Below are 50933 nucleotides of genomic sequence, written 5' to 3' on the forward strand. Positions count from 1 at the left end.
ATGAGGGTGGGTGCCGCGTGCACGTTCGGGTCGGGCGCGGGAGCCGGGGGCGGGGTGAAGCCCTGGGGCGCGGGGGCGGGAGCCGGCGGCGCGGGCGCCGGGGCGGGCGCCGGGGCGGGCGCCGGGGGCGCGGGCGGGGCGGCGAACGCGGGCGGCGCGAAGCCGGGCGCGGATCCGGTCCCCTGCTGCTGCGGCGCCGGGGCGGCGGGCGCCTCCTCCTCCAGCACCTCGCCGCCGAAGTTCTTCAGCAGCGCCTCCAGACCGCCGTCGAACCCCTGGCCGACGGCGGCGAAGCGCCACACGTCCTTGAGGTAGAAGTCACCGAGCATGACGGCGCGTTCGGTGGAGAACTCCGAGCCGGTGAAGGAGTACCGGGCCACCTCCTCACCGCCCGCGACGATACGGATGTACCCGGGCGCGACCTGCGACATCTGCCCGGCGCCGTCGATGGTCGCCGTGAACGCCAGCTTCTGGATCTGCCGCGGGACCCTGTCCAGCGTGATCCGGAAGGACTCCGTGTCGCCCGCCTGGGCGCCGAGCAGCTGGATGGACTCCTCGGGGGACTTCGGCTGGTTGAAGAAGACGAAGTAGCGGTCGTCCGAGAGCCGTTCGTCGGCGTCGAGACCGAAGCAGCTGATGTCGAACGACAGACCGGGCCCGGAGATCTGCACCCCTACGTACAGATCCGTGCCGGCCGTGAGGTCACTGATCCTGGCCTTGTGGCCGCGTTGGAATTCCCTGGCCATGCGTTACGACCGTCCCCCATCCCGAATGTGAGTGCGTCGCGCCAGGCTAACGGCTAACTCGGACATCGGAGGAAGTCGGTACAGACCCGGTACACAACCGCACTCGGCGGCCACGGAGGAAGCGCCGCCGGGGCACGTCACTGGTCGTGCGCGCCTGGCACCGGGGGCAGCCGGTCGGCGGCGACCACCCCTTCGAGGTACCCACGGGCCCGCTCGGTCCGGGGGTACGCCTCGAGAAGCCGCCAGAACCCGGGGCCGTGCCCGGGTACGAGCAGATGCGCCAGCTCGTGGCAGAGCACGTAGTCGACGACGTACTCGGGCATGCCCTGGAGCCGGTGCGAGAGACGGATGCTGCCCTCGGCCGGGGTGCAGGAACCCCAGCGGGTGTTCTGGTTGGTGACCCAGCGCACCGTGGCGGGGCGGGCCCGGCCGTCGAAGTACTGGGCCGACAGCCGCTGGGCGCGCTCGGCGAGTTCGGCGTCGCCCAGCACTCGCCTGCTCTCCTGGGCGGCGAGTTTGTTGAGCATGACGGTCACCCAGCGTTTCTCCTCCGCCTCGGACATCCGGGCGGGGATCAGCACGACGGTGCGATCGCCCTCGCGGTACGCGGAAACTGTCCGGCGGCGCCGGGCGCTCCTGCGAACCTCGATCGCGCTCGCCCCCGAGCCGCCCGGCGGCTGGCTCGTCGTACTGCGCTGTGGCTTTCCGGCGCGGTGCAGTGGGTCGGCGGGCACGCCCCGACGTTACCCGCTGCGCACGGGGGAAGTCCCGGGTCCGGGACGGTTCGGTTTCGATCCCCCACCATGCGTTGGATTTGTACGACGAATACTCGGCGCCTGTGGACAACTTTCGGCACCCGCCGAGCGGGCCGGGCATGCTGGCGTTCGTCGGCGGAGCGTGACCAGCGCCACCGGCAGACGTGGATGTTCCATGACCTTTCGACAGTTACGGGGGCCTGTCATGCATCCGTTGGTGAAGCCCGCGCTCCGGCGCGGCTGGCGCGATCTCAACACCGTCCAGTTCGGGATGACTCCGGCGCACGCGATGACCCTCGGGCCCATGGACACGGCGACCGGGAGCTTCCTGGACCTGCTCGACGGCGCCCGGGGACTGGCGCTGCTGCGCGCGGAAGGGCATCGCATGGACCTGCCGGACGGCCATGTCGACGCGCTGGTGGAGCGGCTGTCCCGGGCCGGGCTGGTGGACGACGCGGGCGGTGGCGGGCCCGCCGCGCAGGAACTGCGGGAGAAGAAGGAGGTGCTGGCCCGGCTCGGCCCGGATCTCGCGTCACTGTCCCTGATCACTCAGGAGCCGGGGGGCGCGATCGGGCGGCTGGCGGCCCGGCGCGCCCTGCGGGTGGAGGTGCGGGGCGCGGGCCGGGTGGGTGTCACGCTGGCCGCGCTGCTGTCGGGCGCGGGCGTCGGCGAGGTCGACGTGCGGGACGTGGGCCGTGTCCAGCCGTGGGACGTGGCGCCGGGCGGGCTGCCCGCGGAGTCGGTCGGCGAACGGCGCGCCGAGGCCGCGCGCGCGGTGGTGCGGCGGGCGGCCCCGGACCGCCCGCCGCGCCGGCCCGGTCCGGATGTGGCGGAACCCGGGCTGGCGCTGGTCGTCGTCGCCCCGCGCGACGACGTCCTGGTGCACGCCCCGGACGCACGCGCCGCCGAGCCGCTCATGGCCTCCGGGACACCTCACCTCTACACGGGTGTCGTGGAGGGGACGGGCGTCGTCGGCCCGCTCGTGCTGCCCGGTGGGACGGGCTGCGCCCGCTGTCTGCACGAACACCGCACGGACCGGGATCCGGCCTGGCCACGGCTGGTCGCCCAGTGGCGGTCCGGGCAGGCCCGGCGGGTGGGGGCCTGCGACCTGACACTGGCGGCGGCCGTGGCCGGGCTGGCCGCGGCGCACGCCCTGGCCTTCCTCGACGGCGAGTCGCCGTCCGGTACGGGGGTCCGCTGGGAGGCCTCCGTGCCGGCTCTGCACTGGCATGCGCGACCGGTCCCGCCGCACCCCGCCTGCCCCTGCGGAGCGCCGGAGAAACCGGAGAAAACGGAGGCGACAACCGGGCGGGAGGCCGAGGAGGAGGCCGACCGGGACACCGGGGAGAAAGCTGAGGGGGAACAGGCCTCAACCAACCGGACTCCGCACGGGACAATGGTGGTGCAACGGCCGTCGGCGAAGCGGCGAAAAGCGGCAGACGCGGCGCGGCCGACTGGGACTTGGAGGGCGCATGTCTGATCTTCCCCGGAAGGCGGTCACCCGGACCGCCAAGCTCGCCGCGCTCCCGCTCGGCTTCGCCGGCCGCGCGACCTGGGGTCTGGGCAAGCGCATCGTGGGCGAGTCCGCGGAGATCGTCGGCCGCGAGCTACAGCAGCGCACGGCGGAGCAACTCTTCAAAGTGCTCGGAGAGTTGAAGGGCGGAGCGATGAAGTTCGGGCAGGCCCTGTCCGTCTTCGAGTCCGCCCTGCCGGAGGAGGTCGCGGGCCCCTACCGGGCGGCTCTCACCAAACTCCAGGACGCCGCGCCCCCGATGCCGACCCGCACCGTGCACTCGGTGCTCGCAGAGCGGCTCGGGGAGGACTGGCGGGAGCTGTTCGTGGAGTTCGACGAGAAGCCCGCGGCGGCCGCCTCGATCGGCCAGGTGCACCGGGCGGTCTGGCACGACGGCCGTGCGGTGGCGGTGAAGGTGCAGTACCCGGGAGCGGGCGAGGCCCTGCTCTCGGACCTCGGGCAGCTGAGCCGTTTCGCCCGTCTGCTGGGTCCGCTGATCCCGGGTATGGACATCAAGCCGCTGATCGCGGAGCTGCGCGACCGGGTCTCCGAGGAGCTGGACTACTCTCTGGAGGCGCAGGCTCAGGCGGCCCACGCGGAGGAGTTCGAGGGCGACCCGGATGTGCTGGTCCCCGCAGTGGTGCACCAGTGCGACCAGGTACTGGTCACGGAGTGGATCGACGGGATACCGCTCTCCGAGATCATCTCGGCGGGTACCCAGGAGCAGCGGGACCGGGCCGGTCAGCTGCTGGCCCGCTTCCTGTTCTCGGGCCCGGCCCGCACCGGCCTGCTGCACGCCGACCCGCACCCGGGCAACTTCCGTCTGCTGCCCGGCGGACCGGACGACGAGGAGGAGTGGCGCCTCGGCGTGCTGGACTTCGGCACGGTCGACCGCCTCGCCGGAGGCCTGCCCGGCCCGATCGGCGACTCCCTGCGGATGACGCTGGACGGTGACGCGGAGGCGGTCTACGAGCTGTTGCGCTCCGAGGGGTTCGTGAAGGAGTCCATAGAGCTGGACCCCGATGCCGTCCTGGACTACCTGGTGCCGATCATCGAACCGGCCCAGGTCGACGAGTTCACTTTCACCCGCAACTGGATGCGCAGTCAGGCCGCCCGCATAGCCGACCCCCGCAACCCCGCACACCAGCTCGGCAAACAGCTCAATCTGCCGCCCGCCTACCTGCTGATACACCGGGTGACGCTGAGCACCATCGGCGTGCTGTGCCAGCTGGGCGCGACGGTCCGGCTGCGGGAGGAACTGGAGGCGTGGCTGCCGGGGTTCGTGCCGGAGGACGCCGCGGAGTTCGAGGAAGCCGAGGCGACGGAGGCGGTCGGCGAGGCGTAGGGGGCGTGTCCGGCGCCGGGGGCTCGGTGCCCGGTGTTCACCACCAGGACGAGTCGAGCCGGCCCTCGATCGCCCTGAGGTTGTCCCTGGAGCAGGTGTCGCAGAAGTACCGGCGGACACCGTGTTCCACGGAACAGGTCCAGGTGGTGGGCGGGGGACCGTCGGCCGGGGCGCCGCAGCGGGCGCACGCCAGAGGGTGGGGTTCCGGGCCGGAGCCGCCGTGATCACTGCCTCCGGGAAGACTCGTCACCTGGTGACGATAACTCCGCGGTGCGCCGATCCCGGGCACAACGCACCGCGGGGGCCGGTCCGTTCGGCCGGACCGGCCCCCGCGGGGAGAGCTTTCGCCTCCCTCGGTCGGGAGGCCACCGCTTCAGGTGTTCGGGACTACTGCATCACGGCCATGGCGAGCGCGCGGCGGGCGCGCAGCGAGGCACGCTCGGCCCTGCGCTGCATGCGGCGAGCGGCCGCCAGGCGCACGGCCAGGCGTTCCCGCTCGGCCTCGTGCAGTCGCTCGTGCATATGCGCACGGGCCAGGGCTTCTGGAATGAGTTGCATCTCTCGGGTCCTGTTCTGACGCGAACCGGTGGTGGCACCGGCAGTGGTGAAGTCTGGGGTCGCGGAGCCTGCGGGCTCGCTGGTGGACGGCTTCATCGGGGCCTGCTTCTTGGGGTCGTGCGTGAGGGGGCGGTCGATCGTTCCGTGGATGTTCATGCCGTGACCGGGTTCTTGCGCGGACGGCCACGGGGCCGCTTGCGGGCCACGACGACACCCTGGACGAACAGTTCGCCGCCCCAGACGCCCCAGGGCTCACGCCGCTCCTTGGCGCCGGCGAGGCAGGCCTCGATCAGCGGGCAGGTGCGGCAGAGGGACTTGGCGTACTCGACGTCGGCCGGCGACTCGGCGAAGAAGACCTCCGGGTCGTAGGAGCGGCAGGGGACGGGTACGCCGAGGTTCTCGATGGCGTCGTCGAGCGCGGTGAGCGCGGTGAGCGGGATCAAGGTGGAGTCCTCCGTGAGGCCGGGCGGGGGGATCGTTTCGGAAGGCGGTACGGACGGGGCGTGCGCTTCGAGTTGCACGGTTGTTCTTCCTCGTCTGGTCGTTCCGGTCGGGTGGACCGGTTGGCGGCTGGTACCGGGTTCTGCTCGTGCCCCGAGGCCCCTTCGCGCTGCTCTCCCCGTTCGGGGAAAACAGAAGGGCCGCGGATCCCGGATGGGGTTCCGCGGCCCTGAAGGCGCCGGCCTGATCGATCAGGCTGGATCACTCCAGGGTTCTGGCCCACGGAAGGCCCACATCAGGTCGTGCTGCTTCGTCTGCTTCCGGCTTCCGGCACCGGCTGCCGTAAAGGCATAGGCATGGGCCCCTGCCACTACTGCTTCCAGTGCCTCGGTCGGTCGCTCGTCGCGCTCACGGACGGGAAGACCCGCGAGAGAGACAACGGTGGACGCCGGACGCACGGCAGAGATGCCGGACAGACCGGTGCCCAGGTTGGAGACGCCGAGCATGCACAGGGAGACGGCCGAGAGATCGGTCATTTTGGCCGCGCTGATGTTGGTCTCGATGCTGATCACTGGACTCGCCTCCTCTCGGCGTCTGGGGGGACTGGGGTGAGCCAGTCCGCTCGGATATGCAAGTACAACACGGAACCGGGCCTTCGAGAAGGCCGCCGCTTCCGTGCTTAGAACCTATGGGGATTGCTGGCGCATGCGCAAACTATTTTTTCGACGAGTTCGCATCAGTCGTCGGCGTCCCCTCCCCCGGGCTGCCGACCTGCGCAGATGGCCAGGACATCGGCGCCGTAACGGTTGAGCTTGCGCATGCCGACGCCGGGGATGCGAGCCAGTTCGCGATCGTCGTCCGGGGCCGTCTCCGCGATGGCCATCAACGTCCGGTCGGTGAAGACGCAGAAGGCGGGCTGACCACTGAGCCGGGCCTGGTCGGCACGCCAGTCGCGCAGCCGTTCGTAGAGGCCTTCGTCCATGTCGGAGGGGCAGCCGTCGCAGCGCATCAGTTTCATCTCGCCCGCGTCGGTGAGCGTGCGCCCGCAGACCCGGCAGCGGGCCGGGGTGCGCTGGGTGCGCCGGGGCGCGACCGACGGGCCGCCGCCGAAGCCGCGTTCGACGCCCCCGCCGCCCGTGCCCGTGCCGCGGCCGACGGTGCCGGTGGACCCGGGGCGCAGACCGTCCAGGAAGTGGCTGGGCCGGCGGTTGGGGCGGCCACCGGGGCTGCGGGAGAGGGACCAGGAGACATGGAGCCGTTCCCTGGCGCGGGTCACGCCGACGTACAGGAGACGGCGTTCCTCCTCGATCTGTTCGTCGGTCTTCGCATAGGTGATCGGCATCATGCCCTCGGCGACACCGACCAGGAAGACGACGTCCCACTCCAGGCCCTTCGCCGAGTGCAGGGAGGCGAGGGTGACGCCCTGGACGGTCGGGGCGTGCTGGGCGCCCGCGCGCTCGTCGAGTTCGGTCACGAAGTCGGCGAGGGTGGCGGCGGGCCGGGCCGCGACGACGTCGTGGGCGAGGCTGACCAGGGCGGCCAGTGACTCCCAGCGCTCCCGGACCGCGCCGGAACCGGCCGGCGGCTCGCTGGTCCAGCCCTCGCCGGAGAGGACCGCGCGTACCTGGGAGGGCAGGTCGACGGTGTCGTCGAGCAGCGCGTCGTTGCCGCCGAAGCGGGCCGCGGCGCGCAGCGCGACACCCGCTCTGCGCACCTCGGGCCGGTCGAAGAACCGTTCGGCGCCACGCAGCTGATAGGACACCCCGGCGTCGGCGAGGGCCTGCTCGTAGGTCTCGGACTGGGAGTTGGTGCGGAACAGCACGGCGATCTCGGCGGCCGGGACGCCGGCGGCCATGAGCTCCCGGATGCGGCGGGCGGCACCCTCGGCCTCGGCCGGTTCGTCGGCGTACTCGGTGTAGACGGGCTCGGGTCCCGCGGGGCGCTGGGAGACGAGCTCCAGACGGTGGTCGGCGGCCCGGCCGCTGGCCTGGGCCAGCAGGCCGTTGGCGAGGTGGACGACCTGGGGGGTGGAGCGGTAGTCCCGGACCAGCTTGACGACGGTGGCCCCGGGGTGGCGGGTGCGGAAGTCGAGCAGATGGTCGGGGGTTGCTCCTGTGAACGAGTAGATGGTCTGGCTGGCGTCTCCGACGACGCACAGGCTGTCGCGCTCCCCCAGCCACAGTTCCAGCAGCCGCTGCTGGAGGGGGCTGACGTCCTGGTACTCGTCGACGACGAAGTGCTGGTACTGGGCGCGGACCTGGTCGGCGATGTCGTGCCGGTCCTGGAGGATGCCGACGGTCAGCAGCAGGACGTCCTCGAAGTCGATGACCACGCGGTCCCGCTTGAGGTCCTCGTAGACCGAGTAGAGCTGGGCGATCTCCGCCGGGTCCCGCGGGCTCTCGCGGCCGGCCTTCAGGGCGGCGAGCGCGTAGTCGGCGGGGACGGTCTGGGTGACCTTGGACCACTCGATCTCCGCGGTCACGTCGCGCAGCTCGCCCCGGTCGAGACGGATGCGGCAGGCGGCGGCCGCGTCGGCGACGAGCTGGATCTTTCGGTCGACGAGCCGGGGCAGGGAGCCACCGATCGCTTTCGGCCAGAAGAACTGGAGCTGGCGCAGCGCGGCCGAGTGGAAGGTGCGGGCCTGGACGCCCTGCGCGCCGAGCTGGCGCAGCCGGCCGCGCATCTCCCCGGCGGCGCGGTTGGTGAACGTGACGGCGAGCACGCTGGAGGGCTGGAGGATGCCGGCCCGTACTCCGTAGGCGATCCGGTGGGTGATCGCCCGGGTCTTGCCGGTCCCCGCTCCGGCCAGCACACACACCGGTCCGTGCAGGGCGGTCGCCACCGCGCGCTGCTCGGGGTCGAGCCCTTCGAGCACCGCGTCGGCCGAGTCCGGTACCGGCGGGAAGAGGGAGGAGTGCGTTGCTGCTGTCACATTGCCATGCTGCCAGGTCGCCCGAGACGACCGTGCCGGTTGTCCACAGGGGGCCCCTCGCAGTCGTACTAACGCGGCAGGCGCCGCACGGGGCGGGGGCTGCGGGAATGGCGGACGGGTCGCAGACGTTCCTTCTCCGGACGACCTTCCCGAGCTGCCAGAAGGAGCGCGAGCGAGATGCAGGGCACTGTGACGATGTACAGCACGACGTGGTGCGGTTACTGCCGTCGGCTGAAGAGCCAGATGGACCGCGAGGGCATCGCGTACACCGAGATCAACATCGAGCAGGACCCGGAGTCGGCCGCGTTCGTGGAGAAGGCGAATGGCGGAAACCAGACGGTGCCGACCGTGCTCTTCGGAGACGGCTCGACGCTGACGAACCCCTCCCTGGCCCAGGTCAAGCAGAAGATCGGCGCCTGAGTTCGCAGTCGTGCGGCGGCCCCTGACGCACGTCAGGGGCCGCTTTCGCATGTTCGGACCGGCTTGTCCCACACCAGGGTGTAACGCCAGAGCAGCCGGCGCCGGTAGCGGCGGCCGGGCAGCACCTGGGCCGTGGCCCGCCGGACCTCCCGCCAGTTCATGATCGGGTCCTCCACGGGCATGTCGGCCGGGCTCCGCTCGCCTCCGTGCCGGCGCGCGGCGAGCAGGTTCGCGGGGACCGCGCAGACGCTGATCAGCCGGTCCAGGAGGGTGCGGTCGTGCGCCAGGCCGACGACGACCAGTCGGCCACCGGGGGCGAGCAGCCGTACCAGCCGGTCGATCGCGTCGTCGAAGGGGGCGTGATGGATGACGGCGACCGCGCTGACGAAGTCGTAGCTCCCCTCGTCGAGGAGGGTGCCGTCGCGGTAGTCGCCCGCCAGGAAGGTGAGGTTGCCCTCCTGTCGCTTGCCCGCCAGCCGGACCATCTCCGGGGACCGGTCCACACCGGTCACCGTTTCCGCCCTGGCCGCGAGCCTGGCGGCGAGCAGGCCGTCGCCGCAGCCGACGTCCAGGGCGGCGCGGCAGCCGTCCGGTACCGCGTCCAGCACCACCGGGTGGTAGTGGACGTTGTGGTTCCAGTAGGTGTCGGCCATCATCGCGTCCGCCGTCTCAGACGAAGCTCCTCGTCGGCAGCGGCTTGCCGTACCACATCTCGATCAGGCGGGCCGCGATGGAGATGCCGTACGGCGGCAGGACCTCGCCCGAGTCGAAGGCGGCGCCCAGTTCGTCGCGGGAGAACCAGCGGGCCTCGTGGATCTCGTCGCCGTCCACGTTGATCTCCGTGGAGGTCGCGCGGGCCATGAAGCCCAGCATCAGGCTGGACGGGAACGGCCAGGGCTGGCTGGCGACGTACTCGACCGGGCCGACGGTGACCCCGACCTCCTCGGAGACCTCACGGCGCACCGCCTGCTCGATGGACTCGCCGGGCTCGACGAAACCGGCGAGCGTGGAGAAGCGGCCCTCGGGCCAGTGGACCTGGCGGCCGAGCAGGATGCGGTCGTCCTCGTCGGTGACGGCCATGATCACGGCGGGGTCGGTGCGCGGGTAGTGCTCGGCGCCGCAGGCGGGGCAGCGGCGGATGTGCCCTGCGGCGGCGATGGCGGTGCGTTCGCCGCAGCGGGAGCAGAAGCGGTGGGTGCGCTGCCAGTTCTCCAGGCCGACCGCGTGCACCATCAGGCCGGTGTCGCGCGGGGACAGCAGCAGCCCGGCCTCCCGCAGGCCGGCGGGGCGCGCGGACTGGTCGATGCGGCCGGGCAGCGCGTCCTTCTGGAGGGCGAAGTAGCTGACGCCGTCCTCGTCGGTGCCCAGGAAGTAGCGGTGCGCCTCGGTGAGGGGGGCCTCGAAGGAGGGGGTCATGACGAGTTCGGTGCGGCCGTCGGGCGTCTCGTCGATGAGGACCTGGCCGCCGGAGACCACGAAGCAGCGGGTGTCGGGGTGGCTCCACGCCGCCGCGAGCCAGGCCTCGTCGAGCCGGTGGTGGGCGGCGCGGTCGATGCCGCTCGGGGCGGTGAGCGAGATCGGTCGGTCGGCGGTGTGGTCGGTCCAGGTGGTCACGGGTGCTTCCAACTCCCCCAGTGCAACGGATGTTTCAGCGGGTGGTTCAGCGGGACGAAGGGCGGGAGGGGACCGGGTCGGGCGGGGCCGGGCGGGGCGGCCCTTCCAGTGTGCCCCGCGCGCGGTGCCGCTCCGGACGGCGGCGGCTCAGGGGGCACGGCGCCAGTTCTCGGCGAGGTCGTCCCAGAGGTAGGCGCTGGTCTCGACGCCCTTGAGGAGGAGGTCGAGCTCGACCTTCTCGTTCGGGGCGTGCCAGCCGTCGGAGGGGACGGAGATGCCCAGGAAGAGGACGGGTGTGCCGAGGACGTCCTGGAGGTCCGCTGCCGGCCCCGAGCCACCCGAACGGGTGAATCGGACAGGTCCTTCGAAGGCCCGCCCCATGGCACGGGCGAGTGACTGGAGCCCGGGGTGGTCGAGCGGGGTCAGGCACGGGCGGGTGGCCGGCAGGAACGTGATCTCGGCGCGGACGCCGGCGGGGATCCGGTCGGCGGCCCAGGCGCGGACGGCCTCGTTGACGCGGTCCGGTTCCTGTCCCGCGACCAGCCGGAACGACAGCTTCAGCTCCGCCGAGGACGGGACGATCGTCTTGCTGCCGGGGCCCTGGTAGCCGCCGCCGATGCCGTTGACCTCGGCGGTGGGACGGGCCCAGACGCGCTCCAGGGTGCTGTATCCGGCCTCGCCCGCGGTGGCGTGCGAGTGCGCTCCGCGCAGCCAGCTCTTCTCGTCGAAGGGCAGCTCGGCCCAGAGCCGCCGCTCGCGGTCGCCCGGCTCCACGACCCCGTCGTAGAAGCCGGGGATCGCCACCCGGCCGTGCTCGTCGTGCAGGGCGGCGACCAGGCGGGCCGCGGCGGTGGCCGGGTTGGGCACGGCACCGCCGAACTCGCCGGAGTGGATGTCCTGGTCCGGGCCGTGCAGGACGATCTGGCACTCGGTGAGCCCGCGCATGCCCGTGCACACCGTGGGGGTGTCCTCGGACCACATTCCGGTGTCGGAGACGATCACGGCGTCGGCGGCGAGCCGCTCGGCGTGCTCCTCGACCAGGGCGCGGAAGTGCGGGGAGCCGGACTCCTCCTCGCCCTCGATCAGCAGCTTCAGGTTGACCGCGGGGGCGGTGCGGCCGGTGGCGGCGAGGTGGGCGCGGACGCCGAGTGTGTGGAAGAACACCTGGCCCTTGTCGTCGGCCGCGCCGCGCGCGTAGAGGCGGTTCTCCCGGACGACCGGCTCGAAGGGCTCGCTGTCCCAGCCGTCCTCACGGGCGGCGGGCTGTACGTCGTGATGGCCGTAGACGAGGACCGTGGGGGCTTCGGGGTCGCCCGATGGCCACTCCGCGAAGACGGCGGGGGCGCCCGGGGTCTCCCAGACCTCGGCGGTCGGGAAGCCGGTCCCGGTCAGTTTGGCGGCGAGCCAGTCGGCGCTGCGGCGTACATCGGCGGCGTGGTCGGGCCGGGCCGACACGGAGGGGATGCGCAGCCATTCGGCGAGGTCGGCGAGGAAGGCGGCGCGGTGCTGCTCGATGTACGTACGGACGGCGCTGTCCGGGGTCTGGCTCATGGTCACGAGCCTATCGGCCCGGACGGACATCCTCGGCGGGCGGTTCGTCACACTCAGCTTGTCCGACGATCAGTTTTTCCAGGGCGGCGCGGTCCGGCAGCCCCTCCGGCCGTTCCACCTCGCCGGTGCGGACGTGCACGAACGCGACCGTGACCGCCTCGGGCGGCACGCCCTGCTGCTCCGCCCAGCCGATCCGGTAGATCGCCAGCTGGAGCGGGTCGGCCAGCCGGGTACGGCTGGTCTTCCAGTCCACGATCTCGTACGACACCCGGTCGCCGCTCACGGTCCGGTACACGGCGTCGATCCGGCCCCGTACGACCCGGCCCGCGAGGGCGAGCTGGAAGGGGGCTTCGACCCGGTAGGGCGTGCGGTGGGCGTACTCGGTGCGTTCGAAGGCCTCCTTGAGGGCTTCGAGGTCGTGTTCGTCGGCGATCTCGGCGTCGCTGCCGGGCAGCTCGTCGGGCTCCAGCATGGGCAGCGTGAGTTCTTCGAAACGGGCCTCGACCCAGGCGTGGAACCGGGTGCCCCGGCGCGCGGCCGGCTGCGGGGGGCGCGGCATGGGGCGCGCGAGTTCCTGTGCGAGCCCGTCCGGGTCCTCCGCGAGACGCATCAGCTGGGTGGCGGAGAGCGCGGCCGGCAGCGGCACGTCGGTGACGCTGCGGCGGGCGCGCAGCAGCTCACCCGCGAGCGCGTCGAGGTCACGGTCCCAGGAGGCGACGGCGCGGGCCTCCTCGGGGGTGAGAGGGATGGAGGGGCCAGGCTCGTCCGCCGGCGCGTGCGGGGGCGTGCGCTCGGCGTACGCGACCTGGTGCGGGACCGTGGGGCGGTCCGTGCTCCAGGAGTCCCAGTCGGCGGCGTCGGCGTCCGCGAAGGCGTCCTCGTCTGGGTCGGGTTCCTCGTCCTCCGGCGGCGGGGGCCAGTCCGGGTCCTCGACGCCGGCCGGGTCGTGGGCGGCGCGAGCACCACCGGAGCCGGCCTCGGCCGGGACGGCGTCCAGGTGGGCGAGCACGGTCTCGGCGGCCGCGCGCCTGCGGGCCAGCGCGTCCTCGTCCAGGGGCAGCGGCCACGCCTGGTCGGCGCTCGCCGTGTGCAGTGCCGGGTTCTCCTCGTCCTCCCCCGGTTCGTCGGCCCAGGCCTCGATCTCGCCGTGTCCGGCGGCGCAGTGCTCGTACAGGTCCCCGAGGAAGCCGGAGGGGCCGCGCGGCTTCTTCTGGCTGGGACCCCACCAGTGGCCCGAGCCGAGGAGCAGCGAGCGGGGGCGGGTGAAGGTGACGTAGCCGAGCCGGAGCTCCTCGGTGTGCTGGTGGTCCTTCATCGCCTCGTGGAAGGCCTTCATGCCCCGTGAGTCCCAGGCCTCGACGTCGGGCAGGGTGTCCGTGTCGCCGCGCAGGGCGTGCGGGAGGACCTTGGCCTGGGCGGTCCACTTCTCGCGCCCCTGGCTGCTCGGGAAGGTGCCCTTCACGAGTCCGGGGACGGCCACGACGTCCCACTCCAGGCCCTTCGACTTGTGCGCCGTGAGCACCTTGACGGTGTTCTCGCCACCGGGCAGGGCGTTGTCCAGGCCCTTCTCGTACTGGGCGGCGGTGCGCAGGAAGCCCAGGAAGGCGAGCAGACTCGCCTCCTGGTCACCGGCCGCGAAGGAGGCGGCGACGTCCAGGAAGTTGGACAGGGTCTCGCGACGGCGCGCGGCGAGGGCGTGCGGGGACGCCGACAGCTCGACCTCGAGGCCGGTGACCGCGAGCACCCGGTGCAGGACGTCCATCAGCGGGTCGGACAGGGCCCGGCGCAGCTCGCGCAGTTCGGCGGCGAGCCGGGCGAAACGCACGCGCGCGTCCGGCGAGAACGGCAGCCCGTCGTCCTCCGGCCCGGTCCGCTCCGTACCGATCGGCAGCTCCAGGAAGGTGTCCAGGGCGTCCGCGAGCGATATCACCTCGGCGGGGTCGACGCCTTCGACGGCCTCGGCGAGCCGACGGTCCGGGTCGTCCGCGTCGCCCACGCGCGCGTGGGCGACCAGCAGCCGGGCGCGGCGGCCGAGCAGGGCCAGGTCACGAGGGCCGATGCGCCAGCGCGGGCCGCTCAGCAGCCGGACCAGGGAGGCGTTGGCCCCGGGGTCCTGGAGCACTTCACAGACGGCGACGAGGTCGGCCACCTCGGGCAGGTGCAGCAGCCCGGAGAGGCCGACCACCTCGACGGGGACGTCCCGTGCGACGAGTGCGCCCTGGATCTGTGCGAAGTCGGTCGCCGTGCGGCACAGGACCGCGATCTCGCCGGGCGCGGTGCCCGTGCGGACGAGATGGGCGACCGAGTCGGCGATCCAGTCCATCTCCTCGGCGTGGGTGCGCAGCAGGGCGCACCGGACCATGCCGTCGCGTTCGGCGCCCGGGGCCGGGCGCAGGGCCGCCACGCCCGCGTGCATGGCGCGCAGCGGCTCGGCGAGGCCGTTGGCGAGGTCGAGGAGACGGCCGCCGCTGCGGCGGTTCTCGCTCAGCGCCTGGCGGGTGGCGGGGCGGCCGTCGGCGCGCGCGAAGTGCTCGGGGAAGTCGTCCAGGTTGGCGACGGAGGCGCCACGCCAGCCGTAGATGGCCTGGCAGGGGTCGCCGACCGCGGTCACGGGGTGCCCGGTGCCGCCGCCGAACAGGCCCGCCAGGAGGACGCGCTGGGCGACCGAGGTGTCCTGGTACTCGTCGAGGAGGACGACCCGGAACTCGTCGCGGAGCAGCCGGCCCACCTCGGGGATGCCGGCGAGCGAGGCGGACAGCGCGATCTGGTCGCCGAAGTCGAGCAGGTCCCGCTCGCGCTTGGCGGCCCGGTACCGCAGGACGAGTCCGGCCAGCTCACGGCGTGCGGCCGCCGCCTCGGGGACCTTGCGCAGGTCGGCGTTGCCGAGTTTGACGCCCGCCAGGGTGCTGAGCAGTCCGGCGTCCCAGGTGCGCAGGTCCTCGGGTCGTACGAGGTGTTCGGCGAGTTCGGAGTCCAGCGCGAGCAGGTCGCTGACCAGGTCGGCGAAGGAGCGGGTCAGGGCCGGGTAGGGGCCGGGGGCCTCACGCAGTACGCGGGCGGCGAGCTGGTAGCGGGTGGCGTCGGCGAGCAGCCTGGAGGTGGGCTCCAGGCCGATGCGCAGCCCGTGGTCGGTCAGCAGCCGGCCGGCGAAGGCGTGGTAGGTCGAGATGACCGGCTCGCCGGGCGGGTTGTCCGGGTCGATGACGTCGGGGTCCGTGACGCCGGCCCTGACGAGTGCCTTGCGGACGCGTTCGGCGAGCTCACCGGCCGCCTTGTTGGTGAAGGTCAGGCCGAGGACCTGTTCGGGGGCGACCTGGCCGGTGCCGACCAGCCAGACCACGCGGGCCGCCATCACCGTCGTCTTGCCCGAACCGGCTCCGGCCACGATCACCTGCGGGGCGGGCGGCGCGGTGATGCAGGCCGTCTGCTCCGGGGTGAACGGGATGCCGAGGAGCTCCTTGAGCTGCTCGGGGTCGGTGATGTGTGCGGGCATGAGGAAAGAGGCTAGCGGCGAGCACTGACAATCGAGACACAGCGCTCACTCCACCACGTGCCGCCCCTCGGGCCGGGCGCTGCACGACGCCCGGAAGGCACAGTGCGTGCAGTGCTGGCCGGTGGTGGGCGTGAAGCGTTCGTCGAGTACCTTGCCGGCGGCCGTGGCCAGCAGTTCACCGACCCACTCCCCCTCCAGCGGCTCCTGCGCCTGCACCTTGGGCAGGGTCTCGCCGCCGTCGCGCTGGGCGGCACCCTGCCGGAGGTGGACCAGTTCGGCGCCACCGGGCTCGGGCCGGACGCCGTCGAAGGCCTCGTCGACGGCACCCTCGCGGACCGCGAGCTGGTAGACGGCGAGCTGGGGGTGCCGGGCCACCTCAGCCGAACTGGGCGCCTGCTTGCCCGTCTTGAAGTCGACGACGTACGCACGGCCCTCGGCGTCGGTCTCCACACGGTCCATCTGCCCGCGGATGCGCACCTCGTAGTCGCCCGCGCCCAGGGTGACGTCGAAGTCCTGCTCGCTGGCGACCGGGGTCCGTCCGGTGCGGTCCAGGACGTGCCACTTCAAGAAGCGTTCGAGCGCGACGCGCGCGTTGTCCTTCTCCTGCGCCGACTTCCAGGGCGCGTCGAAGGCGAGCGCGTTCCACACCGACTCCAGGCGCTCCATGAGGACGGCGAGGTCGGCGGGGGTACGCCCGGAGGCGACCTCGTCGGCGAGGACGTGCACGACGTTGCCGAAGCCCTGGGCGGTGGTGGCGGGGGCGTCGGCCTTCACCTCACGGCCCAGGAACCACTGCAAGCTGCACGTGTTGGCGAGCTGGTCGAGGGCGCTGCCGGAGAGCACCACCGGCTGGTCGCGGTCGCGCAGCGGCACCTTGCTCTCGGTCGGCTCGAACATGCCCCACCAGCGGTAGGGGTGGGCGGCGGGCACCAGGGGCCGGCCGTCCTCGTCGGCGAGTGCGGCCAGCCGGGCGAGGCGCTGGGCGGCCGCCTCGCGCAGGGCGTCGGAGGCGCGCGGGTCGACGGTGGTCGCGCGCAGTTCGGCGATCAGGGCGGCCACGGCGAGCGGCCGGCGGGGCCGGCCGGTGACGTCCTGGGGTTCGGCGCCCAGCTCGGTGAGGAAGCGGGAGGGCTGGTCGCCGTCGTCCGCGGGGGCCTTCACGGCGGTGACGACGAGACGTTCCCGCGCGCGCGTGGCGGCGACGTAGAACAGGCGGCGCTCCTCGGCGAGCAGCGCGCCCGGGGTGAGCGGTTCGGCGAGTCCGTCGCGGCCGATGCGGTCGGCCTCCAGGAGGGAGCCGCGGCGGCGCAAATCCGGCCAGACCCCCTCCTGGACGCCGGCCACGACGACCAGCCGCCACTCCAGCCCCTTGGCCCGGTGCGCGGTCATCAGGCGTACGGCGTCGGGCCGTACCGCACGGCCGGCCAGGGTGTCGGCGGCGATGTCCTCGGCCTCGATCTCGGCCAGGAAGTTCAGCGTGCCCCGGCCGCCGCTGCGCTCCTCCGCGCGGGCGGCGGTGGCGAACAGGGCGCACACGGCGTCCAGGTCACGGTCGGCGTTGCGGCCGGCCGCGCCGCCGCGCCGGGCGGCACGCTCCAGGCGCGAGGGCCAGGGTGTGCCGTTCCACAGGTCCCACAACGCCTCCTCGGCCGTACCGCCGTCGGCGAGGCGCTCCCGGGCCTTCCTGAGCAGCGCGCCGAGGCGCTGGGCCCCGCGCGCGTACCCGGGGTCGTGGACCGCCAGGCGTTCGGGTTCGGCGAGCGCCCGCGCGAGCAGTTCGTCCGAGGGTGGCGGGAGCGCGTTCCCGGACGCGCGCTCCTCGTCGCGCAGGGCTCGGCCGAGGCGGCGCAGGTCGGCCGCGTCCATGCCGGCGAGGGGCGAGGTGAGCAGGGTGAGCGCGGTCTCGGTGGCCAGCCAGCAGGTACCGTCCGCCGCCTCCTGCGCCGCCGCCTCGGCCACCGCGCGCAGTGCCGCCAGCAGGGGCGCCACCGCCGGTTCGTGGCGCAGCGGCACGTCGTCGCCGTCGATGTCCAGGGGGACCCCGGCCGCGGTGAGGGCGCGGCGGACCGTCGGGAGGGTGGCGCCGCCGCGCACCAGGACGGCCATGTCGCTCCAGCTGACGCCGTCCTCCAGATGGGCGCGCCGGAGGACGTCGGCGATGTTGTCCAGTTCGGTGCCGGCGGTCGGATACGTGTAGACCTCGACGTGTCCGCCGTCCCGCGCGGGGGCCGGTTCGCGGTGGGCGCGCACCCGGTCGGCGGGCAGCCGGGTGAGCGGCATCCGCCGGGTCAGCAGGCGGGTCGCGGCCAGCAGGCCGGCGCCCGCGCGGCGGGCGGTGCGCAGCACCTCGACGGGGGCGGGAGTGCCGTCCACGCGCGCGAAGACGTGCGGGAACTCCAGGATCCCGTTCACGTCCGCGCCGCGGAACGTGTAGATCGACTGGTCCGGGTCGCCGAACGCGACCAGGGTGCGTCCGGCTCCGGCCAGGGCGCGCAGCAGGCGGACCTGGGCCGGGTCGGTGTCCTGGTACTCGTCGACGTAGACGGCGTCGTAGCGCCCGGCGAGGTCCAGGGCGACCTCGGGGCGGTGGGCGAGCAGCACCGCGCGGTGGACGAGTTCGGCGTAGTCGAGGACACCCTGGAGGTCGAGGACATCCAGGTACTCGGCGAGGAAGGCGGCCGCGGCCCGCCAGTCGGGGCGGCCGATCCGGCGGGCGAAGGCGTCCAGCGCGGCCGGGTCCAGGCCCAGCTCGCGGCTGCGGGCGAGGACCGCGCGGACCTCGTCGGCGAAGCCCCGGGTGGTCAGGCAGGCGCGCAGTTCGTCGGGCCAGCGCACCGGGTCGAGCCCCAGCCGCTCCAGCTCGGCCTCGCCGGCCAGCAGCTCGCGGACGGTGACGTCCTGCTCGGGCCCGGACAGCAGCCGCAGCGGGTCCACGAACAGACCGCTGTCCTGGTGGGCGCGGACCAGGGCGTAGCAGTACGAGTGGAAGGTGGTCGCCCGGGGCGCGCGGGCCGCGCCCACCCGCAGGGCCATGCGGTCGCGCAGTTCGACGGCGGCCTTGCGGCTGAACGTCAGCACCAGGATCCGCTCGGGATCCGCACCGCGCGCGATCCGCGCGGCCACGGACTCCACCAGGGTCGTGGTCTTCCCGGTGCCGGGGCCGGCGAGGACGAGCAGCGGGCCGGCGGTGTGGTCAACCACGGCGCGCTGCGCGGCGTCCAGACGAGGGGGGCGCACAGCGGCCGGCGGCGTACGGACCAGTCGGTAAGCGCCACGGCTCCCCTGGCGCACCTGGTGGGGGTGCGGCAGGCGCCTGGTGGAGGAAGAGGAGCTCACGTGGTTCGCCGGTCCTGGTGGGTGTGCTGGTCGGTCCGCGGTCGCGGGTGCGGGATGGTGGCCGCGGGGTGAGCGGGACACGCGCTGCCGACGCTACGCCGACGAACCGGACGGAAGCAGGGCTTCCGATTCTCCTCGCCCGGCCCGTCCGCCCCGGGCGGCACCCGCGGCACTCGTTTCCCGCATCCCACGAACGTACGTCATGCCACGGACGTCCCCGGTGTCCCTCGTACGGGCCACCGGCTCCCCCTGAGGGCCCCGGATGGCGGAAGCTGTCAGATGTGAGCCCCCGCGTCCGCGCCGCCGTCCCACCGCGCCCGCTTCATGTCGAGCCGCGGCAGATGGCCCTCCGCGGCCCTGCTCGCAGTCTTCAGCGGAGTGCCCTCGGCGCGGTAGTGGTCCAGTGCGCGCAGTTCGTGTCCGGGCAGCAGCACCCCGTCGGAGCGCACCACCCGCCACCACGGGACGGCACCGCCGTAGAGCGACATCACACGCCCCACCTGACGCGGTCCGCCCTCCTCCAGCCACTCCGCGACGTCCCCGTACGTCATCACGCGCCCGGACGGGATCCGCTCGGCGACCTCCAGGACCCGCTCGGCGTACTCCGGCAACTCGTCCGTGTACCCCTCCCGGGTGTCCGCGGGACGGCTCTGCTCGCTCATTCGACCCATCCTGCCGCACCCCACCGACAACCGGAGCGGTCCGCGGTCCGGCGCCACCTCGCCCTCTGGCGGCGCTTGGGGCAGACTGTGCGCCCCCGCATCTGCACCCTGATGCCCTCCGGTGTCGGTGGGGCATGCCACCATCGTGCGGGCGGTGACTGGTGATACGAGATCAAGAAGAGACGACCAAGCAGCAGGGCGTGCACCCCGACGGCGCGGCGGGCACCCCTGACGCCGGCGCGCGCCCGGACGCCGCAACTTCCGGCACGGCGCACCCCGAGCCGGCCGCCGACCCCGACCCCGACCCCGCCGAGGCGGAGCACGTGCCGGACGAGACACACGCCGACGAGGTGGAGGGCGACGAACCGCTCCTCCCCGCGCGCGTGCACCGTCCTTCCGACCTCATGCGGCTTTTGGTCGGTGTGCTGGGCATCGTCGTGCTGCTCGGCATCGCCGCGTTCGCGCACGGCACCACCTCCGGGCTCGAGCAGGACATCAACAAGGGCACCGGCCAGGCCCCGGACCTGCTGATCAGGTTCGCGGGACTGGCCTCCAGCATCGCGATCCTGCTGGTGCCGGTCGCGTTCGCGATCGAGCGGCTGATCAAACGGGACGGGCTGCGCATCGCCGACGGCGTGCTCGCGGCCGTCCTCGCGCACGGCGTGACCCTCGCCACGGACCTGTGGGTGGCCAGGGCCGCGCCGGGCTCGATCCAGGAGGCGCTCACCCAGCCCTCCCCCGGTGACATCCACGCCCTCACCGACCCGGTGCACGGCTATCTCGCTCCCGTCATCGCCTACATGACGGCCGTCGGCATGTCCCGGCGGCCGAGATGGCGCTCGGTCCTGTGGATCGTGCTGCTCCTCGACGCGTTCTCCATGCTGGTCACCGGCTACACCACCCCGTTCTCGATCATCCTCACCGTGCTGATCGGCTGGACCGTCGCCTACGGCACGCTGTACGCGGTCGGCTCGCCCAACGTCCGCCCCACCGGGCGGACCCTGCTGGCGGGGCTGCGGCACGTCGGCTTCCACCCGGTCGGCGCGGCCCGCGAGGAGGTTTTGGACTCCGAGAACGGCGACCGGGGCCGGCGCTACTTCGTCACCCTGGAGGACGGGCCGCCACTGGACGTCACGGTCGTCGACCGGGAGCAGCAGGCCCAGGGGTTCTTCTACCGGGCCTGGCGCAACCTCACCCTGCGCGGCTTCGCCACCCGCTCCAGCCTCCAGTCCCTGCGCCAGGCCCTGGAGCAGGAGGCACTGCTGGCGTACGCGGCGATCGCGGCCGGTGCCAACGCCCCGAAGCTGATCGCCACCTCCGAGCTGGGCCCCGACGCCGTGATGCTCGTCTACGAGCACACCGGCGGCCGTACCCTCGACTCGCTGGCGGACGAGGAGATCACCGACGACCTGCTGCGCAACACCTGGCACCAGGTGCAGGCGCTACAGTCACGCCGGATCGCGCACCGCAGGCTCGCGGGCGACGCCATCCTGGTGGACCGTTCCGGCACGGTGATCCTCACCGACCTGCGCGGCGGTGAGATCGCGGCCGGTGAGCTGCTGCTGCGCATGGACGTCGCCCAGCTGGTCACCACGCTCGGCCTGCGGGTGGGCGCCGAGCGGGCGGTGGCCTCGGCGGTCGGCGTCCTCGGGCCCGACGCCGTCGCCGACTGCCTGCCGATGCTCCAGCCGATCGCGCTCACCCGCTCCACGCGCGCGACGCTGCGAAGACTCGCCAGGGAACGCGCCCAGCGCGAGCGCGACGCGGTCCTGGAGGCGTCCCGGCAGGCCAAGCAGGCCCGTGCGGAGGAGGCCGAGAAGCCCGACAAGAAGACCGTGCGCGCCGAGCAGCGGGCCGAGAAGCGGGCCCTGGACGACGCGCTGGAGGAGGCCCGCGAGGAGGACCTGCTCACCCAGATCCGGCACCAGGTGCTGCGGATCAGGCCCCAGGCACCGGTCGAGCCCGCCCGCCTCGAACGGGTGCGGCCACGCACCCTGATCAGCTTCATGGCCGGTGCGATCGGCGCGTACTACCTGCTCACTCAGCTCACCCACATCGAGTTCAACACCCTGTTCGCGCAGGCCCAGTGGGGCTGGGTGATCGCCGCGGTGGCCTTCTCCGCGCTCAGCTACGTCGCCGCCGCGATGTCCCTGCTCGGGTTCGTGCCCGAGCGGGTGCCCTTCGTGCGGACCGTGGCGGCGCAGGTCGCCGGTTCCTTCGTGAAGATCGTGGCGCCCGCCGCCGTCGGCGGTGTCGCCCTCAACACCCGCTTCCTGCAACGCGCGGGGGTCCGCCCCGGGGGCGCGGTGGCGAGCGTCGGCGCCTCCCAGCTGTTCGGGCTCGGCTGTCACATCCTGATGCTGCTGTCCTTCGGCTACCTGACCGGCACCGAGAAGACACCGTCCCTGTCACCGTCCCGGACCGTCATCGCGGGCCTGCTGACGGTGGCCGTCCTCGTCCTCGTGGTGACCTCGGTGCCCTTCCTGCGGAAATTCGTCGCCACACGCGTGCGATCGCTCTTCGCGGGTGTCGTGCCGCGCATGCTGGACGTGCTCCAGCGGCCGCAGAAGCTCGTCACCGGCATCGGGGGCATGCTGCTGCTGACCGCCTGCTTCGTGATGTGCCTTGACGCCTCCATCCGCGCCTTCGGCGACCAGTCGACCTCGCTGAGCATCGCCAGCGTCGCCGTCGTCTTCCTCGCCGGCAACGCGCTCGGCTCCGCGGCACCCACACCCGGCGGCGTCGGCGCGGTCGAGGCCACCCTGACCGTCGGCCTGATCGCCGTCGGGCTGCCCAAGGAGGTCGCGGCCCCCGCCGTCCTGCTGTACCGGCTGCTGACCCTGTGGCTGCCGGTCCTGCCGGGCTGGCTGGCCTTCAACCACCTCACCCGCAAGGGCGCGCTGTAGGCCGTACCTCGTACGGCTCGCGCCCCGCGCGCGCGGTGGGGCGCGACCCCACGATGGAGGTATGCCTAAGCCCAGCCGGATCCGTGTCGCCGCCCTGACCACCGCCCTGGTGCTGTCCTCCGTGCTGACCGGATGCGGCGGCGGCGGATCCGAGAACCAGGATCTGACGGCACAGAAACTGGACTGGAAGGCGTGCCCGGCCCCCGACGAGGCCGAGGGCGGCGGCGACTCGCCCTCCCCGCTGCCGGGTGGCGCCAGTTGGCAGTGCGCCACCATGAAGGCGCCCCTGGACTGGTCGAAGCCGAAGGGCGCGACCATCGGGCTCGCCCTGATCCGCGCCAAGGCCAGCGGCGCCCCGGACAAGCGGATCGGGTCCCTGGTCTTCAACTTCGGCGGCCCCGGCGGCAGCGGTGTCACCACCCTGCCGGCGTTCGGCGCGGACTACGCGGCCCTGCGCACCCGCTACGACCTCGTCAGCTTCGACCCGCGCGGGGTAGGCCGCAGCGACCCCGTGGAGTGCGAGAACGACGCCCAGCTCGACGACTACTTCCAGCAGGACGCGACGCCCGACACCAGCGCCGAACGCACCCAGCTGATCAAGCGCACCCAGCAGTTCAACGCCGCCTGCGAGAAGAACTCCAAGACGATCCTGCCGCACGTGCCCACCACCGACGCCGCCCGCGACATGGACCTCATGCGCCAGGTCCTGGGCGACCGGCGACTGCACTACTTCGGCATCTCCTACGGCACCGAACTCGGCGGCGTCTACGCCCACCTGTTCCCGAAGAACGTGGGCCGGGCCGTGTTCGACGCCGTCGTCGACCCCACCCAGGACCCGGAACAGAGCTCGCTCGGGCAGGCCAAGGGTTTCCAGCTCGCGCTCGACAACTTCGCCGAGGACTGCACCTCGAAGAAGACACCGTGCCCGATCGGTGACACCCCGCAGGACGTGAAGGACCGTATCGCCAAGCTCCTCGTGGACCTCGACAGGAAGCCGATCCCCGGCATCCTGCCCCGCATGCTGACCCAGACCGCCGCCACCAACGGCATCGCCCAGTCCCTGTACTCCAAGGACTTCTGGGAGTACCTCACCGAGGGCCTGGAGGAGGCCTACGACGGTGACGGAAAGGTCCTGATGCTGCTGTCGGACTCGATGAACGGCCGGAACCAGAACGGCGAGTACAGCAACATCACGGCGGCCAACACCGCCATCAACTGCGCCGACGACAGACCCCGGTACACCGCCGACTACGTCCAGCAGAAGCTGCCCGAGTTCCGCGCCGCCTCCCCGCTGTTCGGCGACTACCTCGCCTGGTCCATGGTCAGCTGCACGGACTGGGCGGTGCCGGGCGCCGCCGACCACCCCGACGTGAGCGCGCCCGGCTCGGCGCCGATCCTGGTCGTCGGGAACACGGGGGACCCGGCCACTCCGTACGAGGGCGCGAAGAAGATGGTGGAGGCGCTCGGCCAGGGCGTCGGGGTCGAGCTGACGTACCAGGGGCAGGGGCACGGGGCGTACGACAGCAAGAACCGGTGCGTGCAGGGCGCGGTGAACGGCTACCTGCTGGAGGGGACGGTGCCGACGGCGGGGACCGTGTGTGCGTGAGCGCGCCGGGTGGTGCCGAGAGGTGGTGCCGAGAGGGTGGTGACGCGGCCGCGGTGGCGTCGTGGTTGCCCCCGCAGTTCCCCGCACCTCTGACGGGGCGACATGAACACACAGGTCAGAGGGTTATCCACAGGCATGATCGGGCTTCGTGCGTTCCGCCTACTATGGCCTGACCGCTTTCCGCGACGAACCTGCGGAGGGCCTGTGTGGGGGATGTGAGCGCATGTCTCGATCTGTACGGTGGGGGGCCGTCGTGGCCGCCGGGCTGCTGGTGGCCGGGTGCGGCGGCGGGTCGTCCGGTGGGGGCGGGGAGCCGGGGAAGACCCGGTCCGAGCGGCCGTCGGCCTCCGTCGGCGGTTCCGGTGTCCTGCCTGCCTCCCTCACCTCCCAGAAGCTCGACTGGGGCCGCTGCAAGGCCGCTTCGGACTCCGCCGCGCCGGGTGACGAGTGGCGGTGCGCGACGCTCAAGGTGCCGTTGGACTGGGCGAAGCCGGACGGGGAGACCATCGGGCTGGCGCTGATCCGGGCGAAGGCGAGCGGGGCCCAGGGCAGGCGGATCGGTTCGCTGCTGTTCAACTTCGGCGGCCCGGGCGGCTCGGGCGTCTCGACGCTGCCGTACTACGCCTCCACCGTCTCCGCGCTGCGCGCGCGGTACGACCTGGTGAGCTGGGATCCGCGCGGAGTGGGCGCCAGCGAGGGCGTCCGGTGCCGCGGCGACAAGGCCGTCCAGGCCGCCGAGTCGGTCGACGCGACACCGGACACGGCGGCCGAGGAGACGGCGTACTTCCAGGACGCGGCCGACTTCGGGAAGGGCTGCGAGAAGGCCGCCGGCAAGCTGATCGCGCATGTCTCGACGACCGACACGGCCCGCGACATGGACCTGATGCGCCAGGTGCTCGGCGACACGAAGACGCACTACTTCGGCATCTCCTACGGCACCGAACTGGGCGGTGTGTACGCCCACCTGTTCCCTGGGCGGGTGGGACGGCTGGTCCTGGACGCGGTGGTCGACCCGACCGCGGACTCGGTCGGGCACGCGAAGAACCAGGCCCAGGGCTTCCAGCGGGCACTGGACGACTACCTGAAGTCCACCGGGCAGGACCCGAAGCAGGGATCGCGGAAGATCGCGGACCTGCTGAAGACGCTCGACGCGAAGCCGCTGCCGACATCCTCCGGGCGAAAGCTGACGCAGACCCTCGCGGTCACCGGCATCGTCCTGCCGCTGTACAGCGAAGAGAGCTGGCCGACGCTGACCGGCGCGCTCAAGGCGGCCGAGGAGGGCGACGGCACTGAGCTGCTGTCGCTCGCGGACCAGTACAACGACCGTGACTCCGCGGGGCACTACGGCACGACCACCCAGTCCCAACGGGTCATATCGTGCCTGGACGACAAGCAGCGGCCGACACTCGCCGAGACGAAGAGGCTGCTGCCCGAGTTCGAGAAGATCTCCCCGGTCTTCGGGGACTTCCTGGGCTGGGACACGGCCGGCTGGTGCCACGACTGGCCGGTGGCCGGGGAGTACGACACCCCGGAGGTGAGCGCCGCGGGCGCGGCCCCGATCCTGCTGGTCGGCAACACCGGGGACCCGGCGACCCCGTACGAGGGCGCCCGGCGGATGGCCGACGAGCTGGGCAAGGGCGTCGGTGTCGAGCTGACCTGGAAGGGCGAGGGCCACGGTGCCTACGGCAGTGGCAGCGACTGTGTGGACTCGACGGTGAACGCCTATCTGCTGGACGGCACGGTCCCGAAGGACGGCAAGGTCTGCTCATGACGAAGGCGGGGGCCCCGGGCACCTGCCGTGCCCGAAGCCCCCGCCCACCGTGGGAACCGTGCTCAGTAGACCGGCTTCGCCGGCTCGATCTGGTTGACCCAGCCGATCACGCCGCCGCCCACGTGGACGGCGTCGGAGAAGCCCGCGGACTTGAGGACCGCGAGGACCTCCGCGCTGCGGACGCCCGTCTTGCAGTGCAGGACGATCTTCTTGTCCTGCGGCAGGCCCTCCAGGGCGGTGCCCAGGAGGAACTCGTTCTTGGGGATCAGCTTGGCGCCCGGGATGGAGACGATCTCGTACTCGTTCGGCTCGCGGACGTCGATGATCTCGATGTTCTCGCCCTCGTCGATCCACTCCTTGAGCTGCTTGGGAGTGATCGTCGAACCGGCGGCCGCCTGCTGGGCCTCCTCGGAGACGACGCCGCAGAAGGCCTCGTAGTCGATGAGCTCGGTGACGGTCGGGTTCTCGCCACAGACCGCGCAGTCCGGGTCCTTGCGGACCTTGACCTGGCGGTACTGCATCTCCAGGGCGTCGTAGATCATCAGTCGGCCGACCAGGGGCTCACCGGTGCCGGTGAGGACCTTGATGGCCTCGGTGACCTGGATGGAGCCGATGGACGCGCAGAGCACGCCCAGGACACCGCCCTCGGCGCAGGACGGGACCATGCCCGGCGGCGGGGGCTCCGGGTACAGGCAGCGGTAGCAGGGGCCGTGCTCGGACCAGAAGACCGAGGCCTGGCCGTCGAAGCGGTAGATGGAGCCCCATACGTACGGCTTGTTCAGCAGCACGCAGGCGTCGTTGACCAGGTAGCGGGTCGCGAAGTTGTCCGTGCCGTCGACGATCAGGTCGTACTGGCTGAAGATGTCCATCACGTTCTCGGCCTCGAGCCGCTCTTCGTGAAGGATCACGTTCACGTACGGGTTGATGCCGAGGACGGAGTCCCGGGCGGACTCGGCCTTGGAGCGGCCGATGTCGGCCTGGCTGTGGATGATCTGACGCTGCAAGTTCGACTCGTCGACCTCGTCGAACTCCACGATGCCGAGGGTGCCGACGCCCGCGGCGGCCAGGTACATCAGCGCCGGCGAGCCCAGGCCGCCGGCACCGACACAGAGCACCTTGGCGTTCTTCAGCCGCTTCTGCCCGTCCATCCCGACGTCCGGGATGATCAGGTGGCGGGAGTACCTGCGGACCTCGTCTACGGTGAGCTCAGAAGCTGGCTCGACCAGGGGTGGCAGCGACACGGAGACTCCGTTGATCGGTCTATCACTACGTTTGTTCTCCCTGTAACACTGCCACGGCCTTCTTCATTCCGAGACACCTGTTCCGATCCGCGAGACGATCTCGTCCCAGTAACCGGGCATGGCCTCCCACGGATCCGCCCTGCCGCCGCGATCGGTCCGGTCGGTGATGTAGATCGTGGCGGCGCCCTGCCAGCGGGTGATGCGCAGGGCCTCGTCGAGGTGGCCGAGGGGCACGCCGTGGACGAAGTGGCAGAAGCGTTCGGGCGGGTAGTCCGCGGTCCACTCGGCCACCTGCGACCAGCGGTAGTCGCTCCAGGGGCCGGCGAAGGTGACCAGTTGGTCGGCGTTCTCGGCGTAACCCGGGTGGGGGTGGGTGCCGTGTCCGAGGACGATGTGGGGGCGGTCACCGATGTCACGGAGCGCGGCGACGGTGCGGCGGATTTCGGGAAGCGCGGTGCGCTCGGTGGGACAGCGGTCCAGCAGGAAGCCGTCGACGCGGTACCACTCGTGGAAGCGGTGGGCGTCGGTGACCAGGTCGGCGCGTGGGCGGGCGCCGTGGGTGGCGTCCAGACGGCCGAGGACACGGACGCCCGCGTTGCGGAGCCGGCCGGCCGCCTCCAGGCAGTGCGGGTCGGGCCGGCTGCCGGGGCCGTTCGCCACGTCGAGGACGACCCAGTGCAGGGGCGTGCCGGGGCGGGCGAGTTCGGCCCACTGGGCGGGCGCGAGGAGGGGGTGGGCATAGCCGGGGATGCCGACCGCGGTGCGGACGCCGGTGGTGGTGGCGCCCGCCCGAGGGCTGGTCAGATGCGGCATGCCGCCTCCATCCAGATGTCCGCGAGGGATTCCTCCAGGTTGATACGGGGCCGCCAGCCGAGCCGGTCGCGGGCACAGCGCACATCGGCCTGCTGCCAGCTGCCGCAGCCGTCCGGGTACGGGTACGCGACCGGGGCCGCGTGGTCGGGGTCCAGGCGGGGGTGGCCGATGGCGCCGCGCAGCGGGCCGGGCGGGCCGTCGAGTTCGTGCAGGGCGCCGCCGTATCCGGCGACCCGGGCGAGGACGGCGGCCGCGTCGCGCAGGCGGACGGCGCGCCCGGAGCCGATGTTGATGACGCCCTGGGCGGCGGAGAGCGAGGCCGCGTGCACGGCGCGGGCGACGTCGCGGACGTCCACGAAGTCGCGCTGGGCGCCGAGGCCGCCGAGTTTGAGTTCGCCGTCGCCGGACTGCATGGCGCGGCGCATCGCCTCGGCGAGCCGGCCGAGCGGGGAGCCGGCCGGGGTGCCGGGCCCGGCGGGCGAGAAGACGCGCAGGACCACGGCGTCCAGGCCGGAGCCGAGGACCAGTTCGGTGGCGGCGAGCTTGCTGACGCCGTACGGGCCGCCGGGGCGGGGCACGGCGTCCTCGGCCGTGGAGGAGCCGGGCTGGCTCGGGCCGTACTCGGAGCTGCAACCGATCTGCACCAGCCGGGCGCCGCAGCCGCTGCGGCGCAGGGCCTCGCAGACGGTGGCGACGGCGACGGTGTTGTGCCGGGTGAGTTCCCGGGCGCCGCCGCGGGTGGCGCCGGCGCAGTTCACGATCACACCCGGGTGGACCGCGTCGAGGAAGCGGGTGAGGGCGCCGGGGCTGCCGGTGGCGAGGTCGAAGCGGACATCGGCGTCGTCACCGCGGCCGAGTGCGGTGAGCTGGACGGCCGGGTCGGCGAGCAGCCGGTCGGCGACGAAGCGGCCCAGGTATCCGTTCGCTCCGATCAGCAGGACCCTCATCGCGTGGCTCCCGGGGTGTGCGCTCCGGCGACTCCGGTGGTTCCGGACGCTCCGGGTCCGGGTCGGGAGATGGTCATCTGGTGGTCTCCTTCTAGGGGTGCGGTTGCCTCGGACGAGGCGCCGGGCGCCGGCCGCCGGGACGGCATGGCGTGGCCCGGGAAGAGTTGACTCACTCGGGGTCTCCCGTGGGGGCGTGGGCCGAGGCCCGGGTGAGGGTGCGGGCCGCCCGGAACAGCAGCGCCAGGGCGGCCGCGCCGCAGGCCAGGGCCGGGACGCCGCCCGGGCCCGCCACCTCGGCGAGGGCGTCGACCGGGGTGGCCAGGAAGGCGCAGCCGGGGAGCCGGCCGGCGAGGACCAGGGCGACGGCCGCCGCTTCCGCGACGGCGGCGGCGGCGAGGGCGGGGCCGGCTCCGCGCGGGGCGTGGTGGACGGCGAGCAGGCGGGCGAGCAGCAGGAGGGCGCCGAGGGTGAGGGCCTGCGGGTAGCCGGCGGCCTCGCCGAGGACGGTGCCGCACAGCGCGAGCAGGCCGGTGAGGGCGCCCAGGGAGAGAGCGAAGGTACCGAGCAGCAGTGGCTGGACGGCCGCCGTGAACTCCTCCAGGCCGCGGCTGCCGGCGAGCCGGCGGCGGGCACCGGTGGTGAGGAGGTGGGTGCTCCAGGCCGCCGGGGCGGTGGCCAGGGCGAGGGCGAGGACGGGAACGGTGGCCACCGGCCAGGTGCCGTGCGCGGTGCCGGTCGGGAGGCCGTGGGGTCCGCCGTCGAGGACGGCCCGCAGCAGGCCGTCGCCGAGGAGGGCGTAGCCGAGGAGCCAGCAGGTCCAGGCGCGGGTGCCGGTCGCGGTGCGCCGGGCGAGCGCGCGGGACGGCGCGGCCAGCGGGCCGCGGCGCAGCGCGAGGCGGAGGGCCAGGGCGACGGCGAGGGCGCCGGCGACTGCCAGCAGGAGCCGTGGGCGGCCCTGGGTGAGCCGTACGCCGGTCACGGTCAGCGCGGCGACGGTGCCCGGGAGGAGCGCGAGGAGCGCCCAGTCGGCGCGTACGCGGGGCGTGGGCGCCGGTTCGGGATGCGGGCGGTGTTCGTCGACGCGGGGCACGCGCGCGTAGAGCTCCTCGGCGAGCGAGAAGACGTCACGGTGCCGTAAGCCGGCGGCGGTCCGGTCGGTGACGCCGTGTGCCTCCAGGCCGGCGGCGATCTCCAGCGGGTCGACGGCCCGCTCGCAGAGGGCGCGATGACGGTGCAGCAGCGCTTTCACGGGGTCGCCGGCGCCGCGTCGCGGGCTGGACCTGCGGCGCCCGGCGGGGTCCTGGCCGCCCATGCCATCCGCGCCTCCCGTGGCAGCCATGGCGGCCGCGGCCGGTCCCGGTCGGCCGCTTCCGTACGGAGAGGAGTCTCCTGGACCGCCCTCCTCGGGTCCCGGAAGCCACTCCCCCGACCGGGCGTCCCACGCATCGGCCCGGCTCGGCGGTCCCGGCCGGTCCGGTGCCCCCGGACCCCCGCCCGTCGCACCGCGCCCGCCGCCGCCCGTCGCACCGCGCCCGTAGCCGCTCGTCGCGCCGCGCCCGTCGCCGTTCACCGCGCCCCCTCGGGAGCCTTGAGCGGTGTGGCCCGCACCGGGGTGGTCCCCGCCGTGGCGCCCGGCACCCGGCCGGGCCCGCGCCGGCCGGCGACCTGGGCCGTGGGGCCGGTCCAGCGGCCCGGCACATGGGCCTCGGCGGGGACGGCGAACGGCAGCGGCTCGCCCGACTCGTCGAGGACGACGCGGCGCACCGGGCAGTGCGAGACGATCTCCAGGTAAATGCCGCGAAATGCCGCGACGTTCTGCTCGACGGTGAAGAGTTCGAGTGCCCGGGCGCGCGCGGCGGCGCCGAGGCGCTCGCGGCGCTCGGGGTCGCGCAGCAGTGCCACGCACGCCTCCGCGAGCGCCCGCGGATTGCGCGGGGGTACGACGAGACCGGTGCCGCCGATGACCTCCACCACCGCGCCGACGTCCGTGGACACGGTCGCGCGGCCGCAGAACATCGCCTCGGCGAGACCGACCGGGAACCCCTCGACGACGCTGGAGAGGACGACGACGGTGCCGGACGCGTAGGCGTCGGCGAGGGTGGGCGCCTCCGGGCCGCCGATCTCCTCGAAGCAGACGGGGTTGTCACCGACCGCGTGCACGCCCTCGGCCTCGTCGGGGAAGAGCTGCGCGGCGAGCGCCTTGCAGTGCCCCAGATAGGCGGCGCCCTCCGGACCGGCGGGGGCGCCCACGACCCGCAGTCGCGCCTTGGGCTCCTCCTTGCGGACCTCCGCGAAGGCGTGCAGCAGCGACACCAGGTCCTTGGCGGGTTCGACACGGCCGACCCAGACGAGCGTGTGCGGGTCCGCACGGTCCGGGGCCTCGCCGACCTCGGTGAACCGGGCGGCCTCCATACCGGGATGCACGGTCCTGATCCGGGCCCGGTCGGCGCCGCAGCGCTCCTGCCAGCGGCGGGTGTGGGCGTTGCCCGGGGTGATGATCGCGGCGCGGCCGTAGACCTCCGCGGCGAGCCGGCCGTGCAGCGCGGCGAGCAGGGTGCGCACGGCCGGGGTGGCCGCCTCGGGACCGGCGGCGAGATAGTGCGCGCGCAGTCGCGCGCCGTACTCGGTGACCAGCAGCGGGACGTCGGAGAAGTGCCCGGCGAGCAGGCCGGACAGGGCGGCGGGGCCGGCGGCGGTGGCGTGGCAGAGGTCGGCCGCGCCCAGGCCGTCGTCGCCGTACCAGTCGAGGGAGAGGGGGCGCAGGGCGCGTTCGAGGTGGGTCGCGATGTCGAGCAGATCGGATACCCGCGCCCCGCGCACGGCGGTGTGTGCGCCGGGCGCGCGGCAGGCGCGCTCGAGCGCGCGTACGGCGGTGTCGGAGCGGAGGGCACCGACCAGCCCGCCCTCGTCACGGGCGAGTTCGGCGAGTCCGTAGAGGGCGCTGCCGAAACGGTCCGCCATGAGACCGGGTACGGCGTCGGGGCCGTCGGGACCGGTCGCGGCGCGCCCGCTCGGCCCAGCGCACAACACCTGCGCGAGCTCCCCGTATCTCTCGGCGAAACGCCGGCGCGCGCGCCTGCCGTACGCGACGCCGTCCTCCTCTGCGGTCCACAGGGGGGCCGTCCGGACCCGGCTGACGTGCGGGGGCGGCTCCAGCCGGCCCTCGTCTTCCTGGCGGCGGCCGCGACTGAGTGCGTAGACGTCGAACTCGTGCTGCCCGAGCCCGCGCACGAGCCGGTCGCACCAGAGTCCGGCGTCACCGTTCACATACGGATAACCACCCTCCGTAAGCAGTCCGATGCGCACGTGTGCACCCCCGATCGATCTCGCGTATGGGAGCCGCCGTCGCGTCGGCGGCTCGCAGCGGGACGAACGTATGCGGACAAGGCGGTGGCGCGACGGACGGTTGTCCATCGCGCCACCAAAAGGGGTGAACGGTCGTAACTTTCACGTGCGGACCGCGTTCGGTCGCGCTAAGAGATCGTCCGACAGCGAAACGTCACCTCACGGCGCCCGGCCGAGCAGCGGAAACGTCACGCCGACGCCAGTTCCCGCCGGGCGGCCCGGCGCCGGGCCGCGACCTCGGGGTCGAGGGCGGGTACGGCGGCCAGGAGTTGCCGGGTGTACGGGTCCTGGGGGTGGTCGTACACCTCGTCGGCGGGACCGGTCTCCACGATCCGGCCCTGCCGCATGACCGCGACCCGGTCGCTGACCTGACGCACGACGGCGAGGTCGTGGGCGACGAAGACGAGCGCCAGCCCGAGTTCGCGCTGGAGCTCGCCGAGCAGGGCGACGACCTGGGCCTGGGTGGTGACGTCCAGCGCGGAGACCGGCTCGTCGCAGACGATGACGCGCGGGTCGGCCGCGAGTGCCCGCGCGATGCCCACGCGCTGGCGCTGGCCACCGCTGAACTCGTGCGGATAGCGCTCGTAGTGCGCCCCTTCGAGCCCCACACGCTCCAGCAGTTCTTTCACCCGCCCCCGGACGCGCCCCTCGTCCCGCTCGCCGCGGGCGCGGAGCGGGTCGGCTATCGACTCGCCCACGCTGCGGCGCGGGTTGAGCGAGGAGACCGGGTCCTGGAAGACCATCTGGACGACCGGGTGCACGCCCGCGCGCGCGTGCCCGTCGTGACGGACCTCCCCCGCCGTCGGCTCCAGCAGCCCGACCAGCATCCTGCCGAGCGTCGTCTTGCCGCTGCCGCTCTCGCCGACGACACCGAGGGTCTCGCCCCGGCGGACGGTCAGCGACACGTCGTCCACGGCCGTGAACGCCCGGCGGCCGCGCCCGAAGTCACGCCTCAGGCCGACCGCCTCCAGGACGACCTCGTCGGACGCCTGCGACGGCGCGCGCACCGCGTCCACGCGCGGGACGGCGGAGAGCAGTTCACGGGTGTACGGCCGTGCGGGCGTTCCGAGCACGGCGGCGACCGGGCCCTGTTCCACCACGCGGCCGTGCCGCATGACGAGCACGTCGTCGACGCTCTCGGCGGCGACGCCCACGTCGTGGGTGACGAGCAGCAGCCCCATGCCGGACTCCTCGCGCAGCGTGTGCAGCAGGTCGAGGATCTGGGCCTGGACGGTCACGTCGAGGGCGGTGGTGGGCTCGTCGGCGATGAGCAGTTCGGGCTCGCAGGCGAGTGCCATGGCGATCAGCGCGCGCTGGCGCATGCCGCCGCTGAACTCGTGCGGGCGGGACCGGGCCCGGCGCGCGGCGTCCGGGATGCCGACGCGGTCCAGGACCTCGACGGCACGCGCGCGTGCGGCCCGCCGCGAGACGCGCGCGTGCACGCGGTGGACCTCGGCGATCTGGTCGCCTATCGCGTAGTACGGGTCCAGGGAGGACAGCGGGTCCTGGAAGACCATCGCCGCCTTCGCGCCGCGCAGCCGCCGCAGTTCCTCGTCGGACGCGGTCTGCACGTCGACGCCCGCGACCTCGACCGAGCCGCCTACCCGGGCGCCCGTACCGTGGTGCAGGCCGAGCAGGGCCGAGGCGACCGTGGACTTGCCGGAGCCGGACTCGCCGACCAGCGCGAGGGCGGCGCCCGCCGCGAGGGTGAAGGAGAGCCCGTCCACGGCTCGCAGGGCGCCGAACTCCACGGTCAGATCAGTGACTCGGACGAGACTCACGTCAGTACCACCCGTCGGTCGGCCAGCGCGTACAGGACGTCCGCGACGGCGTTGGCGAGGACCACGAAGAAGCCGATGACCAGGACCATGCCGACGACGACGGGCAGGTCGACCACGGTGACGGCGTGGACGAGTTCCTGGCCGATGCCGGGGAGGCCGAAGAGGGTCTCGATGAGCACGGCTCCGCCGACCGCGCTGCCGACGTCGTTGGCGTTCAGGGCGATGATCGGCGCGAGTGCGCCGCGCAGCGCGTGCCGGCCGACTACCGCCCGTTCGCCGACGCCGTAGGCGCGGAAGGTGCGGATGTGGTCCTCGGCGAGGGTCTCCAGCATCGACGCCCGGGTCAGCCGGGCGAAGTAGGCCGCCTCGGCGACCGCGAGGGTCAGCCAGGGCAGCAGCAGGTTCCAGGCCCACTGCTCGGGGTCGTCGGCGAAGGGGACGTACTCCGGGAACGGCAGCAGCTCCAGCTGCCCGCAGACCACGATCATCAGGACGAGGCCGATGACGAAGACCGGTGTGGAGATGCCGGCCAGGGTGAGGCCGGTCAGGGCGCGCTCGGTGAACCGGCCGCGCCGCCAGACGGACAGGATGCCGGTGCCGACGCCCAGCAGCAGCCAGAGCACCATCGCGCCGAGCACCAGTGACAGGCTGACCGGCAGCTTGGTGAGGATGATCTGGGTGACCTGCTGGTCGCTCTGGTACGACAGTCCGAGGCAGGGCGCCGCGCAGTGCGCGACGGAGGTGCCGGTCGAGTAGTCCTGGCCGGCGACGATGCCCTCCAGGAAGTGCCAGTACCGGACGTACAGCGGGTCGTCGAGCCGGAGTTGCTGGGTGACCTGGTGCACCTGTTCCGGCGAGCAGCGGGGGCCGCAGGTGATCTGGGCGACGTTGCCGGGGGTGACGTAGAAGACGACGTAGACGATGACCGAGATGGCCAGCAGGGTGATGACCGCGCCGATCACGCGGCGCAGTGCGAATCCGGCGAAGCCGTTCATGACCTGGCCTCCTTCGCGGAAGCCGGATCCGTCCCGGAAACCGGGTCCGTCGCGAGAACCGGATCCGTCCCGGAAGCCGGGTTCGCCGCCGGCACGGGAGCCGCCGCGTGGGCCGCCGCCGCGACGGCCGCCGTCGTCTCCCGCCCGCGGCCGGTTCCGACGCGCAGCCGGGAGGCCGAGCGCGGGTCGAGGGCGGTGCGGACGCCGTCGCCGAGCACGGTGAGCGCGAGCACGGTGACGAAGAGGGCGCCCGCGGGCAGCAGCAGGTACTGCGGGGCCGCCTGGTACCAGACGTTGGCGGAGGTGAGCATCTGGCCCCAGGAGGGGGTCGGGGGCTTCACGCCGACGCCGAGGAAGGACAGGGAGGCCTCGATGGAGATGTTGGCCGGCACCATCAGCGCGGCGTAGGTGATGACGGGCGCGGCGAGTCCGGGCAGCAGTTCGCGGCGGGCGATCCGCCAGGTGCTCCAGCCGCTGAGCCGCGCGGCGGCCACGTAGTCGAGGTTCTTCAGGGAGAGGGTCGCGGCGCGGGCGATCTTCCCGATGGTGCCCCAGGCGACGAAGCCGATGATCAGGGAGACCAGGACCGGCCTGGGGAAGCTGCTGGGCACGACGGCCAGCAGGGCCAGCGCCATGATGATCAGCGGCATGGCGACGATGATGTCGGTGATCCGGCTCAACAGTTGATCAACCCATCGGTTGCCGAGCCCGGCCGTGACGCCGACGACGACGCCGAGGACGACCTGCACGGTGGTCGCCGCCAGGGCGACGCCGAGGGAGACCCGGGCTCCGTAGACGAGCCGGGCGAACAGGTCCCGGCCGGTCTGCGGTTCGACACCGAGCCAGTGGTCGGCGCTGATGCCGCCGAGGGAGCCGATGGGTACGCCGCCGCGCGCCGAGTCCACCAGGGAGGGGTGGTAGGTGGTCGGGTCCTGCCCTTCCAGGGCGGTGAGCAGGGGCGCGGCGAGCGCGATCAGGACGAGCAGGGCGACGATCACCGCCGCGACCAGGGCGGCCCGCTGTGCGCGCAGCCGCCGCCAGAACTGGCGAGCCCCCGAAGCCCCCGAGGCGGGCGCCTCGGGGGCCTGGGGGGAGACGAGTGCCTCGGTCACGGCGTCACTTCACCGCGACCTGGGAGATGTCCAGGACACCGGTCCAGTCGCTGATCACGACGTTCCTGATGTCCTTGCCGACCAGCCGCTTGTAGACGGGGTGGAACAGCGGCACGGTCAGGGCCTGGGCGCCGGTCTTCTTGTCCAGCGCGCCCCACCGCTCGGCGGCGGCGTTGAGGTCGGTCAACTTGTTGATCGCGTCAATCTCGGCATTGACCGACGCGTCGTTGAGCAGGCTGTTGTTGAAGTTCGCGCCGTCCTTGACGATCTGCCGGCCGTCGAAGATCGGGGCCAGGAAGGGACCGCCGGAGGGCCAGTCGGCGCCCCAGCCCGAGAGGAAGAAGCCCGGCTCGGTCTTCACGCTGTGGACGGTGTCGGAGTAGTTGTTGTCCTCCAGGCCCTGGAGCTTGACCGTGATGCCGGCCTTCTTGAGGGCGTCCTGGACGGCGGTGGCGATCTCGGGGCTGGTCCTGAAGTTCTGGGCGTTGTCGTGCGTCAGCGTGACGGTGAGCCCCTTCGGGTAACCCGCCTCCTTCAGCAGTTCCCTGGCCTTCGCCACGTTGCCGGTGGCGCCGGCCGGGAAGAGGTCGTACGGCGTGTAGCCGAAGGCCTTCTGGTTCGGGAGGAAGGTGGTCGCGGGCTCGGCGAGCGCGCTGCCGCCCGCCGCGTTGACCACGGACGACCGGTCGACGGCGTAGGAGATCGCCTGCCGCACCTTGGGGTTGTCGAACGGCTTCACCGTCGGGTTGAACGCGATGTAGTTCGTGTAGCCGAAGTGGCCGGTGCCGACCCGCGCGGCCAGTGCCTTGTCGCCGGTCACCTTGGCGAGTTCGGCCGGACCGAGGTTGGTGTCCGTGGTGACGGCGGCCGCGTCCGTGCCCTGAGACGCCGACAGCCGCTGGTTGATCACGGCCGAGTCGAGACCGGACTTGACGTCGATCTTGTCCGGGTAGGCCTTGCGCTGGTCGTCGACGGACGCCGACCAGTACGTGTTCCGCTCCAGTACCAGGTGCTCACCGTCGTTGTCGTTCTCGACGACCTTGTAGGGGCCGGAGGAGACCGGGTGCTCCTCGTACTTGGTGCCGGTGTCCTTGGCCTTCGGGACGGGCGTGAACTGCGTCTGCGTGGCCAGGTACGGGAACTCGCCCTCGGGCTTGTTCAGATGGAAGACGATCGTGCGGCTGTCCGGCGTCTCGATCGCCGACAGCCCCTTCTTGTCCTTGTAGGGCCCCTGGTAGTCGGCCGCGCCGACCAGCCAGTCCCGCAGGTAGGGCGCGCCGCCGGAGAGTTCGGGGGCGAAGGACCGCTCGATGCCGTACTTGATGTCGGCGGACGTGATCGCGGTGCCGTCCTCGTACTTGAGGCCCGCCTTCAGGGTGTACGTCCACACGGTCGCGTTCTTACTGGGGCGCCCGGTGTCGGTGGCCAGGTCGGGCACGACCTTGGTGCCGGCGGCGCCGTTCGCGCGGTTGCGGGTGGTGAGCGTACGGAACACCAGGGAGGGCACGTTGCCGCCACCGGAGGTGTACAGCCGGGCCGGGTCGAAGTCCGACTGGGGGTCGGAGTTCAGGACGGTGAGCGTGCCGCCCTTGTGCGGCGTGGAGTCGCCACCGGAACCCTTGGCATCGTTGTCCTTCGGCCCGCAGGCGGCGGCACCCGCTGCCACGACCAGGCTGACGGTTGCCACGGCCACACGGCGCGCGGTGGCGGACGGTTGACGCATCGGAATGACGACCTCTCGGAAGGCGTGTCTCGAAGAGTGAGACAGATTGACGAGGAGTGAGACGAAAGTGAACAGACGTCTGCCCTGGCGTCAGGCCGCCGAAAGAGCCGTGACCCAGGTCACGGCAGCATGGAGAAATCGCGACGCGAACGCCAGAGGGCGAGCGTCAGCGACAGTGGATGTCGGCCACGCAGAGCGCGGTCACGCCGATGAGCGCCAGCTCGATGGCGGCGCGCGAAGAGGCGTGGGGGGACGACATGCCCAGAAATATGTATGAACTTTCTGCTCATGTCAATGTGATGTATGCGCCACCTGTCAACTCTTGGGATACGGCCAGGCGTTGGGCAGACAATGGATTCCGTTGTGGTCCAGGAACTTGGTCTGCTGTTGCATGACCGGCGCCAGTTCGCCGTCCTTGTCGCACGTCACATGGCCGTAGCCGAGCCGGTGGCCGACCTCGTGGTTGATCAGCATCTGCCGGTAGGCGTGGATCTTGTCGCCGTACGTCTTGCTGCCCTGAGCCCATCTGTACGCGTTGATCATCACGCGCTGGGTGGACGCCGAGTCGCAGGAGACGTTGTCCTCGGTCGTGTCGAGGCCGGACTTGGCGCACCACTCGGCGGTCGTGCCGGGGCTGGCGAGGGTGATCACGAAGTCGGCCCTGCCCGAGGAGACCCGCTCGAAGGTGCGGGCGCCGTCGTGGGCCCAGCTGCGGTCGTCGTTGAGCGTCTTCTGCACGGCGTCGGCGAACAGCTTCCCGTCCAGGCCGAGTCCCTGCTCCACGTCGACGCGGTAGGTGTACTTGCGCCCCTTGCCGGGCGCCTTCGCGCCGCCGGGGACGGCCGCGAACTTCCCGGAGCCGGCCAGCGTGGCGCTGAGCGGGTACTTCTTGTCCATCGCCTGCTCGTACGAGAGCGTGGCCACGCTCGGCGAGGCGGAGACCGACGGCGTCGTACGACTGTCGCCGCGCGAGGCGGCGCCGTCGGTGGCCCGCGTGTCACCGGCGGCCGACTCGGTCCGCACGCCACTGCCGCGTCCGTCCGCGACCTGCCCGGCGACGATCACCGCGAGCACGGTGGTGACGGCGGCGGCCGCGACGCCGGTGAAGGCCCGGCCCTTGCCGCCCCTGGCCTGCGCGGGCACGCCGGTGGGCGGCGCGTCGTCATCGTCGCCGTACGGCTCGGAGGCGAGCGGAGAGATCCCCGGGCCGGTGTCCGGCCGATACGTTTCCGCACGCTGGGCACCGATACCGGGACGGGGCGTGAAGGCGTCGGCGTCCTCGTCGAAGGCGTCGACGTACTCCTGCCTGGGCCCGCCGGGCGGGCGCTGCCGCTGCCTCGGTATCGACACGCCTGCCTGTCCGCCGCCCGGCCGGCCCCAGCCACCGCCCGCCTCCCGCTGCTCGGGATGCCCGCCCCGGACCCCCGGGACGCCGTCGGCCGGACCGCCGCCGGGGCCACGGGGCACGCCGTCGGCCCGGACGCCGCCGGGGACGCTCGGGACACCGCGCGCGGGGGTGCCGTCGGGGAAACGCGGCACGCCCCGCGCCGGCGTGCCGTCAGGCGAGCGCGGTACGCCCTGTGCGGGCGCGCCGTCGGGGAGACGTCGCATCCCGCGCGCGGGGGTCCCGTCCGCCATCCGCGGCACTCCCCGCGCGGGGGTGCTGTCGGAGGCCGGCCCCCCGCCCGTTATGCCCGCGGCATCATCCTTGGGTGCCGGGCCGCGGCGGCTGTGGCGTCCCACCTGGCCCTCAGCCCCCCGCGCCCGGAGCAGCGGTCCGGTCGCCGTCCAACCGCTCGGCGTCCGCGAGGAGTTCACGGAACGCCCCGGCCACCGCTCCCGGGTACTCCATCATCGCCACGTGCCCGGCGTCCGGCATGGACAGCAGCCGGGAGTGACGGAAGCTGCGTGCGGCCTTCTGGGCCATGCGGTAGCCGACGAGCTGGTCGCGGGCGCCGTAGATCAACAGGGTGGGGGCGAGGACGCGCTCGGCCTGACGCCAGAGCCCGTGCTGGCCGCCCAGTGTGTACGCGTTGACGATCCCGCGCGCGGACCGTGCCATCGCGTCCCAGAAGTACGGCAGCCGCAGCCGCCGTTCCAGTTCCTCCACCGCGTACCCGAACGCCTCGGGCGTCACCCGGCCGGGGTCGCCGTAGCAGAGCGCCAACACGCCGCGTACCCGCTGTTCGGCCGTCCACTTGCCGGTCGTGCGGGTGAGGAGTGCGGCGACGCCCGGCAGGCCGATCAGGATCGTCGGCACGGCGGTGCGCTGGACCCGCAGTTCGGGCAGCGCCGGCGAGATCAGCGTGAGTGTGCGCACGAGGTCGGGGCGGACGGCGGCGACCCGGGTGGCGACCGCGCCGCCGAGGGAGTTGCCGAACAGGTGGACCGGCCCGCGGCCGGCCGCGTCGAGATGACGGATGACCGCGCGCGCGTGCCCGGTGACGGAGTAGTCGCCGTCGTCCGGCGGCGGCGAGTCGCCGAAGCCCGGCAGGTCGACCGCCTCGCCGTCCACGACGCCTTCGAGCCGTTCCATCAGCTCCGACCAGTTCTGTGAGGAACCGCCGAGTCCGTGGACGAACAGCGCGGGCGGCAGGCCCTCCCGCGCGGGCGGCCGTGAACGGATCGTCAGGGTGACGCCGGGCAGTCCCACCGACCGCAGCCGTTCGCCCGCGGCGACTCTGACGGCCTTCGCCCTCGGCAGCACGCTGGTGGGCGGCACGGACGGCAGCTCGGTCGAAGACATGGGCCAATGTTACGAGACGATCACACAGTGATTCATGTGTTCGCCGTCACAGAAACCCCGGGGCATGCCGCGTACAGGACCGCCGACGACATCGCGTCCGCATCCGGTGTCTCCTACGCTCGTAAACAGGGCACCCGTGCGTGGCCCCCTGCCGAGCCAGGGACGTTCGAAGGAAGGGAGCCCACCATGGCCTATGACCCCGTCGACCCCGACGTGCTCGACGATCTGGAGGCGGAGGACGCCCCCGAGATCGATGTCGAGGCACCCGAGGGCGACGCAGCCGAGCAGCACACGGACGTCGCACCGTCCCATGACGACCCGCTCACCGGTGTGGACCCGGGCCGCGCGAACGAGGCCGATCTGGTCGAGCAGGCGCGGGTGGTCTCCCTCGACGAGGACGACTACCGCTGACGGTAACCGGTCTCCGGCGGGCCCACCTGCCCTGTCCGCATTTCCCGGTGCATTTCCTGGTGCGGCTTTCGCCACCGTCCGGTACGTGAAATTCTGCGCTCGCACCGCGCACATCACGGTTACCGAAAAGTACGATGGCCGGGCGGCGCGATCCGCATGTGGACGACTTTTGGGAGGCGGCGTGACAGCCATCGAGCAGACAGAGGCGGCGCGCCCGCGGGGCACTCGCCTGCCGCGCCGTGCCCGACGGAACCAGCTGCTGGGCGCCGCCCAGGAGGTTTTCGTCGCACAGGGGTACCACGCGGCCGCGATGGACGACATCGCCGAGCGCGCAGGCGTCAGCAAGCCGGTGCTCTACCAGCACTTCCCGGGCAAGCTCGACCTCTACCTGGCCCTGCTGGACCAGCACTGCGACGCCCTGATCCAGGCGGTGCGCGGCGCGCTCGCGTCGACGACCGACAACAAGCAGCGTGTCCGCGCGACCATGGACGCGTATTTCGCGTACGTCGAGGACGACGGCGGTGCCTTCCGTCTGGTCTTCGAGTCCGACCTGACGAACGAGCCCGCGGTGCGCGAGCGCGTCGACAAGGTCACCACCGAGTGCGCCGAGGCGATCTGCGACGTCATCGCCGAGGACACCGGCCTCTCGCGCGCGGAGTCGATGCTGCTGGCCTCCGGCCTCGGCGGTCTCGCCCAGGTGGTGGCGCGCTCCTGGCTGCACAGCGACCGCAGCGTCCCGCGTGACCAGGCGGTGCAGCTGCTGGCCTCACTGGCCTGGCGGGGCATCGCCGGCTTCCCGCTGCACGGCCTCGAGTCCCACCACTGAGACGACGCGAGCGGCCGTCCGCGCACGGCCGCTTCCGCCGCATTCCCGTTCGCTGTTCGCTCCTGGCGTGGTCGCGCGCAGCGTGTACGTCCCCTCACCGGGCTAATGTGTGCAGCGTACGGCGCGGAAGCCCGCGCACTTCACTGACCGTCGGAGGGACATAGCCGTGGAGGTCAAGATCGGCGTGCAGCACGCGCCCCGCGAGATCGTTCTGGAGAGCGGTCTGAACGCCGAGGAGGTCGAACGCCTCGTCGCCGACGCGCTGGCCGGCAAGTCGCAGGTGCTGTCCCTGGAGGACGAGCGTGGCCGCAAGGTCCTGGTCCCGACGGACCGCCTGGCGTACATCGAGCTCGGCGAGCCGACCGTGCGCAAGGTGGGCTTCAGCGCGGTCTAGCCACAGCAGCGTGCGGGGGCCCGGCGGACACCAGTCCGCCGGGCCCCCGCGTCATGTCCCGCCGCCGTGTCCGGTCTCCACACGCGGCCCACGACTCGCCCACAGAGGAGGGTTGCATTCCGCAGGTCACGGGTATGACGGGCTACGACCGTGAAGCACCGGCCGGCCGTGGGAGGGACCTCTCGTGATGCTCCTGGAAGTCATCGGATCCGCTCTGCTCGGCCTGGCCCTGTCATGGGCCGCGAACAGCCGCCTTTCCCACCGCCTTCCGGCGCGTCCCCTGGTGTTCTCCACAGGCGTCGCGGGAGCCCTGTTCGGCGACTTCGTCACGCACAGCGCGCTGGGCCCCGGCACGGCGTTCGTGAGCCTGGCGGGAGCCGCGATCGTCTCGGCGGCGTCCCTCTCCCTGCTGCTGCGCCCCACGGGCCGCCGCCTGCGCCGACGATCGATCCCGGCGTAGCTCCGCCGGAACGCCCCGCCGTCTCCCGCGCCGCGCTACGCGGCCAAGCCCAGCGCGGCCATCCGCTTCGTGTGCGCCTCGGTGATCCGCGAGAACATCCGCCCCACCTCGGCCAGGTCGAACCCGTCGGCGACCCCGCCCACCAGCATGGTCGACAGCGCGTCCCGGTCGGCCACGACCCGCTGGGACTGCGACAGCGCCTCCCCCATCAACCGCCGCGCCCACAGCGCCAGTCGCCCCCCCACGCGCGGGTCGGCGTCGATGGCCGCGCGGACCTTCTCCACCGCGAACCCGGCATGCCCCGTGTCGTCGAGGACGGCCAGCACCAGCTCGCGTGTGTCGGTGTCCAGGCGGGCCGCGACCTCCCGGTAGAAGTCACTGGCGATGGAGTCGCCGACGTAGGCCTTGACCAGGCCCTCCAGCCAGTCCGACGGCGCCGTCTGCCGGTGGAAGCCGTCGAGGGCCGCGACGAACGGCTCCATCGCCCGGGTCGCGTCCTCCCCGATCTCCGTCAGCCGGTTCCGCAGCCGCTCGAAGTGGTGGAACTCGGCCGACGCCATCTTCGCCAGCTCGGCCTTGTCCGCCAGCGTGGGCGCCAGCTTGGCGTCCTCGGCGAGGCGCTCGAACGCCGCGAGCTCGCCGTACGCGAGCGCGCCGAGCAGGTCCACGACCGCGGCACGGTACTGGGGGTCGGCAGCCGCCTGGGCCCAGTCCTGGGCGGCGACACCGGTCGGTTCGGCGGAGGCGGTCTCAGGCTTGTCAGAGCTCGTCATGAAGCGCACAATAGCCCGCTCGCCACCCTGTGGGAGCCGTGGGGAAGCGCCGGGGAGCCGCTGGGGGAACCGTGGGGGGGAATCCCCGAGAAGACCCCGGGAAGTCCCTGGGAGTCACCGGAAGTCCTGGGAGAAGTCCCTGGTCAACCACTGTGACTACCACGACGTGACCAAATCGGCCATCGCATGTGCGCGATTCCGGGGTATGGTGGTAATGCGCCTGCTGGTACGCCGTCTGTTTCAGACGTGCCTCGACAGGCCGCACGTATGAGGATGCCCGGTCGGTGGCCCGATCGGCTCCGAACCGACAGCCCTCCCGGCGCGTACGGCACATCGCGTACGTCGACCGGAGGGAGACACCCTCAGCGGTATGAGCGCTAGAGCGTCGGCAGAGGTCCCGTGCACTACGGCGTGCCCCCCACAGCCCGCCCGTAAGGCAGCCGACGTCCCCCGGCACGGTCCGTCAAAGACCCCCGCGCTCGCCTCGTGCCGCGACTCACAGAAGAGGCAGCGCCCTGACTACGACGTTTCGAGAACTCGGAATCCTCCCCGAGACCGCCGAGGCCCTGGAGGCCGTCGGCATCATCAACCCCTTCCCCATCCAGGAGATGACACTCCCGGTCGCCCTGTCCGGCACCGACGTCATCGGCCAGGCCAAGACCGGCACCGGCAAGACCCTCGGTTTCGGTCTGCCGCTCCTGGAGCGCGTGACCGTCCCCGCCGACGTGGAGGCCGGCCGCGCCGCCCCCGAGGCCCTCACGAACGCCCCGCAGGCGCTCGTCGTCGTCCCCACGCGCGAGCTCTGCACCCAGGTCACCAACGACCTGCTGACGGCCGGCAAGGTCCGCAACGTACGCGTTCTCGCCATCTACGGCGGCCGGGCCTACGAGCCGCAGGTCGAGGCCCTGAAGAAGGGCGTCGACGTCGTCGTCGGCACCCCGGGCCGGCTCCTGGACCTCGCGGGCCAGAAGAAGCTCGACCTCAAGCACATCAAGTCGCTCGTCCTCGACGAGGCCGACGAGATGCTCGACCTGGGCTTCCTGCCCGACGTCGAGAAGATCATCGACATGCTCCCGGCCAAGCGCCAGACCATGCTGTTCTCGGCGACCATGCCGGGCGCGGTCATCGGCCTCGCGCGCCGGTACATGAGCCAGCCCACCCACATCCGCGCCACCGCGCCGGACGACGAGGGCGCGACCGTCGCGAACATCGCGCAGTTCGTCTACCGCGCGCACTCCATGGACAAGCCGGAGATGATCGCGCGCATACTGCAAGCCGAGGGCCGCGGGCTCGCGATGATCTTCTGCCGCACCAAGCGCACCGCCGCCGACATCGCCGAGCAGCTCCAGCGCCGTGGCTTCGCCTCCGGCGCGGTGCACGGCGACCTCGGCCAGGGTGCCCGCGAGCAGGCGCTGCGCGCGTTCCGCAACGGCAAGGTGGACGTCCTCGTCTGCACCGACGTGGCCGCACGCGGTATCGACGTCGAGGGCGTCACCCACGTCATCAACTACCAGTCCCCCGAGGACGAGAAGACGTACCTGCACCGGGTCGGCCGTACCGGTCGCGCGGGCGCGTCGGGCACCGCGATCACGTTCGTCGACTGGGACGACATCCCGCGCTGGCAGCTCATCAACAAGGCGCTGGAGCTGGGCTTCAGCGACCCGGTGGAGACGTACTCGACCTCTCCGCACTTCTTCGAGGAACTCAAGATCCCCGCGGGCACCAAGGGTGTGCTGCCGCGCTCGGAGCGCACCCGCGCCGGGCTCGACGCGGAGGAGCTGGAGGACCTCGGCGAGACCGGCGGCCGCGGTGGCCGCGGTCGCGGTGGCCGGGGCGGTCGTCCGGAGTCCCGCGGCGAGGCCCGTACCGAGGAGCGCGAGCGTCCGGCCCGCACCCCGCGCCGCCGCCGTCGTACCCGTGGCGGTTCGGCCACGGACGCCCCGGCCGGTACGACGGCCACGGCGCCGGCCACCGAGTCCGCCGCCCCCGCCGCCGAGGAGGCGCCGGCCACCCGGACCCCGCGCCGCCGTCGCCGTACGCGCGGCGGAGCGGCGTCGGAAGCGGTGGCGAGCACCGCGCCGGCGACGGTGACCCCGGAGGCCGTCGTGGAGACGGTCGAGGCCGTGACGGAGACGGCCGCGCCTCCGCGTCGCCGCCGCACCCGCCGGTCCGCCGAGGCCGAGGCGGCACCGACGGCAGAGGTCACTCCGGTGACCGAGGCCCCGGTGGCGCAGGCCCCGGTGACCGAGGAAGCACCGGCGGCCCCCGCCCGGCGCCGCACCCGCAAAACGGCCGCGGTGGCCGAGACCCCCGCGACCCCCGAGGCCGCACCCGTGGCCGTGGAGACGGTCGAGGCCGTGGCGGAGCCGAAGCCGCGCCGCACGCGCAAGGCGACGGTGGCCACGGAGGCCGCTGAGGCCGCGGTGGACACCGCCGAGGCCGTGGCGGCCAAGCCGCGCCGCACCCGCAAGACCGCTGCCGCCGCCGCGCCGGTGGCCGAAGCGGCGGAGGCGTCCACGGAGGCCGTGGAAGCCCCGGTGACGCCGACGCGCCGCCGTACCCGCAAGGTGGCGGAGCCCGTCGCCGAGGTCACGGAGGCGCCGGCGGAAACCGCCGAGGAGCCGAAGCCGCGCCGCACGCGCAAGACGGCCGCCGCCGCTGCCGCCCCCGCCGACGCCGCCGAGGCGACGGAGGAGGCCAAGCCGCGCCGTCGTACGACGCGCAAGGCGGCCGAGGCCGTCGTCGACACGGTGGAAGCCGTGGAGGCCAAGCCGCGCCGCACCCGCAAGACGGCGGCCGCCGCTCCGGAGGCCGTCGAGACGGACACCGGGGCCGCACCCAAGCCGCGCCGCACCCGGAAGACGGCAGCCGCCGAAGCCGTGGTGGACACGGCCGAGGCCACGGAGGCCAAGCCGCGCCGGACCCGGAAGACGGCGGCCGCCGTCGCCGAGCCGGCCGAGGCCGTGGCGGCCGTGGAGGCCAAGCCCCGTCGCACCCGGAAGACGGCGGCCGCCGCTCCGGAGGCCGCCGAGGCGGAGCCCGCGCCCAAGGCGCGCCGGACCCGCAAGGCCGCCGAGGCGGTCGTCGACACCGTCGAGGGTGCCGAGGCGAAGCCCCGCCGGACCCGCAAGACGGCCGTGGCCGCCACCGCGGAGATCCCGGCGCAGGCCAGCGCTGAGCCGGAGGTCAAGCCGAAGGCCCGGACCACCCGTAAGGCGACCGCGTCCGCCGCGCCGGACGACGCGGAGGCGAAGCCGAAGGCCCGCCGGACCCGGAAGGCCGCTGCCGCGACCCCCGAGGCCTGAGCCGAACCGACCCGACGGCCCGACCCACCCCGCGTGGGCCGGGCCGTCGGCGTTCACGCACCCAGGCAACCGGCACCAGCACGCCGTCGACATGGGCGAGCCCCACGCCAACCGCCCGCAGCAGCAACCCGACGGCCGACGGCACCCCCACCCCGCCGTCAGCCCCCACCCACACCCACACCCGACGTCAGCGTTCACCCCGCAACCGCCACCGCCCCCGACGTCAGCGTTCACCCCGCAACCAGCCACCGCCCCCGACGACAGCGTTCACCCCAACCGCCGCCCTTACCTCCCGCGACGACAGCGTTCACCCCAACCGCCGTCCCACCCGGCCCCCCGCACCGGCCACTGCCCGCCGGCTTACGGCCACCGGCCACCATCCCCGCCCCCCGTCGTCAGCATCCCCGCCCCCGTCGTCAGGGTTCACCGGCCGTCCTCCGGTGTGTCGGTGGGCGCCGGTTACGCTCTCCCCCATGAGCAGGCCTTCCTCTTTCGTTCCGCCCGTCGGTGCCCGGGCGTACGCGCTCGCCACCGCGCGCGGTGAGTTCGCCGTCGTCGACTCGCCGGTGGCGGCCGGGGTGGAGCCACGGGGGGTCGCGCTGTTGCTGCCCGGGTTCACCGGCAGCAAGGAGGACTTCAACCTGCTGCATCCTGCACTGGGCGCGCGCGGGTACCGCACCGTCGCGGTGGACGGGCGCGGCCAGTACGAGTCGGACGGGCCGCAGAACGACGAATCGGCCTACGCGCAGGCGGAGTTGGCGCAGGACGTGCTCGCACAGGCGGCGGCCGTCGGCGGCGGCCGGCCGGTGCATCTGCTGGGCCACTCCCTGGGCGGTCAGATCGCGCGGGCGGCCGTGCTGCTCGACCCCGCGCCGTTCCGGTCGCTGACGCTCATGGCCTCGGGCCCGGCGCAGATCTCCACCTCCCAGCAGCAGCGCGTGAAGCTGCTGCGGGACGCGCTCGGCGTGATGTCCATGGGCGAGGTCTGGGAGGCCATGCAGGCCCTGGAGGCGCCGGAGGAACTGGACGGCGAAGCCGACGAGGGCGCCCCTGCGGACCGCGAGGATCTACGGAGCCGCTGGCTGCGCAACAAGCCGGCCCAGCTCCTCGCCACCGGACTCCAGTTGTGCACCGAGCCGGATCGCGTCAGCGAACTCGCCGCGCTCCCGTTGCCGTACCACGTCCTGTCCGGCGCGCGGGACGACACCTGGCCGGTGCTGTTGCTGGACGAGATGGCGCTACGGCTGCGCGCGCGCAGGACGGTCGTGGACGGCGCGGAGCACTCCCCCAACACCGACCGGCCGGCCCCCACCGCCGAGGCGATCGCCGCCTTCTGGGAGAGCACGGACGGCTGACGCCTCCGGCACCGCGTCAGTACCGCGTCAGTACTGCGTCCGAAGGTGCTCCCAGAAGCCTTCCCGCAGGGCGCGGCGCAGGTCGGCCTGGCCGCGCAGCGAGTACTGGAGCAGGGTCTCGGCCTCGACGAGCAGGTCCTGGTCGACGGAGCCGGGCAGATAGGGATGGCCGGGCAGCAGCTCGACGAGCGCTTCGCGGCCGCGCGCGGACAGCCATTTCGCGGCGATCTGCGCACCGACGAAGCGGACGCTCTCGCGGGTGGGTCTGGTGGCGCCGGCGTCGTAGGCGGGGGCGGCGCGCCGCGAGACGTACGGCTTGAAGAACTCGAGGTCGAGGGTGCGCTGGCTGTCGACCTCCCAGAGCAGTGGTTCGGCCTGGTTGCGGCCCTCGGGTGCCTCGATGCCCCACAGGTGGACGCGGGCGCCGTAGCCCTGGGCGGCCTCGACCGCGGAGACCAGGTCCTCGTCGCCGCCGAGCAGGGCCGCGTCGCTGATCGCGCGGTGCCGGGCGAGTGACTCCAGGTCGGTGCGGATGAGGGAGTCGACGCCCTTCTGCTGGTTGTTGGCGTTCAGGTTGCCGAGGCGGACCTTGACGTCGGGGAGCTCGGCGATGGTCTGCTGCTCGACGGTGTGGATCCGGCGGCGGGCGCCGTCGTACCAGTAGACGCGCAGCAGCCTGCTGTCCGCGAAGATCTGCCGCGCCTTGTCGATGAGCGCCTCGATCAGGCCCTCCGCGTCGAGGTCGAAGGCCCGGCGGTCCTCGGTCCCCGCGACGAGCCGGCCCGTGGCCGCGTAGAGGTAGCCCGCGTCGACGAAGATCGCGTGCGTCGAGGGCGTCTTCGCCACTTCGGCGAGCATGCGGGTGAGCAGCTCGTTCGTGCGGTCGATACGGGCTTGGAGGGTGGCGAGGTCGTCGTTCATCACCTCCATTGTCCCGGCGGTCACGCTGCGAACACAACCGGTCCCGGTCAGTCTCCCCGATACCTCGTACTGGTCAGTAATTAGACGTTCGAAAAATTTCTTTAGCGTAGGGAATGTTTGTAACACGCAAGTCGTTGACTAGCACGGAACACAAGACGAAGGGAGAGGCCATGCGCTTCGAAATCATGCGACTCGACGAGGTCGACGGCACCACCGTGGACAGCACTGTCGTGGACGCCGCCTCCGTCAACAGGATCGTGCAGCAGGCCGCCGCCGTCGGGCAGCGCCTGTGGATCCGACCGGCCGAGAACCAGACGTCGTAACGGAATACGAGAGACGAGCAACCTGACGCGCGGAACACCGCAGAGTCTTCGGAGCCCCCGCACGGCACTCACGCCGTGCGGGGGCTCCGCGTCTCAGGCGCCCCTGATGACCTGGGTGACGCCGTTGATGATCTGCTGCACGGCGATCGCGGACAGCATCATGCCCGCGAGGCGGGTCACCAGAACCACGCCGCCGTCCTTGATGACCCGGATGATCAGCAGCGAGTAGCGCATCACCAGCCACAGCACGACATGGATGGCGAGGATCGCCGTCCACACCGACACCTGCGAGGCCACGCCATGGGCCTTCTGCACGGCGAGGATGACCGAGACGATCGCACCGGGACCGGCCAGCAGCGGCATGCCCAGCGGTACGAGCGCCACGTTGACGTCCTTGGTCTGCTTCGGCTCGTCGTTCTTGCCGGTGAGCAGGTCGAGGGCGATGAGGAGGAGCAGCAGCCCGCCCGCGATCATCAGCGCGGGCACGGAGACGTGCAGGTAGTCCAGGATCTGGTGACCGAGGAGCCCGAAGACGGCGATCACCCCGCCCGCGACGCAGACGGCCTGGAAGGCCATCCGCCGTTGCACCTTGCCGGGCCGGCCGGCGGTGAGGGCGAGGAAGATCGGGGTGATCCCGGGGGGATCCATGATGACAAAAAGGGTCAGGAAGAGGGAGCCGAAGACGGCGAGGTCGAACATGGGTGTGCCACAGGCCTTGCGGAAGAAGAGGGATCAGGAGGTACGGGGGCCGAGCCTCAGGCCCCGCCGGTCCCCGGCACCGGGAAGGCACCCGTCGCACGGCGCGTGATCTCGCCGTACACCTCGGGGTGCGTCGTGTACGCGCCGAGCGCCACCGTCTTGCGGCTGCCGTGGTAGTCCGAGGACCCGGTGACCAGCAGCCCCAGCTCGGCGGCGAGACCCCGCAGCCGCGTCCGGGCGTCCTCGTCGTGGTCCATGTGGTCGACCTCGATCCCGTCGAGTCCGGCCGCGGCCAGCTCGCCGATGGTCGACTCGGGCACCGTGCGCCCGCGCTTGGCGGCCGCCGGGTGCGCGAACACGCACACTCCGCCGGCGCCCTTGACCAGCCGGATCGCCTCGAAGGGGTCGGTCTCGTGCTTCTCGACGTAGGCCCGGCCGCCGTCGGCCAGCCACTCCTCGGTGAAGGCGTCGCTCACGGTCGGTACGACACCGAGCTCGACGAGCGCGGAGGCGACGTGCGGCCGCCCCACGGAACCGCCGCCCGCGATCCGCTCGACCTGCTCCCAGGTGACCGGCACGTCCAGCGCGTTCAGCTTGGCGATCATGCCCTGGGCGCGCGGCACCCGGTCGTCCCTGACCAGCTCGCGCTCGGCGAGCAGGGCCGGCTCCTCAGGGTCGAAGAGGTAGGCGAGCATGTGCATGGAGACGCCGTCGACGCGGCAGGAGAGTTCGGCCCCGGTGACCAGGGTGAGCCCCTCGGGCAGCGCGGCGATGGCCTCGTCGTACCCACGGGTGGTGTCGTGATCGGTCAGCGCGACGACGTCCAGGCCGGCAGCGGCCGCGTTGCGCACCAGCTCGGCCGGGGTGTCCGTACCGTCGGAGGCGGTGGAGTGGCAGTGCAGATCGACACGCACGACACGGACTCCAGCGGGGCGGTACGAATGGGGACGCGTCAAGGATAGCGGCCCGCCGGGCATGCCCTGTCACACCCGAAACCTGTGAGCACCCTTTACACGACCCACCCGGAGCCTCCGTGTCGGCTCCCGTCCGCCCTCGTCGACCCCGGCCGGCTCCCCTCGACCTTCGTCGACCCCGGCCGGCTCCCCTCGGCCCT

The 50933-nt window shown here is 72.7% G+C and carries 42 protein-coding genes; 13 read left to right on the forward strand and 29 right to left on the reverse strand.

Going from position 1 to position 50933, the window contains the following annotated elements; translation table 11 throughout:
- Together AAW13_RS21980 and AAW13_RS21985 are read right to left on the reverse strand one after the other, a co-directional pair.
- On the reverse strand, nucleotides 1-746 hold a 746-nt coding region (locus tag AAW13_RS21980), incomplete at its 3' end, for a TerD family protein (RefSeq protein WP_143145028.1).
- Between the two features lie 137 nt (nucleotides 747-883).
- Entirely contained in the window at nucleotides 884-1480 is a 597-nt protein-coding gene (locus tag AAW13_RS21985; protein WP_071659634.1) for a M48 metallopeptidase family protein, read from the reverse strand.
- Nucleotides 1481-1706: 226 nt separating this feature from the next.
- On the opposite strand from AAW13_RS21985, the gene AAW13_RS21990 reads away from it, so the two are divergent.
- Together AAW13_RS21990 and AAW13_RS21995 are read left to right on the forward strand one after the other, a co-directional pair.
- Nucleotides 1707-2981 (forward strand): TOMM precursor leader peptide-binding protein, encoded by a 1275-nt coding sequence (locus AAW13_RS21990; protein WP_071659635.1) that lies wholly within the window; start codon nucleotides 1707-1709, stop codon nucleotides 2979-2981.
- On the forward strand, nucleotides 2974-4359 hold the full coding sequence (locus AAW13_RS21995) for an ABC1 kinase family protein (RefSeq protein WP_046730469.1): 1386 nt from the start codon (nucleotides 2974-2976) through the stop codon (nucleotides 4357-4359). Before AAW13_RS21990 ends, AAW13_RS21995 begins: the two co-directional genes overlap by 8 nt.
- Before the next feature lie 37 nt (nucleotides 4360-4396).
- Here AAW13_RS21995 and AAW13_RS22000 read toward each other — a convergent pair whose 3' ends face one another.
- The 5 genes from AAW13_RS22000 to AAW13_RS22020 form a co-directional block, all read right to left on the reverse strand.
- The gene (locus AAW13_RS22000) at nucleotides 4397-4609 is read right to left on the reverse strand and encodes a hypothetical protein (protein ID WP_046730470.1); all 213 of its coding nucleotides are present in this window, start codon (nucleotides 4607-4609) and stop codon (nucleotides 4397-4399) included.
- 137 nt (nucleotides 4610-4746) lie between these two features.
- The gene (locus AAW13_RS22005) at nucleotides 4747-5073 is read right to left on the reverse strand and encodes a hypothetical protein (RefSeq protein WP_046730471.1); all 327 of its coding nucleotides are present in this window, start codon (nucleotides 5071-5073) and stop codon (nucleotides 4747-4749) included.
- A complete protein-coding gene (locus tag AAW13_RS22010) occupies nucleotides 5070-5438 on the reverse strand; it encodes a WhiB family transcriptional regulator (protein ID WP_010984500.1) in 369 nt (122 codons plus the stop codon). The genes AAW13_RS22005 and AAW13_RS22010 overlap by 4 nt, the downstream gene beginning before the upstream one ends.
- 171 nt (nucleotides 5439-5609) lie before the next feature.
- Nucleotides 5610-5894 (reverse strand): hypothetical protein, encoded by a 285-nt coding sequence (locus tag AAW13_RS22015; RefSeq protein WP_420855484.1) that lies wholly within the window; start codon nucleotides 5892-5894, stop codon nucleotides 5610-5612.
- Nucleotides 5895-6094: 200 nt separating this feature from the next.
- Nucleotides 6095-8290, reverse strand: coding sequence for an ATP-dependent DNA helicase UvrD2 (locus AAW13_RS22020; RefSeq protein WP_071659637.1), 2196 nt, complete (start codon nucleotides 8288-8290; stop codon nucleotides 6095-6097).
- Nucleotides 8291-8467: 177 nt separating this feature from the next.
- Here AAW13_RS22020 and AAW13_RS22025 point away from each other — a divergent pair, with 177 nt between their 5' ends.
- Nucleotides 8468-8710, forward strand: coding sequence for a mycoredoxin (locus AAW13_RS22025; RefSeq protein ID WP_046730473.1), 243 nt, complete (start codon nucleotides 8468-8470; stop codon nucleotides 8708-8710).
- A 32-nt stretch (nucleotides 8711-8742) separates the two neighbouring features.
- Here AAW13_RS22025 and AAW13_RS22030 read toward each other — a convergent pair whose 3' ends face one another.
- The 6 genes from AAW13_RS22030 to AAW13_RS22055 all read right to left on the reverse strand — a co-directional run bounded on the left by AAW13_RS22030 (nucleotide 8743) and on the right by AAW13_RS22055 (nucleotide 19366).
- On the reverse strand, nucleotides 8743-9366 hold the full coding sequence (locus tag AAW13_RS22030) for a class I SAM-dependent methyltransferase (RefSeq protein WP_240528685.1): 624 nt from the start codon (nucleotides 9364-9366) through the stop codon (nucleotides 8743-8745).
- 13 nt (nucleotides 9367-9379) lie between these two features.
- The gene (nudC, locus tag AAW13_RS22035; protein WP_046730474.1) at nucleotides 9380-10324 is read right to left on the reverse strand and encodes an NAD(+) diphosphatase; all 945 of its coding nucleotides are present in this window, start codon (nucleotides 10322-10324) and stop codon (nucleotides 9380-9382) included.
- A 147-nt stretch (nucleotides 10325-10471) separates the two neighbouring features.
- On the reverse strand, nucleotides 10472-11875 hold the full coding sequence (locus AAW13_RS22040; RefSeq protein WP_046730475.1) for a dipeptidase: 1404 nt from the start codon (nucleotides 11873-11875) through the stop codon (nucleotides 10472-10474).
- Between the two features lie 10 nt (nucleotides 11876-11885).
- Entirely contained in the window at nucleotides 11886-15368 is a 3483-nt protein-coding gene (locus AAW13_RS22045; protein ID WP_046730476.1) for an ATP-dependent DNA helicase, read from the reverse strand.
- 45 nt (nucleotides 15369-15413) lie between these two features.
- Nucleotides 15414-18704, reverse strand: a complete 3291-nt coding sequence (locus AAW13_RS22050) for an ATP-dependent helicase (RefSeq protein WP_071659638.1) — start codon at nucleotides 18702-18704, stop codon at nucleotides 15414-15416.
- Between the two features lie 275 nt (nucleotides 18705-18979).
- A complete protein-coding gene (locus tag AAW13_RS22055; RefSeq protein WP_046730478.1) occupies nucleotides 18980-19366 on the reverse strand; it encodes an MGMT family protein in 387 nt (128 codons plus the stop codon).
- 161 nt (nucleotides 19367-19527) lie between these two features.
- On the opposite strand from AAW13_RS22055, the gene AAW13_RS22060 reads away from it, so the two are divergent.
- From AAW13_RS22060 to AAW13_RS22070, 3 genes are all read left to right on the forward strand, one after another.
- On the forward strand, nucleotides 19528-22272 hold the full coding sequence (locus AAW13_RS22060) for a lysylphosphatidylglycerol synthase domain-containing protein (RefSeq protein ID WP_046730479.1): 2745 nt from the start codon (nucleotides 19528-19530) through the stop codon (nucleotides 22270-22272).
- Between the two features lie 61 nt (nucleotides 22273-22333).
- A complete protein-coding gene (locus AAW13_RS22065) occupies nucleotides 22334-23878 on the forward strand; it encodes an alpha/beta hydrolase (RefSeq protein ID WP_046730480.1) in 1545 nt (514 codons plus the stop codon).
- Nucleotides 23879-24101: 223 nt separating this feature from the next.
- The gene (locus tag AAW13_RS22070; RefSeq protein WP_046730481.1) at nucleotides 24102-25649 is read left to right on the forward strand and encodes an alpha/beta hydrolase; all 1548 of its coding nucleotides are present in this window, start codon (nucleotides 24102-24104) and stop codon (nucleotides 25647-25649) included.
- A 62-nt stretch (nucleotides 25650-25711) separates the two neighbouring features.
- Here AAW13_RS22070 and moeZ read toward each other — a convergent pair whose 3' ends face one another.
- The 12 genes from moeZ to AAW13_RS22125 all read right to left on the reverse strand — a co-directional run bounded on the left by moeZ (nucleotide 25712) and on the right by AAW13_RS22125 (nucleotide 40352).
- The gene (moeZ, locus tag AAW13_RS22075) at nucleotides 25712-26890 is read right to left on the reverse strand and encodes an adenylyltransferase/sulfurtransferase MoeZ (RefSeq protein ID WP_046730482.1); all 1179 of its coding nucleotides are present in this window, start codon (nucleotides 26888-26890) and stop codon (nucleotides 25712-25714) included.
- Nucleotides 26891-26953: 63 nt separating this feature from the next.
- Entirely contained in the window at nucleotides 26954-27703 is a 750-nt protein-coding gene (locus tag AAW13_RS22080; protein WP_046730483.1) for a spherulation-specific family 4 protein, read from the reverse strand.
- The gene (locus AAW13_RS22085; RefSeq protein ID WP_046730484.1) at nucleotides 27691-28650 is read right to left on the reverse strand and encodes an NAD-dependent epimerase/dehydratase family protein; all 960 of its coding nucleotides are present in this window, start codon (nucleotides 28648-28650) and stop codon (nucleotides 27691-27693) included. Before AAW13_RS22085 ends, AAW13_RS22080 begins: the two co-directional genes overlap by 13 nt.
- Before the next feature lie 169 nt (nucleotides 28651-28819).
- Complete coding sequence (locus AAW13_RS22090) at nucleotides 28820-29962, reverse strand: hypothetical protein (protein WP_240528686.1); 1143 nt, start codon at nucleotides 29960-29962, stop codon at nucleotides 28820-28822.
- Nucleotides 29963-30216: 254 nt separating this feature from the next.
- Nucleotides 30217-31917, reverse strand: coding sequence for a glycosyltransferase (locus tag AAW13_RS22095; RefSeq protein WP_046730485.1), 1701 nt, complete (start codon nucleotides 31915-31917; stop codon nucleotides 30217-30219).
- Nucleotides 31918-32183: 266 nt separating this feature from the next.
- Nucleotides 32184-33776: a dipeptide ABC transporter ATP-binding protein gene (locus AAW13_RS22100; RefSeq protein WP_046730486.1), complete on the reverse strand. Its 1593-nt coding sequence runs from the start codon at nucleotides 33774-33776 to the stop codon at nucleotides 32184-32186.
- Nucleotides 33773-34771, reverse strand: a complete 999-nt coding sequence (locus AAW13_RS22105; protein ID WP_046730487.1) for an ABC transporter permease — start codon at nucleotides 34769-34771, stop codon at nucleotides 33773-33775. The genes AAW13_RS22100 and AAW13_RS22105 overlap by 4 nt, the downstream gene beginning before the upstream one ends.
- Nucleotides 34768-35883 (reverse strand): ABC transporter permease, encoded by a 1116-nt coding sequence (locus AAW13_RS22110; protein ID WP_071659640.1) that lies wholly within the window; start codon nucleotides 35881-35883, stop codon nucleotides 34768-34770. The genes AAW13_RS22105 and AAW13_RS22110 overlap by 4 nt, the downstream gene beginning before the upstream one ends.
- 4 nt (nucleotides 35884-35887) lie before the next feature.
- Entirely contained in the window at nucleotides 35888-37606 is a 1719-nt protein-coding gene (locus tag AAW13_RS22115) for an ABC transporter substrate-binding protein (protein ID WP_046730488.1), read from the reverse strand.
- A gap of 166 nt (nucleotides 37607-37772) precedes the next feature.
- On the reverse strand, nucleotides 37773-37865 hold the full coding sequence (locus AAW13_RS47630; protein WP_338059060.1) for an Ms4533A family Cys-rich leader peptide: 93 nt from the start codon (nucleotides 37863-37865) through the stop codon (nucleotides 37773-37775).
- Nucleotides 37866-37921: 56 nt separating this feature from the next.
- Nucleotides 37922-39244 (reverse strand): DUF3152 domain-containing protein, encoded by a 1323-nt coding sequence (locus AAW13_RS22120; RefSeq protein WP_420855483.1) that lies wholly within the window; start codon nucleotides 39242-39244, stop codon nucleotides 37922-37924.
- A 112-nt stretch (nucleotides 39245-39356) separates the two neighbouring features.
- A complete protein-coding gene (locus AAW13_RS22125; protein WP_046730489.1) occupies nucleotides 39357-40352 on the reverse strand; it encodes an alpha/beta fold hydrolase in 996 nt (331 codons plus the stop codon).
- A 186-nt stretch (nucleotides 40353-40538) separates the two neighbouring features.
- Between AAW13_RS22125 and AAW13_RS22130 the strand changes: the two genes are divergently transcribed.
- From AAW13_RS22130 to AAW13_RS22145, 4 genes are all read left to right on the forward strand, one after another.
- Nucleotides 40539-40763, forward strand: a complete 225-nt coding sequence (locus tag AAW13_RS22130; RefSeq protein WP_046730490.1) for a hypothetical protein — start codon at nucleotides 40539-40541, stop codon at nucleotides 40761-40763.
- Between the two features lie 181 nt (nucleotides 40764-40944).
- Nucleotides 40945-41589 carry a TetR/AcrR family transcriptional regulator gene (locus AAW13_RS22135; RefSeq protein WP_046730491.1) on the forward strand — a complete coding sequence of 215 codons (645 nt, stop codon included), beginning with the start codon at nucleotides 40945-40947 and terminating at the stop codon, nucleotides 41587-41589.
- A 166-nt stretch (nucleotides 41590-41755) separates the two neighbouring features.
- Nucleotides 41756-41983, forward strand: a complete 228-nt coding sequence (locus AAW13_RS22140; RefSeq protein ID WP_046730492.1) for a DUF3107 domain-containing protein — start codon at nucleotides 41756-41758, stop codon at nucleotides 41981-41983.
- Between the two features lie 187 nt (nucleotides 41984-42170).
- A complete protein-coding gene (locus tag AAW13_RS22145) occupies nucleotides 42171-42443 on the forward strand; it encodes a hypothetical protein (RefSeq protein ID WP_046730493.1) in 273 nt (90 codons plus the stop codon).
- Nucleotides 42444-42478: 35 nt separating this feature from the next.
- Here the strand turns inward: AAW13_RS22145 and AAW13_RS22150 are convergent, their stop codons facing one another.
- Nucleotides 42479-43225 (reverse strand): ferritin-like fold-containing protein, encoded by a 747-nt coding sequence (locus AAW13_RS22150; protein ID WP_046730494.1) that lies wholly within the window; start codon nucleotides 43223-43225, stop codon nucleotides 42479-42481.
- A 599-nt stretch (nucleotides 43226-43824) separates the two neighbouring features.
- Between AAW13_RS22150 and AAW13_RS22155 the strand changes: the two genes are divergently transcribed.
- Nucleotides 43825-46521, forward strand: coding sequence for a DEAD/DEAH box helicase (locus AAW13_RS22155; RefSeq protein ID WP_046730495.1), 2697 nt, complete (start codon nucleotides 43825-43827; stop codon nucleotides 46519-46521).
- 473 nt (nucleotides 46522-46994) lie between these two features.
- Nucleotides 46995-47876 carry an alpha/beta fold hydrolase gene (locus AAW13_RS22160; protein WP_046730496.1) on the forward strand — a complete coding sequence of 294 codons (882 nt, stop codon included), beginning with the start codon at nucleotides 46995-46997 and terminating at the stop codon, nucleotides 47874-47876.
- Between the two features lie 27 nt (nucleotides 47877-47903).
- Here the strand turns inward: AAW13_RS22160 and AAW13_RS22165 are convergent, their stop codons facing one another.
- Complete coding sequence (locus AAW13_RS22165; RefSeq protein WP_046730497.1) at nucleotides 47904-48806, reverse strand: NYN domain-containing protein; 903 nt, start codon at nucleotides 48804-48806, stop codon at nucleotides 47904-47906.
- 161 nt (nucleotides 48807-48967) lie between these two features.
- Between AAW13_RS22165 and AAW13_RS45985 the strand changes: the two genes are divergently transcribed.
- Nucleotides 48968-49120 (forward strand): hypothetical protein, encoded by a 153-nt coding sequence (locus AAW13_RS45985; protein ID WP_165941569.1) that lies wholly within the window; start codon nucleotides 48968-48970, stop codon nucleotides 49118-49120.
- A gap of 93 nt (nucleotides 49121-49213) precedes the next feature.
- On the opposite strand, the gene AAW13_RS22170 is transcribed toward AAW13_RS45985, so the two are convergent.
- Both AAW13_RS22170 and AAW13_RS22175 read right to left on the reverse strand, forming a co-directional pair.
- The gene (locus AAW13_RS22170; protein ID WP_046730498.1) at nucleotides 49214-49819 is read right to left on the reverse strand and encodes a MarC family protein; all 606 of its coding nucleotides are present in this window, start codon (nucleotides 49817-49819) and stop codon (nucleotides 49214-49216) included.
- Nucleotides 49820-49875: 56 nt separating this feature from the next.
- Nucleotides 49876-50733: a PHP domain-containing protein gene (locus AAW13_RS22175; RefSeq protein WP_046730499.1), complete on the reverse strand. Its 858-nt coding sequence runs from the start codon at nucleotides 50731-50733 to the stop codon at nucleotides 49876-49878.
- Between the last annotated feature and the right edge of the window lie 200 nt (nucleotides 50734-50933).

The organism is Streptomyces humi, assembly GCF_001005085.2.
GTDB classification, from domain to species: domain Bacteria; phylum Actinomycetota; class Actinomycetes; order Streptomycetales; family Streptomycetaceae; genus Streptomyces; species Streptomyces humi.

Excerpts from the sequence above, each read along its gene's own strand:
- AAW13_RS21990 (WP_071659635.1), top strand. The coding sequence starts at position 1,707 with ATGCATCCGTTGGTGAAGCCCGCGCTCCGGCGCGGCTGGCGCGATCTC.
- AAW13_RS21995 (WP_046730469.1), top strand. The coding sequence starts at position 2,974 with ATGTCTGATCTTCCCCGGAAGGCGGTCACCCGGACCGCCAAGCTCGCC.
- AAW13_RS22005 (WP_046730471.1), bottom strand. The coding sequence starts at position 5,073 with ATGAACATCCACGGAACGATCGACCGCCCCCTCACGCACGACCCCAAG.
- AAW13_RS22015 (WP_420855484.1), bottom strand. The coding sequence starts at position 5,894 with ATGACCGATCTCTCGGCCGTCTCCCTGTGCATGCTCGGCGTCTCCAAC.
- AAW13_RS22025 (WP_046730473.1), top strand. The coding sequence starts at position 8,468 with ATGCAGGGCACTGTGACGATGTACAGCACGACGTGGTGCGGTTACTGC.
- AAW13_RS22030 (WP_240528685.1), bottom strand. The coding sequence starts at position 9,366 with ATGATGGCCGACACCTACTGGAACCACAACGTCCACTACCACCCGGTG.
- AAW13_RS22040 (WP_046730475.1), bottom strand. The coding sequence starts at position 11,875 with ATGAGCCAGACCCCGGACAGCGCCGTCCGTACGTACATCGAGCAGCAC.
- AAW13_RS22045 (WP_046730476.1), bottom strand. The coding sequence starts at position 15,368 with ATGCCCGCACACATCACCGACCCCGAGCAGCTCAAGGAGCTCCTCGGC.
- AAW13_RS22055 (WP_046730478.1), bottom strand. The coding sequence starts at position 19,366 with ATGAGCGAGCAGAGCCGTCCCGCGGACACCCGGGAGGGGTACACGGAC.
- AAW13_RS22065 (WP_046730480.1), top strand. The coding sequence starts at position 22,334 with ATGCCTAAGCCCAGCCGGATCCGTGTCGCCGCCCTGACCACCGCCCTG.
- AAW13_RS22070 (WP_046730481.1), top strand. The coding sequence starts at position 24,102 with ATGTCTCGATCTGTACGGTGGGGGGCCGTCGTGGCCGCCGGGCTGCTG.
- AAW13_RS22080 (WP_046730483.1), bottom strand. The coding sequence starts at position 27,703 with ATGCCGCATCTGACCAGCCCTCGGGCGGGCGCCACCACCACCGGCGTC.
- AAW13_RS22085 (WP_046730484.1), bottom strand. The coding sequence starts at position 28,650 with ATGAGGGTCCTGCTGATCGGAGCGAACGGATACCTGGGCCGCTTCGTC.
- AAW13_RS22090 (WP_240528686.1), bottom strand. The coding sequence starts at position 29,962 with ATGGGCGGCCAGGACCCCGCCGGGCGCCGCAGGTCCAGCCCGCGACGC.
- AAW13_RS22105 (WP_046730487.1), bottom strand. The coding sequence starts at position 34,771 with ATGAACGGCTTCGCCGGATTCGCACTGCGCCGCGTGATCGGCGCGGTC.
- AAW13_RS22115 (WP_046730488.1), bottom strand. The coding sequence starts at position 37,606 with ATGCGTCAACCGTCCGCCACCGCGCGCCGTGTGGCCGTGGCAACCGTC.
- AAW13_RS47630 (WP_338059060.1), bottom strand. The coding sequence starts at position 37,865 with ATGTCGTCCCCCCACGCCTCTTCGCGCGCCGCCATCGAGCTGGCGCTC.
- AAW13_RS22120 (WP_420855483.1), bottom strand. The coding sequence starts at position 39,244 with ATGGCGGACGGGACCCCCGCGCGCGGGATGCGACGTCTCCCCGACGGC.
- AAW13_RS22125 (WP_046730489.1), bottom strand. The coding sequence starts at position 40,352 with ATGTCTTCGACCGAGCTGCCGTCCGTGCCGCCCACCAGCGTGCTGCCG.
- AAW13_RS22130 (WP_046730490.1), top strand. The coding sequence starts at position 40,539 with ATGGCCTATGACCCCGTCGACCCCGACGTGCTCGACGATCTGGAGGCG.
- AAW13_RS22145 (WP_046730493.1), top strand. The coding sequence starts at position 42,171 with ATGCTCCTGGAAGTCATCGGATCCGCTCTGCTCGGCCTGGCCCTGTCA.
- AAW13_RS22155 (WP_046730495.1), top strand. The coding sequence starts at position 43,825 with ATGACACTCCCGGTCGCCCTGTCCGGCACCGACGTCATCGGCCAGGCC.
- AAW13_RS22160 (WP_046730496.1), top strand. The coding sequence starts at position 46,995 with ATGAGCAGGCCTTCCTCTTTCGTTCCGCCCGTCGGTGCCCGGGCGTAC.
- AAW13_RS22165 (WP_046730497.1), bottom strand. The coding sequence starts at position 48,806 with ATGGAGGTGATGAACGACGACCTCGCCACCCTCCAAGCCCGTATCGAC.
- AAW13_RS45985 (WP_165941569.1), top strand. The coding sequence starts at position 48,968 with ATGCGCTTCGAAATCATGCGACTCGACGAGGTCGACGGCACCACCGTG.
- AAW13_RS22170 (WP_046730498.1), bottom strand. The coding sequence starts at position 49,819 with ATGTTCGACCTCGCCGTCTTCGGCTCCCTCTTCCTGACCCTTTTTGTC.